This window comes from Mycoplasma sp. 246B (assembly GCF_054353935.1).
In genome coordinates this window covers 1-57,671 of record NZ_JBTHHM010000002.1, presented here as the reverse complement: position 1 = coordinate 57,671, position 57,671 = coordinate 1, and the positions used below count along the sequence as shown (strand labels likewise).

Below are 57,671 nucleotides of genomic sequence, written 5' to 3'. Positions count from 1 at the left end.
AAACTACTGATTACAAAAGTACTGCTGACTTTAAAATAGATGCTATTGCCACCTTGATTAAAAAAGTTGGTTTTGATGTTATAGGTTTAACTGAAATAAACGATAAACAAGGAAATTCGGTTAACTACATCTTAGATGAGTTAAATAAAAATGGAGGTAATTATAAATTAATTTTACAACCCCGTGAACAAACATTGTGACAGGACACAAAATATGCTTTTTTTCAAGGTGGAGCAACTGAGCAAATTGCTATTATATATAATGCGAATGTATTACAGCCAACAAATTTTACTAAAACAAATCAAAATAGTGCTTCATTTCGTGAAAGCATAAATTTATACGGAGAAGTGATACCTAAAAATTAATATTCAACATTTTTCAAGTTTTAAATTATGATAAAATAACTATAATGTAGTTATTTTTGGAGGGGTAATGTTACGGATAATAAGTGGTTTATATCGTAGTAGAAAGATTAGTCAGCCTGATTTAAAAGATACAAGGCCTACAACAGATAAAGTTCGTGAGGCCGTTTTTGCTTCATTGCAGTTTAAAATAGAAAATAAAAGTTTTTTAGATCTTTTTTCTGGTTCGGGTGCGATTGCGATAGAAGCATTAAGTAGGGGTGCTTTGAAAGTATATGCAGTGGAAAAAAATATAAAGGTCTTTAGAGTGCTACAAGAAAATTTGCAGAGTCTAAAAATAGATACAATTAATGCTGTAGCATCGGATGCTTTGAATTTTTTGCAAGGTAATACAATGAAATTTGACTTCATCTATCTTGATGCTCCATATTTAGATTACAAATTACTTAATGATACTTTGCAATTAATTTCACAAGCAAAAACATTAAATATTGATGGAGAAATAATTATTGAAACAAATAAAGTTTCTGAAGTAGTTATTCCAGATGACTTTATAGTTTATAAAAGCAAAAGATATGGAAAGGTAGATATTTTATATCTTGCTTATGCTCAATAAAATCATCACAGTTACTTGTACAGAGTTAAGTTATCAAGGATTAGGTGTATGTCGCGAGCATGCTAAACCTATTTTTGTGCATGATCTTTTTGTCGGTGAAAAGGCGAAAGTTCAAATTTATAAAGAAACTACTAAATTTGCTTTTGCAAAAGTGGTTGAATTAATCACTAAATCTGAACATCGTGATAAATCATATTCTTGCATCAACAGTGCTCCTCTGATTAATTTAGCATATAACCAACAAGTTGCTTTTAAAGAGAATTATCTTAAATCACATCTGATTCGTAATTTAAATATTAACGAATCAGTAATTGATACATTTGAACCAGCAATCCAACAAACTCATTACCGTAACAAAATTAAGGTTCCGTTAAAGTTGATTGATAATATTTTGTATTATGGAGAATATGACAGTAATTCGAATAATATTATAGTAACTAATGATATAAAAATCCAAAATAATGTTTCTTTAAATGAAACATTAGATAAAATAATTAATGCATTAAATCAATATTCACAAAAAAGTCGTCGTTATAAAGTTTTAGAAGCATTTCGAGAAATAACTTTAAGAATAAATCATATAAACGAAGCGCAAGTGTTATTCAATCTTTCTAATGAACAAAATGTTTATAGTGAAATAATCAATACTTTAAAATCTATTGAAAATATTATTCAATTGTATTTTTATCAAAATCAAAAATTAAAATTAATTTTTGAGAAAAAACCTTTTTCAATTTTGATAAATAAAAAATCCTTTGATGTGCATATAAATTCGTTTTTTCAAATAAATATTGAGATGGCTACCAAAATTTTTAATGATATGCATAAAAAAGTATCAGAAAACTTTAAACGAAATTTCATCGATTTATATTGTGGTGTTGGAATTATCTCACAATTAGTTGCTTATAAAAGACATAAAATCTTAGGTGTAGATATTTCAAGAGAAGCAATTGCTGCAGCAAAAGATAATGCATATGTAAATGGATTTAGATCGGCTAAATATATAAATGGCGATGTTTATCAAGTTATAGATTTGTATAATTTAGATATTAATGATACTATTGTCGTTTTAGACCCACCCAGAGCTGGTTTAGATGCAAAATTGACCAAATGATTGAATAATATAAATTCATTTATTTATATGTCATGTGAACCAAGAAGTTTTATACGTGATTTACAAAACTTACAACAACAAGGTTTTAAAATTAATTACATCAAAGGTTATGATATGTTTCCAAACACCCCACATTTTGAAATAGTCGCTTATCTTAGTAAGTAAACAAAGCAAGTAGACGGAAGCACTACTACTTGCTTTTTTTACTTAAAGATTTTTAAAGATGAAATGTAATCATTCATATAATCGATATCCAATTGATTATAAGAATTAACGGGTAGTTTAATTTCTACATTCGGAATTTCACTTCGTAAGGTTCGACCATGGCCGATTGATTTAAAGAGTCTTTCACTGATAACGGTAGCAAGGTAAAACTTAGCTAATGGTTTATTATCAAATTCAGATTTGTATTTAGGAACAATATCACAAATATTCACAAAAGAAGTGGCACCAAATTCGAAATCACAATAATAGGTTTTCCCACCACCACCATCTCCTCCGTTAATGATGCAAATTTTATCACTGAATGTCTGAGATACTTTTTCTTTTATAAGTAAACCACCAATACCGTTATTGTCTTTTTTTGCTACTATTATTGGGATTCCGTTCTCATATTTATTTTCTAATTTACGATCAATTGATTTCTTTTGCATTCCTTTTGAAATAAATTCAATTACATCAGATATTTTAAAATATTTAAATTTAATATTTTGATATTTTTGCATATCTACAGGTGAGAAAATTAATTTATTACTGATGCCGCATAAAATTTTGGCAGATAAATTTTCTCTTATATATTTTATAAAAGTGTTTTTATTTACTTCAAAAGGGCGATTTGTTGTAAATTTTTCAAATGCAAGTTCTTCATCATATTTTAAATTTTGCATTACAGCTTGAAATTCTGTGTATTTACCCTTAAGAACTTCTTTAAGTCTTGCTACTTTTTCTTCATATAATTTAGTTTTCAATCGTTTTTCATTAGTATAGATAAATCCATCATTAGTAAAATCTACTAACAAAATATCTTGATTATGTCAGTGTGCTAATAATGCATCTGCATTTTGTCTTAGTGCATCTATTTTCTTGAGTGTTCGTGAATCATATTTTTTTAAAACTATCACTGATGTATTGACACCTGCATTAGGTTGAAATAAATCCCTAGGAAGTGAAATAATTTGTGTAATTTTAGACATTTCAAATATTTTTTTGAGATATGCAACATTTTTTGCATCTCTACCGTTTAGGTTTGTTTTAGGTATAATACATGCAATTAACCCATCTGGTTTTAAATATTTTAAAGTTGTATATAAAAACTTTAATTCATTATCACTTTGACTAAAGGGTGGATTCATTAAAACCTTAGAATACTCATATTTTAATCTTTCAAGTCTTTTAAAGCAGTCATCTTGATAAATTCGCGAACTTCCATCACCGTGTAATAGCATATTAATTCCTGCTAATGTCGAATTAAATTCGTCATATTCGATTCCAATGATTCTTTTTTCCTTTACTTCGATGCAAGCTTTATCAATTTGATATTCTTTTTCTTTTGCATTTATATTTGTTTGCTTTAAATAAAAATCATTTATGCTAGAAAACATATTAAACATTGCATTTACTAAAAAGGTACCACTCCCACATGTTGGGTCCATTATAACATCGTTAAATGGATCAACATCAATTAATTCGTACATTATTTGAGCGATGTGATCGGGTGTAAAAACTTCTCCTTTTTCATTTGAATTAGCTGAATTTCATTTACGAAAAACTTTTAAAAAAGCATTCATTATATCGTGGCCTTTATAGTCTTTGTGACTGATATTAATAAGGTTATAAATATTACGAATCGAATCAACTATTTCAATTAAGTCAGAAATTTTAGCCATTTTCAATGTCTTATCATCAAGGTATTTATAGATATTATTTTTCTTTTCTTGTTTTGATATATCTTCAGTAAGTGGAGTATCTTTTAGAGCATCCAAAATACTAGAAAGCAGCAAGCTTGTTGATTCACGATTTAACTTATCATCTCCTTGAAATTTATAACAAAGCATCACAGCACCAATAAACGGGACAGTCATTTGCTTGTTTATTTTTGCATTACGAAAAGAATTTGCAAGTTGCATTGCATAATTACTAATTAAAACTTCATTATTTTCTTTGATATCTTTAAAGTAGGTGTCTTTGTAGTATTTATGGTTTTTTACTTCAGATTCATTATCTAATAATTTTATTTCACCTTTATCATTCTTAATAAAAACATTTAAGTTTATACCGTTATATTGAAAACCGATGGTATTCTTATGTTTTTCAAACTTCATATAGTCATAAATTTGCTTTTCAAATTTTACCCCTTCTGCTTTAGCATCTAAGATAAAAATTACACCATCATAAAAATAATACCCATCTGGTTTTGTTGCTTCATATTTAGCATCAGATGTTTTTTTATAAAGAGGAATGGTACCATCAGTATTATTTTTTAGTCCTAATATATTAGTAAATGCTTCTACAATTTTAAACTCGCTGCGTGCCATAAAACCTCTATAATATTTTGTATTTTAATTCTACCATTTTTTTCTTATTGATTTTAAAACATCTCATAATTTTAAATTATTAACAAATTTATTCACAAACTATGTTTGAAATAGATACTTAGTAAAATATTTGTAAATTTAAGTAAGAAAAAAAATATTTTGGTAAAATAGTAATACTAAATAAATAAAGGAGTTATATGCCAAGAGAAGGTTATACATTAGCATGTACAAAGTGCAAAATGGAAAATTATATTTCAAAGAAAAATAAAAAAACTCATCCTGAAAAAGTAGAGTTAACAAAACACTGTCATAAATGTAATGCGCATACAGCACATAAAGAAAAGAAATAATGCAGCAATAACTGCGTTTTTTAATTTAGGAGTTTTATGAATCGTAAAAAATTAGATGAAATGTTCGCTAAAACTGGTGTAGAAGTTTTAATTTCTGAAGCACCACAAACAAGACTTTGATATGCCGGAGTTCAAACAACTGATGGATTCATCGCTATTGAAAAAGATAAAGCAACCTTATTTGTTGATGGAAGATATATTGAGTATGCACAAAAAAATGCAAAGAATGTAGAAATTGTTTTAATTAAAGGTGATGCAGTTAAAAATTGATTTGCAGCAAAGAACTTTAAGAAAATAGCACTTGAAAAAGAATATTTAGTAAAACAAGTTCAAGATCAAATTTTATCTTGAGTAAATCCGGATCATATTGAGTGAGTTTCAGCACAACATCTTAGAATATTAAAAGATGATGGAGAAATTGAGTTAATACAAAAAGCTGTAGATATTTCTATGCAGGCACTCAATGAACTTAAAGAGTGAATCAAACCTGGTATGAGTGAAAAAGAAGTTGCTTTTAAACTGAATTATTTATTAAAGTTAAAAGGTGCAGAAAAAGAAGGATTTGAGGAAATTGTCGCAACTGCTGAAGCTTCTGCGGAACCTCATCATCATCCAACTGATAAAAAACTTGTTAATAACAATTTACTAAAAATAGATTTTGGAGCTCAATACAAAGGATATACAGCAGATATTACACGTACCTTTATTTTAGGTGATGAAAAACTAGCAAATCCAAAGCAACTTGAAATCTTAGAAATCGTTAAAGAAGCAGCAGCAGCAGGGAGAAAAGCAGTTCGTCCTGGTATCAAAGCATCACAAATTGATAAAGTATGTCGTGATTTTATAGAAGCAAAAGGTTATGGACAATACTTTGTGCATTCTACTGGACATGGGTTAGGTATTGATGTACATGAGTTTCCTAATGTTTCAAAATTTTCTGATTATGTTTTAGAACCTGGTATGATAATAACAGTTGAACCTGGAATATATATCGAAGGTTTAGGTGGTGCTAGAATTGAGGATGATGTTCTAGTTACAGAAAATGGTTATTATGTCTTTTCTAGACTTAATGAAAATAAATAATGAACCAATGAAATGATAAAAATATCTTAACTTTGAGTGATTCCCTTGATGTTGGAGATGGATATAAATTGTATTATCGTGTTAGTGGAAACCGCTTTAGTGGATATCCTGTAATTATTTTACATGGTGGACCAGGTGCTTTTAATGCAAATCCATATTTAAGAATTTTTGATAAAAGTAAGTTTTATTTAATTTCTTTTGATCAAAGGGGATGTGGTTCTAGCAAACCAAAATGAATTCCTGATTCAAACACGATAGATGATCAAATTGAAGATATTGAGCGAATTAGAAAACATTTTAAGTTAAATAAAGTAACCTTATTTGCAGGAAGTTGGGGGACTACATTAGCATTACTTTATGCTATTAGATACCCAGAAAATGTTGCTTCTATGTTACTGCGTGGAATTTTCTTAGCACGTCAAGAGGACATTGATTTTCTATATGAACCTAATGGAGCGGCAACCTTTTATCCAGAAGCATATAAGAAATTTTATAATGCAGTTGCTAAATATGATGGTGCAAAAGTTTTGGAAAAATACTATAATGCTTGAACTAAAATCTTAAAATCTAAGAACGCAAAAGAAAAAGAGATTAAATTGATTCAAAACTTTTGCGAGTGAGAAGAATCAATTGTTACAATTGAACCACAAGAAAGGTATTTAAGCCGAAAACAAATTCGCCAAGTACCTGTTCTTCAAGAAGAACACAAAGATTTATTTTACAATCAATTACATTTCTTTTTAAATAAATCACTTTTACCTTCGGATAATTATATTCTTGAAAATGCACATAAAATAAAAGATATTAGAACATATATTGTGCATGGTCGTCAAGATGTAGATACCAGACCAATAGGTGCATATTTATTAGCTAAAGAACTAAATAATGTTAAATTAACTTTTATTAATGGTGCGGCACATTCAATCAATGAACCTGGTATCAATCATAAGTTAAAAGTATTTGCTGATAATATATATGATTATCTTACAGAAAATCACATCCAAAAATAGATGTGATTTTATAAATACGATTTTTTAATCGGATGCTCACTAGTAATTTTGACAACCTTGTTTTTTAATGAACTAAGTAGTCTTTGTCCTGCTTTGGTATCTGAATTAATAAGGTGTATATTTTTTAAAGCTGTATCAATAATGTCTGCTAATAATGCTCATTGTTTAAAACCACGACTAGTCATAGCAGCAGTACCAAGGCGGATTCCACTTGCTAAAAAAGGTGATAGAGTATCAAATGGAATAGTATTCTTATTTGCTGTAATATTAATTTTATGTAATACTTTTTCGGCTTCTAAACCGTTTATTTGATAGGTTTTTAATACATTAATCATAAATAAATGATTATCAGTTCCTCCACTAATAATTACTGCTCCACGACGCTTGAATGCATCGCAAAAACGCTTCGAGTTATTAATGATATCTTTAGCATATTGCTTAAATTGTGGTTGTAATGCTTCGTAGAAAGCAACTGCTTTACCAGCAATAGCATGAAACAATGGACCACCTTGATAACCAGGAAACACTCAACGATCAATTTTTTTAGCCAATTCAGCATCATTAGTCATAATTATTCCCCCACGACCACCTCGTAAAGTTTTATGAGTTGTAGATGTAATAATATGTGCATAATTAACCGGAGATGGAAATACTCCACCAGCTATCAATCCTGCTAAATGCGCAATATCTGCAAGCAACTTGGCACCGACTTTATCAGCAATTTGCCGAAAACGTTTAAAGTCTATTAATCTTGAATATGATGAATATCCACAAATAATCAAATCCGGTTTTTCTTTAATAGCTAATTCTTCGATTGCATCATAATCTAATAATTCATCTTTGGATAAATCATATGAAACTGATTGATAAAAAATCCCACTAAAAGAAATTTTATATCCGTGAGTTAAGTGCCCACCGCTATTTAAGGATAATCCCATAATTTTCCCACCTGAAGGTACACATGCAGCAATAGCAGCAGCATTAGCAACTGAACCAGAATATGGTTGCACATTTGCATATTTAACACCATATAATAGTTTTAAACGATCAATAGCAGCTTGTTCGATCACATCTACATTTTCACATCCACCATAATAGCGTTTGTTAGGATATCCTTCTCCGTATTTGTTTGTTAACACACTTCCTTGTGCCTTTAAGACATCTTCAGAAACATAGTTTTCGCTTGCAATTAATTCGATGTGGTCCTCTTGTCTTTGTAGTTCGTTATTGATCGCATCGGAAACAACTTTATCATGTAGTTTAATTTTTGAATACATTTTTTACCTACTTATTAAATTTTTCATTTAATCTTTGTATAACTTCATCATTTGCACTAATTCTTAATGTAACATTGCGAGTATTTGTTTGTTGATAATTATCAATTTGTTGGATGTCATAAATTTGACCAAGACATCTTAAATTTGAAACAATATTACCTATATAATCGGTATTTTTAAGTGTAAAAGTTAAATCAAGAGTTTTTAATGGGCTTAAATCTACTGGGATATATTTAATCTTATTATTTGCTTTTATATCCATAAATTCTGCATAAAAAGCATTTGTTTGATCATATTTGGGATGGATTTTTCCAATTCATCCGATAATCGTATTATTGTATTTTATATAAGCAGAAACATTTGGATGAATATAATCATTATCCTTTAGTGCAGTAAATTTAACATCAAAACCTAAGAAATTAATAACATCTTGTTTTAGTTGTTCAAAAGTCTTTGTTGTGCTCGCAAGTCCTCAAACCATTATATTTTCTGAAATCATTCCATATTCAAAAATGTTAATATTGCTCATTTTACGCTTTTGATTGTATGCTACAACTTCTGAAAGTGATGTAATAATCGAATTACGAATGCATTCGTGTTCTTTTGAAATAAAAGTCATTAAATTGATTTGTTTTTCAAATGAAAAAGGATTTAATTTATTTTTTTCTTTTGAAACAAGAGTAAAGGTTCGTACTTCATTATATCCTTGGTGCTGAAAATATGATTTAGAATTATTAATTTTTTGTATATGAGCAGGAACAGTTTTGATTGGTTGTGGTTTGAATTTTGCATATGAATAAAATCTAAAAATTTCTTCGATTATATCTTCAAAAACTTCTATATCATAACGATATTCAGGGGTAGTTATTTTATTATTTTCAAATCTAAATCCAAGCGAAGTTAGTTTTTTTAAAGCATTATCAAAAACATTTATTTCATTTATACCTGCATATTTCTTTAAAAGTTCTGCATTATATATAATGCTTGTTTGCTTATGATAAATAATAGGGTTAATTATTTGTGAAATCTGTAAATTTTTGCAATAAAAACGAATAAATTCCATCGCAACTGAAGCGAGATAAGCAGTTATAACCCTTGAACCTTGACTTGATGCAGTTGTGCTTATCCTTATTTCTTTTGTGCTGTGACGAATGTATTTAGGATCAAAAACACCTACTTCAAATAAATAGTTTTCTGTATCTAAATCAGTTTTTGTGGTTTCTAGACCGATAACAGAAGCAAGTGAAATAATATTGCTGTCATCTGAAATAGCTAAAACATTATCAACAGCAACTTTTTTACCACCTAATATCTCAATCTCACCAGAATACAATTTTGCAGTAATATTTTTTTGTAGTTTTGCAGCATTATAAACGTGTACTGGAACACCGATATTTATTAATGTTAAATTTGTCAGGTTAACACTTCAATCAAATAAAGAAGAAATATCGTGTTTTGCTAATAAAGTTTTTTCGTAAATACTTGTTTTTAATTTTCCTTTTATTTCACTAAAACTAAGATTTTTTGCCATTCCATTGGCTGCTTTAAAATCACTTATAAAATTTGGTTCTTGTTCTTTTGATTCAAAAACAAATTTAGTGTTAAAATATGCAGCAAGTTCTTTAGCAAGAATAAAATATGAATTTGCATCATTGCGGTTTGCATTGATTGCTATTTCGATTAGATAATCATCGATACTTAAAAGTTGCATTGGATCATCGTTTATGCTTGCAAAATCATTTGGTAAGACTAACAACTCATCTTTTTTTGACAGTAAGTCTCATTTATAACCTAATTCTGATCAAGATGCTAACATCCCTTGTGATGGATAACCTTTAAGTGTTTTTTCACCAAAGATAATTTCACCTCTTTTTGCACCAACAGGAAAACAAACAACTAAATCACCTACCTTTAAGATTCGATTAGTTGTTTGGATTGTAATTTGTCCTTTTTTAGTTTTTAATTCAACAACATCTAAACGATCAGAATTTGGATTTTTGAAGACATTAATAACTTTTGCAAATAAAATACCTTCTATATTAGCAAATTTTCTCACATCATCAACTTCAAAACCTATTTCATTTAATGCGTTTGTAGTTTCTTCTGCAGTAAGTTTGATATCTGGTAAATAACTATTTAGATGTTTTAGTGAAACGAGCATTAAAAACCTCCTCATGTGGTAAATTTCAATCAATTTCTGTTTTATTTTGTGTTTTTAAAAGATGATTAATTTTTAAAAATATTTGTGAATTATTAAATCCTTTATTAAATGACAACGGTGAAGGATGTGAGGATTCGATGATATTTTGTTGTTTAATTTTATCGAAGTTAGATAAATTATATACAGTTTCTTTTGCTTGTTTGCCTAGTATGACAAAAATTACGTTACTATTTGCTTCGATGATTTTATCTAAGATTACTGATGTAAATTTTTGTCATCCGATATATTTATGTGAATTAGGTTTACCTTTTATAACTGTTAAAACTGTATTCATCAATAATACACCTTGCTTAGCTCAATTAACTAGTGAATTAGTTTTTATGACAATATCTGGATAATCTTGTTTAAGGACTTTAAAAATGTTTGCTAAACTCTTTGGTGTTTCGTCTTTTCAACTAGAAAAAGCCAATCCGTCTGCGCTATCATCATTATAATAAGGATCTTGACCTAGAATAACAACATTAGTTTCATTAACTTGAAAAAATTCAAAAGGCTTAAATATGTCCATTTGGTGTGGGTAGATGGTTTGGTTATTTAATTCTGCTTCTTTTAAAGAATGAAAAATATTATCAAAATAACTTTTTTTACCTTCTTTTTGTAAGATTTGTAAAAAACTATCTTTCATTGCTAAATTGCTCCAAAATTCTTAAATCATTACGATATAAATCCCTAATATCATTAAATCCATATTTAATCATTGCAAGTCTTTCGACTCCTACACCAGCAGCAAAAGCATTAAATTTAGCATCAAATCCTGCCATTTGTAGCACTTTCGGATGCAGCATTCCAGCACCTAAAACTTCTATTCAATGATTTTTATAAAACATATCTACCTCCACACTAGGCTCGGTAAATGGAAAATAACTAGGACGCAACCTTATATCAATTTCTTCTTCCAAAACATAGGATAGAAAGGATTTTAAAGTTCATATGAGATTTGGAAAACTAACGTTACCAACACAAACAAAGTCGAGTTGTGTAAACTGATGTGAATGAGTAGCATCATCTTCATCATTTCGATACACCTTACCTAATGCAAATGTTGAAATTTCGATATTTTTATTTTCGTGTAGAACTTTTGCAGTAATTCCAGTATTATGAGTTCTTAATAATGTTGTAGCATTTAAATAAAGTGAATCATGCATTGCTCGAGCCGGATGATCGATGGGGATATTAAGTTTCTCAAAATTATATAAATCAGAAACTATTTCACCACTTTCTTGCTGATAATAACCATGCTGAATAAACCAAGTCTTAATGTGTTCTTCGATTAATGTTATCGGATGCAAGCTACCAGGTTTGTATACAGGTTTGCTAATATCAATAAATTCTGAGTTTATTTTACGATCTATTTCTATTTTTTCCAATCTTTCTTCAGCATTTTTAAAAAACTCTTCATATGTTTTCTTTAATTCATTAATTTGTTTACCGATTTGTTTTTTTTGTTCAACTGGTGCAGTTTTTAGACTTTGTTGTAGTTGATATATTTGTCCATCTGATGAATAAATTTTAGCTTTTGCTTGTTTAAGATCTTCGAGTGTATTTATATCTTCAAGTTTTAACATTATTACTCCTTTTTATAGTGTTTTTTTCATTCTGCTTTTAAATTGTTTCAATATTCTAAAATGTTTTGTTCATTTTTGTTGCTGCTTGGAATGTAAAATTTAGTATTTTGTAGTTGTTTTGGTAAATATTGTTGATTATTTCAATGTTTAAAATAGTCATGTGGGTATTGATAACCAATTCCATCACCTAATTTTACTGCAGATTTATAATGTGAGTCTTTTAAATAAGATGGTATTTGGTAAATGTTACCATTTAAAATGGTTTGCTTAACTTTATCACGTGCTAAAACAACGGAATTGCTTTTAGGAGATGAAGCAAGTTCGATTATTGCTGATGTAATAGCAAGTTCCCCCTCGGGGATACCTAGTCTTTCAAAAACTCTTATGGCTGCTTCAGTTTTTGCACCTACCATTGGATTTGCTAATCCAATATCTTCGTATGCAACAGCAAGCATCCTTCGAAACAAACCATCATTATCACCACTTTGTAAAATTAAAAAACCATAATATAATGCAGCATCAATATCACTACCACGAAGTGATTTGTGAAATGCTGAAAGGTTATTATAGTGAGCACTTTGTTTATTATCGCTATAAAAATTGATATTTGGTATTATAGTTTTTAAGTCATTTTTACTAACTTCTTTTCCATCTTTTTTTAATAGTGCAAGTAATTGTAAGTTATTTATACTTGCTCTTAAATCACCACTTGAAAAAGCTGCTAAATTGACTAAATTTTCCTTGCTTATTTTTAAATAAGGATAATTTTCTTTTATAATTTTCTCTAGCATTAAAGCGATATCTTGAACATCTATTTTATTAAACTGCAAAATCTGCATTCTGCTACGAACAGCAGGAACAACTTTAAAATAAGGATTTTCTGTTGTTGTAGCATAAACAATTATTTTATCAAACTCTAAATAAGATAGTAATATATCTTGCTTATCACGATTCAAACGATGGATTTCATCGATTATTATAACATCGCAATCATCTAAAATTTTTATTAAATCTGATTTATTATCAATCGATGCATTAAAATACCCCGCTTTTAAATTTAACTCATTTGCTAAAATAAAAGCAGTTGTTGTTTTACCTGTTCCACTTTCACCGAAAAACAAAAAACTAGAAGTAATTTTGTTTTCAATTACTTCCTTAAGCAATTTTTTAATATGATTTTGACCGACAATATCATCTAATTTCCGTGGTCTCAATAAATTTGCTAAATTTTTGTTCATATATTATTTTATAATTATAACGATTTTTTGATTTTTATAGGTGTTAAAGAACAAAATTATTTTTCTTGTGTATAAACTTGTGGATAATTTAATAAAACGAATGTATAAATAGAACTTATTATTGCCATACTATGTATATTTTTAGTTTTTTTAAAAAAACGATGGATGTAAAATTGTTCATAAATAAAGAAAAAATTATCAACAAAAATAAATTAGTTTAAAATTAAATTGCTATGTATAAATCAAAATTAGACATTAAAGAAACACAAATAGCTATTCAAGATCTTAAACAAATTTTTCAAGCAAATATTAAGGTAGCATTAAACTTGACTAGAGCAACTGCACCGTTATTTTTAGATGCAAAAACAGGACTAAATGATGGTCTATCAGGTGAAAAGGCAGTCTGATTTAATCCAAAAGATTCTAATGTTCGCTTAGAAGTCGTGCATTCGTTAGCAAAATGAAAGCGTCATGCATTAAAACAATATCAATATTTAGATGGTGAAGGTATTTATACTGATATGAATGCAATCCGTCGTGAAGAAGAGCTCGATTCGACTCATTCATATTATGTAGATCAATGAGACTGAGAAAGAATTATTTCCCGTAGTGATCGTAATTTAAATTTTCTAAAAAAGATTGTAAGTAAAATTTATGATGCTGTTAAAGCTACTAAGTATGCATTGCAAGAAGAATTTCCAAAACTTACTGATAAACTTGCTGAAAACTTATTTTTTATTAGTGCTCAAGATTTAGAAGATTTATATCCAAATTTATCACCTGAACAACGTGAAGATGTAATTGTAAAGGAAAAGGGAGCTGTTTTCGTTTATAGCATAGGTGAAAATCTTAAATCAGGTATAGTTCATTCAAAACGTGCATTTGACTATGATGATTGAAAATTAAATGGTGATTTGTTGGTGTATTCTTATGTTTTAGATAAAGCAATCGAGTTATCATCGATGGGAATACGCGTGGATGCTGAATCGATGTTAAGACAATCGAAAAAGGATAAAGAAGACTTGTTAAACCTGTCACCGTTTCATTATAAAATTCTTAACGATCAATTACCATTAACTATTGGTGGTGGAATCGGTCAAAGTCGTTTAAGTATGTTCTTGCTTGAAAAAGCACATATCGGTGAAGTTCAGTCAAGTTATTGACCAAAAGAACACATCGAAGAAATGAAAGATAAAGGTATTGAATTGTTATAAAAATATGTTTTTACCTATGATATAGGTAAAAACATTTTTATTCTAATTGATCGTCGACATCTGATTGTTGATTTTGTGGTTCTTTGTTTAAATTTTGATTAATTAATTTCAGTTGCTCTAAAATTAATTCATCTGTGGTAGGTTTAACTACATCAGGTTCTACTGCAACAGGTGGATTTTTCTTTAATCTATACCTTTTGATACCAGCTTTTATTATAAAATATGACATTAACATAATAAATAAGGTGAATGAAATGATTACAAAATTAATAATTGCACCTAAAAATTTCCCGTATTTAATACCTTTTCACACTAAACTTTCTAAGTCTTTAAATTTATCACCAAGGATATTATGTGCAATTGCAGACATAATAACATCGTTTGCTAATGAAGAAACTACTGCATTAAATACTGTCCCAGCCAAAAAACCAACGGCAAGTATAATTAAGTTACCTTTTTTAAAGAATTTCGATGCTTCTGTAAATGATTCATAAAGTAAAGACTTCTTATTATCTTTTTTATTCATTGCTTCCTATCTTAATTTAATTACATCAACTGCAACTATTTCATCATTGTCTTTTAAATTAATAATACGAGAACCTTTAGTTTGACGTGATGATTTAGGTATTTGTGTAATTTGTGTTCTAATAGTTATCCCTTGTGAAGTAATTATCAATAATTCATCTTCTAAACTTACAAATCCTGCATAAATAAGATTTCCAGCTTTTATATTATCAATTCCTACAAGACCTTTAACATTACGTTTAGTTAAATTATATTCACCTTCATCAGTAAGTTTTCCATAACCTTTTGAACCAAGAGAAAGCACTAAATTGCCATCACGGTTCGATGAAGCAGATACAACATATTGATTTTCTTCAAGTTTTATTGCTCTTACACCGATGCTATTACGACCTAATGCTCGAATATCATCATTTTTAAAGATTGCAATATTACGATAGTTATTTGCAACTAAAATATGATCTTCATCAGATGATAAGAATGCACATACTAATTCATCTGCATCAGCTAGTTTGAAGGCAATAAGTCCATTGCGACGAACAACTTTAAAAGAAGCTATATCAGTTTTCTTAAAGATACCAAACTTTGTTACAGTAGTTAAATATTGATTTTGCTCATAATCATCAACACTAATAATAGAAATAATCTTCTCTCCATTATTAACATCTAAGGTTTCTAAAACATTAATGAAAGGAACACCTTTACTTTGTTTGGTTCCTTCAGGAATTTGGTGTCCACGAAGTTTATATGCTCTACCGAAATTTGAAAATAACAATAAATCAGTATGGGTTTTTGTTTGAATAATCATCGCGATATCATCGTCTTTATATGTTTTCATAGCAACCGAACCAACTCCACCACGTTTTTGTGTGTTATATTCATCTAAGTTAATACGTTTCACATAACCATTTACTGACGTTGTGATTACAATATCATTTTCAGGGATTAAATCTTCTTCAGTTATTTTACCAGCACCAGAAATATCAATTTGTGTGCGACGAGCATCATTAAATTTTGCTTTAATTTCCTGTAGTTCACTAATAATTAAATCAATTAATTTATCTTCGTGTGCTAATATATTTTTATAATGAGCAATTTCAGTTAATAAATTTTTTAATTCTTCTTGCATTTTTTCGATACTTAATCCTGTTAAACGACGCAAATTCATATCTAAAATTGCTTTAGTTTGTCATTCGCTTAACTCAAAACGCATACTAAGCTTTTCTTGTGCAATTAAATCAGTTTTGGATGATTTAATGATTGCAATAACTTCATCAATATTAAAAATAGCAATTTTTAAACCTTCTAAGATATGTGCACGTTCTTCGGCACGGGTTAAATCAAATTTTAATCTACGGGTAACAACATCTTTTTGATGTTTTAAATATTCGTTAAGAGCAGTTTTTAATGTAAGTAGTTTCGGTTCACCATTGACTAAAGCAACTAAATTAGCACTGTATGCAGTCTGTAAATAAGTTTTTTGATATAACTTATTTAAAATAATATGTGGGTTGAAGCCACGCTTAATATCAATCACAATGCGAATTCCATCGCGATTTGATTCATCGCGTAAATCAGCAATTCCTTCAATTTCTTTATTTTTATGTTGTTCAACAATTTTTTGAATTAAAGTGGTTTTTTTAATCGCATATGGTATTTGCGAAACTATAATTTGTGATTTACCATTCGCTTTTTCTATAATATTAGTTTTAGAACGAACTATAATGCTACCACGTCCTGTTTCATAAGTATCAATAATCCCACGAGTGCCTAAAATTATTGCTCCCGTAGGAAAATCAGGGCCTTTTATATGTTGCATTAACTCTTTGGTGCTGATGTTAGGATTTTTGGCTAAAGCAACTGTAGCATCAATAGTTTCACCTAAATTATGTGGAGGGATTTCGGTTGCCATACCAACAGCAATACCAGATGAACCAGATACAAGTAGGTTTGGAAAGCGAGAAGGAAGTACAGCAGGCTCTTTTTCGCTTGCATCATAGTTATCCACAAAATCAACTGTTTCTTTTTTTATTCCTTCTAGCATTTCAGCAGATAACTTAGACATACGAGCTTCGGTATAACGCATCGCAGCAGCTTGGTCACCATCGATTGATCCAAAGTTTCCGTGTCCATCAACTAACGGATAACGCATTGAAAAATCCTGTGCCATACGAACCATTGCTTCATAAACCGATGAATCACCATGAGGGTGATATTTTCCAAGTACATCTCCTACGATACGGGCAGATTTGCGGTGTTGTGAACCAGGAGTAATACCTAATTCAGACATATCATATAAAATTCTACGGTGTACTGGTTTTAGTCCATCACGAACATCAGGGAGCGCTCTAGAAATAATAACACTCATTGCATATTCTAAAAAGGATGTTTTCATTTCATCATCGACTAGAATTGGATGCAAACCGTCTTTTGATTCGCTGATGATTTGTGATGAAACTTGATATTCTGCATTATTTTGTGGAATTTCTTCTTCGTCTTCTTCTATTATTGGTTCTTTTTTCTTAAAGACGATGTGGTTATCTTCTTCATAGTCATATTCTTTAATTTTTGTTTTTTTCTCTTGATTTTCTGCCATATCCCCTCCAATTTAATAAATTAAAAATTTATTAAATTATACACAATTTTTTGTTTAAAGTTATTATAAACAGCTAGAATTAAGTATTTTTTTGTCCCTGTGAACAAGCAAAAAAGAGAAAATTACGAATTATTTTCTCTTTTTTGCAATTTTTCTTCTTGTAATCTAACTAAATTTTTCAAATCCTTAACTTCCTTTAAAGAAAGTGGTCTATAGGTTCCGATTGGCATTTTTTCTACTGTGATTCCTGCATATTCAAGTCTTTTTAGATTGATAACTAACTTATCTACCAATTTAAATAATTCTTTAACATGATGATATGTTCCTTGTGTTAAAACAACAAAATAACTTTTTGGTGAATCGCTTCCACAAGGGATAACATCCTGCACACTTTTAACTCCATTAACTTTAGCTATTGAATTAAGTTTCTTTAATTCTTTTACACTAAGTTTTTCGTTTATTCTCGCTCGATACACTCTGGGGATTTGATATTTTGGATGCATTAATTTATTTGCTAAATCACCATCATTTGTCATTATTAGTGCCCCAGTAGTATCATAATCAAGACGCCCTACAGGAAACACTTTATAAGGAACATTCATTAAATCTATCACAGAAGGTCTATTGAAATTATCTTTTAAAGTTGTAATAGTTTTAGTCGGTTTGTTTAAAACATAATAAACTTTTTGTTGCTGAAATATAGGTTTATTTTTCACAAACACATTATCGCCAAAATCTGCTTTATCACCTAATTTAGCTACCATACCATTTACTGTTACATAACCTTTTTCAATTAATGTTTCTGCTTCACGTCTTGATGCGATTCCAGCTTGTGAAAGTAGTTTTTGTAATCTAATTTTTTCCATTTTAATCTTTCATATATAAGTTGTATAAATTTAGTGATTCATTAGAGAATTTTACACCTTTTGAAATATTAAAATCATAGGTTTGTTTTACAACTTCTTTAAAGCCAGCATCTAAATTAGTTAACGCAAGATCGCGTATTTTTTGAATTCCGGCAAAACGTCGTCCTTGACAAATTTTATCGGCGACAAAAATAATTTTATCTAACTTGCTCATATTCGGATGTAATTGGGTATGATAACGAACAGCTTGTAAAATCACTTGATTTTGTAGCATATATCCATGCTTTAATCATATGTATGAACAGATTTGGTGTAAAAATGCTGGATTTTCTTCTTTAATATCTGGTTCAAACTCTTTAATTGCTTGCAGCGATCTTTTAACATCCCATTCTTTTGCAATATCATGTGTTAATCCTGCAATATAAGCATCCTTAGCAGGATAATTATGAACTTTAGCAAGTTTGACAGCAAAATCAGCTGTTGCTACAGAATGCTTGGCACGCAAAGCAGAAAGGCTATTATGAATAATTTGTTCTAAATATAAACCATCTTTTTGAATGTAGTTTAAAACTTTTTTATCTACATGCGATAGCATTCCGTTTTTAAAATCACTTGATGCAAAATCATAAAGAGGGTTATTTAACAAAATTCCATTATATTTTTTTAGGTTAATTTTATTAATGTTTTTATCACGACGAAATACGGTTATTTGTGTGAGTTGAGAGATAATATCAATGTCTTTTCATTTATTTAATTTTGGTAAATTATCACTCCCGATTAATAAAAAAAGTTGATCATTAGGATATTTTTGCTTTAGATATTTTACTGTATCAATGGTATATGAGACATTATTTCGCTTAATTTCAAAGTCACATAATTGCATTTTCTCTTCTAAAACCAACTGAATCATTTCTGCTTTTTGATATGGTTTAACTAATTTTGTTTTAGACTTAAACGGTGATGTAAAAGTCGGAACAAATAGTAGTTTATCTAAATTGAGTTCTTTAATTGCATATTTTGCAAGTTTTATATGACCAATGTGAATTGGATCAAATGAACCACCATATATACCTATTTTCATAATTTACCTCTTAAAGACACCTACTTCAATTGAATCAGATTGTCCCCTTCTTTTTTTAATTCGTTCGATGTTATAGTCCGCCAAAGTTTTTAAACTCTTCATTTTCATTTTTGTATTCACTTTATTAATAATTTGATCTACAATGTAGTTAGATTTACATGCTTTTGGTGTTTCTAAAATACTTAAACTACGGTAGTTTTCAAAGGAATTGATTAAGTTTGATACACGGATGCTGATTCCGATGATTTTGGTATCTAAAAAATTATCATAAAAAAGTTGCTTACAATATTTAATAATTTCATCTGCTTCATTGATAAATTTTTCAACTACCATATGTTTTGCGATTCAACCATCACTAAATGTTCGTACACCAAAGCTAATTTGATTACCTAGTTTATATAATTTTTGCAACCTTCTTGATACTTTTTGTGCTTGTATTGCTATATTTTGCAAAATATCTTCAGTGTTTATGTCTTTTTTGTTAAAGGTGATATCGTGACTAATCCCTTTGACTTCAGGAATTTCATCACTAACATCTGAATCAGCAAAATAATTTAAAGCATCTATGAATTTAAATCCGGATGTTTTAAAAATTGATGTCAGTCTTATATCATTATAAGTTAATGTTGCTAAATCCCCAATGGTATTTATTTCAAGGTTTTTAAAGTGATCACCAAGTTTTTCTCCGATACCGTGAAATTTAGTAATCGGTAGACTAAAGAAGCGTTCTTGATAGTTTTTGCTATTAGTTACAGCAATTCCTTTTGGTTTAAATAAATTAGTTGTCATTTTCGCATAAAACTTAGTTTTAGAAATTCCAATACTAATAGGGATTTTAAAGTTGTTTTCGATATCATCTTGCAATCTTTTAGCAAGTTGTAAAGCTTTTTCATCGCTATCAATGCTGCTATGAACTTGGATGTAGCATTCGTCAATTGACCCGATTTCAAATTTATCAGCATAGAACTTTTTAATATATCTAAAAATCGCATTTGAAGTTGCAATATATAAATCAAAACGAGGTTGTTCAATGATTGCTTTTGGTTCTTTTTTTAATATTTCTGATATTTTTGCCCCCGCTTTGATACCAAGTTGTCTAAGTTCATAACTCACTGAAACAGCAACTGAATGGATTCCTTTATTTGCAATCGCTACTGGTTTATTAAGCAAATTAGGTTTTAAAGTTCTAATAGCAGAAACAAAATATGAATCAAAATCAATGTGAAAAATATAAGGTCTAGACATCTTTAAATGCTTTAGTTATCATTAAGGTGCAATGAATGCGATTTGGTTGACTTTTGATGTTATAAAAAACTCATAAATCACCTAATAAATCCATATGTTCATCACTGATATTTTCACCATTAACAAATTTGGTGAAAATATCTACTAGTAAGTCGATTTGTTCTTTTGTTTTGCCTTTAACAGCATCTAAAAACATATCAGCACCTGCTAAAAAAGGTGCACATCCGTGCCCATCAAAACTTGCATCTATTAGGATGTTTTGATCCCATTTTAAATCAACTAATAACTTATCCGAACAACTAGTGCTATAAAAAACATTTGATGTATCAAGTTTTGTTTTATTCTTTGGTTTAAGATAGTGATTCATTATCGTTTCGCGTGCTATATTCGGATTAAAATGCATAAAAATCACCTCCATTTGCTAAAGCATCAATTAATTTATCAATATCTGAATAATTATTATAAATACCTAAAGAAATTCTTAAAAACGAGTGTTCTTTGATGATATTTCTTATATAAGGAGCACAAAAGATTCCAGCAATTGTATAAATATTTTTGCTTCCCAAATATCCTGCAACATCTTGTGCATTAATTCCTTTAACATTAATTAATGCGATAAAATCACCTGGTTTACTTGAAACAGTTATATTAGGTAAATTCATCAGTTTTCTATGTAAATAAAAAGATAGATCTTTTAAAATTTCTTGAGTTTTTTGATAACCTACTTTGTCAAAAAACTCAAGTGCTTTATCAAACATAAAAAAACCTGCAATATCAGGGGTTCCTGGTTCAAATGCATTGATGGTATCTTTTAAAACCCATGATGCATCTTTATGAACTTCTGTAACACTACCACCACCAAATTTTACTGGTTTTAACTTCTTTAAAAGTGTTTCCTTAATCGCTAAAACCCCCATACCGGTAGGACCATAAAACTTATTTGTGCTAAAAACAATGATATCTGAATCGTTTAATGAAACTTTTTGATGACTAATTGATTGTGCAGCATCGTTAAAGACATAAATATTCTTTGAATGTGCTATTTGTGATATTTTTTTGATATCAAAATTTTGATTAAATGTGTTATTTTCTTGAGCGAATGCTAGAATTTTAACATTTTTAAAGGTTTGCAAATCTTCAAGTAAATTATTACTAATATGGATTTTGCATCCTATTTTTTTTGACATTTCAATTCACGGAATAAGGTTTGAAGAATGATTAAAAGCATTTAATAAAATTACATCATTTGGTTTTAATATATGCGAAAACATATTCACAAATAAATTAATAGATTCAGTTGTTCCACTGGTAAAGATTATTTCATGATCCTTACTATCAATTAGTTTCGCCACTTTATTTCTAACAGATGCAATTTTTGAATTCACTAAATTTCCAAGTGGTGTGTCAGCTGTTCTTGAAGAAATTGAGATATTTTTATAATAGTTATAAATTGCATTTGTTGCAGAAATCGGTTTTAAAACCAATGCAGCACTGTCAAAATAAGTAATTTTATTAAGGATTGGGAATTGCTTACGAATCCAGTCATTCATTATAACAACCTCCTTAATATCTTAATCAAAAATATATTATAGTTAGGTATTTTTTTAAATTCATCTAAAAAATCATAGTAATAACTGCGTTTTTTATTATTAAAAGTTATCTCATTTTGAATTTCATCAAAAAACGGACATGTTTTAATAAATTTATGATTTTTGTTTTTATAAATAAGTTGTAAAAACATATAGATAAAAAAGTTTTTAAGCATTAATTTATTTGTGTTTTTAACTATAAAACCTTGTAAAAAGTTATTTATAGTTGCATTAAAACCATTAAAATTATTTTTAATTTCAATTCATTGTATTTTCGATAAATCATATTTTTCAATAACATCTAAATCAATAAAGGTTTTGAATATAAAATTAAATAAACTTTGATGCTTTAAAAAAATATATTTTAATAAAGTTTCATTAGTTTGCATTTCTGCTTTCAGAATCGAGTACAATGACCGCTTTATAAAAATTCTCTAAAATAGCATTGACAAATTGATATAAAAGTTCGTCATTAGAGGTTTTGTATGACTTAGATGGCTGTCCAAAATATTCTTTAGTAATAATCACGGCTTCATTTATTACAATTTTTGGTTGTATAGAATAAAATTCTACACATGCATTTATTAATATTGCACGAATAAGTGGACTAAGTCGTTGTCAGGGTCAATCCTCGTTTAATAACTTCTGCAGTATTTTTTTAACAAAAACAACTGAATTTTTGACCTTGATAAAGAAAAGTTTTTGTTCAAAATTTATTTGAAATTCATTAATAATAGCTTCGAGGTTATAAGGAATATCAAGTAATTCATGTTTATAAATAATTTCGATGTTTTTTATTCTTAATGCATGCCTAGAAATATTTTTTACTGCCATCTTTACCTCGGATGATTTTATTTTGCTATTATATCATAATTTACTTGATTTTTCGTATAAAAGGATGAAAACAAGCACCATATGTGCTTGATTTTAACTTTTAAATTATGATAAAGATTCTGCTAATAATTTCTGAACTTGTTCTTGGTTTTCACATTCAATTGCTTTTTGAGCAAGTTGTTGCATTTGTTTATAAGAAAGTTGATTTACTAATTCTCTACTTGCTAAGATGCTACTTGCTGACATTGAAAATTCATCTAAACCTAAACCTAATAAAATAGGTAAAGCATTACGATTACCAGCCATTTCTCCACACATACCAACTCATTTTCCGTGCTTATGTCCACCGTCGATGATATGTTTAATTAATCTCAAAATCGATGGATTAAGTGGTTGATATAAATAAGAAATATTTTCATTCATCCGATCTGCAGCCATTGAGTATTGAATTAAATCATTTGTTCCAATTGATAAAAAGTCAGCATATTTTGAAAACATATCAGAAAGTACTGCTGCAGCAGGTGTTTCCATCATCATACCTACTTCAATTTTATCCTTTGCAGCAATGTTTTTATTAGTTACATAAACTTCATCATATGCTTGGTTATAAAGTTCTTTTGCTGCTAAAAACTCATCAACATTAGTTATCATCGGAAACATTATTGCAACTTTACCAAACTCACTTGCACGAACTAATGCACGAAGTTGAGTTTTGAAAATATCTGGATTTTGTAGACAAAAACGAATTGCACGATATCCTAAGAAAGGATTCATTTCTTTCGGGAAAGCAAAGTATTTTAAAGTTTTATCCCCACCGATATCTAGTGTTCTAATCACTACTCTTTTACCATTCATTTTTTGTACTGCTTCTTTATAAGCTAAAAATTGTTCTTCTTCAGTTGGTCAGTGATCATTATCCATATATAAAAATTCTGATCTAAACAATCCAATTGCTTCAGCATCGTTATCTAAAACGTCTTGTAAATCTTTTGGAGAACCAATATTTGCAGCAAGTTCAACATGGTGAAAATCAGTTGTTTGTGAAGTTTTTCCTTTTAAGTTTTTAAGTTTGTTTAAATATTCTTGATATTCTGTTTGTGCTTTTAAATATACCTTTTGTTCTTGTTCGGTAGGGTTAATAATAACAGTTCCTTTTGATCCATCTAAAGCAATTACATCACCGTTTTTAGTATATTCCATTACTGAATTTGTTCCAACAACTGAAGGAATTGCTAAACTACGAGCCATAATTGCTGTATGCGATGTAGGTCCACCAATATTTGTAACAAATCCCTTAACGAATTTTTTGTTTAATTGTACAGTTTGTGATGGGCTTAAATCTTCGGCAACAATTACAACTTCAGAATTAATTGATGTTAAATCTGGTTCTTCGATATTGTTTAAAGCAAATAATAACTTTTTAAGCACATCCTTGATATCTGCAACACGCTCACGCATATATTCATCATCGATACCTGCAAACATATTCGCAAACTCTGTATATACTTCATTTACAGCATATTCAGCAGTTAATGATTCGTTTTTGATTTTATTTTCAATACTTTCCTTAGCAGCCGGATCCATTACAAATCCAATATGTGCATCAAAAATTGCCGCATGTTCTGGATCGCTTGCTAAACTTTTAGTATGCTCAAGTTTTACAATCACTTTATCAGTTGCATTAGCATATGCTTTTAATTCTAAATCTATATTATTTGTATTTTTAGTAATTTCAACAGGTAATTCTTTGATTTTGAATACCTTAGCGATAGCAACTCCACGAGATGCTCCGATTCCTGTAAGTTTCATATTATCTCCTTTTTGCTTGATATATGATGTTGATATTTTATACTTTTAAAAAAAAGATTATATTAAATTAATTTGTAGTTTTAAAAAAGTATGTAAATATTTCCAAGATTGATATAGATATATTTATTTAATATTCTAAATATTATATTTACTAAATGATAAAAATGAAAAATTATCACTTTTGTTTTAAATTTTACTAAAAAAGTGTATTATTTAGTTAGTTGCCTTAGTGGTGGAATGGCAGACACTGCGGACTCAAAATCCGCCGGAGAAATCCATGCAGGTTCAAGTCCTGTCTAAGGCACCATATAATCAGCATTGCTGATTTTTTTATTAGGAGAATAAATGCAAGCAAAATATCAAGAATTATCTACCAGACTAAAAAAATATATGTCAATTGAAGCAATGTCGCGTTTTGAAGAGCCAGTAGTTGATGAACTTAAAAGAAATATTAAGGGTTTTGAAGTTTCTAGAGATAAATTAGGTTCAGTGATTTTTTACAAAAAATCAAAAGTAGAAAATGCTCCAAAAGTAATGATTGCTGCACATATGGATGAAGTAGGATATATGGTTCGCTTAATTGCTGATAATGGTAATTTAATGGTAACAGCAATTGGTGGACAATGACCTTCTGTTGTAATTGGAACTAAAGCAATTGTGGTGAATTCGCAAAATCAAAGATTTACAGGTGTTTTTGGACACACCAGCATCCATATCCAAACAAACGAATCACTTAAAAATGCAGTTAAGACTGATGATCTATATGTAGATTTAGGTTTTAAAAGTAAGCAAGAAGTTTTGGATGCAAAAATCGATATTGGAGATAAAATTTTCATTAGTGGTGAATATGTAGAACTTGCAAATGATTTAGTTGGTGGTAAAGCAATGGATAATCGTGCTGGAGTTACAGCATTAGAATTTATAGCTAGAAATATCGCTGATTTACAATTAGAATGTGATGTCTATTTAGTCGGAACAGTTCAAGAAGAGGTTGGAACTCGTGGAGCTAGAACATCCGTATCAATTATTAATCCAGATGTAGCATTTGCAGTCGATACAGGTGCTGCACACGATACAACTGGTGCTAAATCTGGTACACCAGTTTGTGGAAACGGAGTATCAATTTTAGTAAAAGATTCTGGAACCTTACCAGATGCTAAATTAATTGAATATCTCTTTGAAGTTGCAAAAAATAAACAAATACCTGCATATAAATATGTAGCAGGTGGTGGTGGAACCGATGCAGCAGAATTACAATTTGCACTAGGTGGATCTGCTGTAATGACTATTTCAATTCCACAAAGATATTTACATAGTCCTATTGGTGTTGCATCTTTGGTAGATATCCAAGCAACAATTGATTTAATGACAGAATTCTTAAAATCTTATTCACCAAAAATACACTCAGAAAAATTAGCATATAAATAGTCGGTTAATATCCGACTTTTTATATGCATATCAAATAAAATTCAACCATTTTTATAAAAAAGTATTATACTATACAAAATTTCAATATTTGTTTTTAGATATTAAGTTATCACTTATATATCTAAAATAAAAGCAAATAAAAAATGATATTTTAATGAAAAATTGCACATAATTGTTATTAAAATATCTATATATGCTATAAAAACAAAAAAATTATAAGGATTTTGATAGCATTAAATTATAAAGGAATCATTATGCGAAAAAAGAAATTTAGAAAATATATAGTTCCTACTTTTTTAGGTTTTACAACAGTTTCTGCTGTAGCTTGCACTAATGCAAACACAGAAGTATATGAAAAAAAACAGGTATATCTTAATAGTGTACAAACTCAAAGTACATCAAATTCGGCTACAATTAAAGCATTTTTAGATCATCCAGTTTCTTCAAATGGTTATTTTTCGTTAGTTTATAATAATCAAAATGTTAACGGAACCTTATCAGTCGATAAAAAATCCGTTACTTTTATCATAAACGGTTTATTTTCTAATAAAATATATACCTTTGATATTAAATACAATGGTAAATCATTGAAAACAGCAAAGTTACAAAACCAATTTTTATTTAAAACTAAACCACAAAATAATGTAGAACAACCACAAACACCTAAAGATAATGAACAAACTCCCCCCCCAACATCAGGTGAGAAAGCACAACCAGGGAACCAACCATCAACACCAAATCCATCAGATCCTGAAAAACATAATCCAGAAAATCCTGGTGATTCACAAGAAACAAATCCTAATCCAGGAGATGTCGAACAGACCACACCACCAGGTAACCTTAATTTAGATGGTAATCAAAAACCAAATAATTCATCAGAAAAAGAAAATAACCCAAATCCTAAAAAAGATAATTTTAGTATCTCAAATGTATCGTGAAGTAATGTTAATGCAACCGATGCTACATTAAATTTGAATTTTTCTAATCATACACTTGCTGATGCAAAAAAAAACAATCTTTTAATAACCATTTCAGATGGACAAAATCATACTCAAAATCTTTTAATAACTGAATCTAGCACTTTATCTACAACTTTTTATTCACTTAAACCGAATACAACTTATACCTTAACATCCGTATCATTAAATGGGAATTCTTTAGCTCTACCAAGTAGTAATTTATCATTTACAACATCGCAACAACAAATTGAATCAAGTACACCAACAAAAGAACAAAAAATATATCATGTGCAAAATTCTAGTATTTCTAATATCCAAAGCGATAAAGCGCGCATCAATGTTTCATTAGATACATCACTTGATGCATCAGATAATGTCACATTATCACTACAGGATGCAAACGGACGTCGTTTAGATTTTAGCAATCCAGCTGTAAATAATACTAATCTAATTTTTGATGTTTACAATCTTGCATCACATACAACATATTATCTTGATAACATCCAAATTGGAAGTCAAAATATACCTTTGAATAATCAAACTTTTACTACTAGTGATAAGACTGTGCAATTTAATGCATTGAACTATAGTCTTTTAGATTCATTTACTAAATACGATGAACAGGTAAGTAAATTTAATGCTAAGGATAACTTACATATTAAAGAAATATCATTGATTAATAATAAAATGTTGTGGTTTGCTTTTGACCATTTACCAACTTCTAAAAACAATGATTTCAAATTTACCTTCAACGGACAAAATTACACAACTAAATATAATGGAACATCACAAAATATTTTAGTTGATGTAAGTAATGGTAATTCAAACAATACTATTTCTAACATAATGTATGCAAATCAAGCAGTAGAGTTTAGTGGTAGTATTAAAGTTATAAATAAAACAGGAACAACTGCTACATCTAATGTAAGTTCATTTAGTATTAACAATAACAAAGTTAATGTTAATGTAAGTTATTTACCTAATCAAAGCAATGATAAATATCTTATTACCATCAAACCTGATGTAAATGTCTATGATGCAGATATAGCAGTTGCTGGAACTTATAAAAACGGACATATTGAATCTGAAGGTATTATTAACTTTAATCAAGGATACAATAAATACATTATTACTGATGTCACAGCATTAAATAACAATTATTCTTTTAATGTTCCCGAAGAAGTTGCTTGAAGTTCAAATCAAACCTTTAATCCAACTATTACAAAAATACAATTTGCTCTTTCAGATGCTTCTACTAATACATATGTAGGAGCAATCAACCTTAATGCTACCGATTCAGAAGTCGAGCAATTTAAAAACAAATATGTTAAACTTACTTTTGTAGACTTAGTGCAAAAGAATACTCCGGCTGATACAGACGATCAAAAACGCAGTTATGGGTATTCATCAGACGGTGGAGATTGATTTGAACGTCAATTTCGCCAAGAAAACACAAAATCAGTGTTTTTAAACTTTGATGAACTTAAAAAGTTTTCTTTCACTGGACTAACCGAAGGAATTACTTGAAAACTAAATCAAGTACAAATTGTTAATAAATATGATTTATCATCTGTTATAGATTATGATGATGAAGGAAAAGATGGTGATAGCAAACATCGTAAATTATCTTTAATTCAGCAAAGTGGAACAACTGAGTTAAAACCAAGTTTAGATGTTTCTAAAAATACTTATTCAGATGCTTTGGGAACAACTTTTAGTCAAACTAATTTAAATATAACTAATAACTCACAATTTCAAGAATCACAGTTAACAGATAATACAAATGGAAATGTACCAAAATCTATCCCTTTTAATTGACATAACTATATAACATTAAATAATGCTTATTTAAAGAACACATTGTTTTTAACACATTATAGTAGTGATATTAATACTTATGTAGCAACAGCTTATACACAATACAATAATCCATTACCTGTTATAGAATTTGATAATCATAAAGAATATAATTTTGCTGCAATGAAAGAAAATGTTCTAGATAAAGAAATGAATGAAAATTCTAATAGAACTGAAGTTTATGTTGAAAAAGACATCCGAAATTTCAAAAATTTAGATAGCAATAAAGAAGCAATTATTAATTTTTCTTTTGTGGCAAGTCCAAAACAAGTTAATTTTAGACAATTTTCTTTTGGTAGTTTTGATTGAGCAGTATCTTTTAGTTGAAATAAACTTAATGCAGCAGCTAACAAAACTATTTCTGATATCAAAATAAAATTCTTAGGAAAAACCGAAGATTTATTAAAGAAGATTGGTAGAAAAATTGATTCAAATGACAGTTATCATTTAACATTGACTGACCAACAACTTGAAGATTTGATGAATAAACATCTTAAAGCACAAGTATCATTAAGTGGCGATAAATTAAAAATCTCGTTAATAGCTCGCGAAGGGCATATTAATAAAGATATGTATATTCATAATCTTTCTTCAAGTTATTCAACATTTGTTGATAAAACTTGAAATTATTTGTCGATTATGTATTTAAAAAATGGACAACCACTTTCATTTACAAATGAACACACAAAGGCAAAAAATCAATTAAAAATAGATGGATTTGAATTTGATAAAGAGACAAAATTTAAAAGTATTGGTTATAATGATGATTCTTCTGGACCTGTTAATATCGAAGTTACAACATGATATACAAATTCTTCACCTCGAAATACAGTTCAAGATGATGTTATAACACGTTCTTTTGGAACTTGATGGGGGACAGCTTGGATGATTGGTAAAGTAGATCCAGATAATGAAAATGATAATCGATATTATTTTGGAACAAATATCCATGTACCTGTATTAAATTCTGGATATATATCTGCTCCAAAACCACATACTTCAAAAGAAGATGTTAGCTTATTTTTAGGTGGTTCTTGATCTAATACTGGTAATTCAATTTTTTGGACATCTGATAATAATGACAACAAGAGTATGGACGGTAGTTTATCAAATGTTGCCGCTAAAAACAGAACTGATTTTAAAATTCACATCATTGATATTACTGAATTGATAAATTATTATAATCAACATAAAAGTGATCCAAATAAAGAAAATGATCCGAAATTTAAAACAGCTGAACATATCTACAAATGAAAGAGTCTAAAACATAATAAAGTATCTAAAATGGGCCGTTATATCCACCCATATATGTATTATACAATGTATATGTCTTCTTTCCCAGGTTCTACTACACATAATACTAAAAAGAATATCCAAGTTCGTCAAAATTTTATTGGTGACATCTTGTTTTATCCAGGTGATAAAGTTCCAAATGCTAAAACAGAAAAAGTTGGATTTATTAAACGTTTTAAAAATTCTAGTGGTGAGATTATTAAAGTTAATGCTAATTATCAACTAACAGGTGGTTCATCAGGGACAGGGTTATATGATCATGAAGGAAACTTTTTAGGAATTCATGCTAATGAAGAAAATGGTGAGGCATCTTCGTATTTACTATCTTCACAAAGAATTAATTTCTTTGGTGAATTAAATGATTATAATAATGGTTCATTTGCTTATAAAGTGCAACGATTGAATCGTTTGTATCCTAAAAAACATAAAATGCTCGATATCTTCAGCGAATTTGAAAATCCAATTAAAAAATGGGAGTAATGATGAAAAAGATAAAAAAACTACTTATTTCCAGTGTATTTGTTAGTGCAGGTGTATCTGCTATAACAATCGCTTGTGGAAATCCTGAAACTAAAAACCAGCAAAGTTTTGATGGAAAAGTTGAAACAGTTAATGTGAATAACAACTCAGCAGTAATAAAAATAAAGTTATTTAAAACTTATAAAGCTACTGATATTTCATTACATTTAAGTAAACCAACCCAATATGATATGCCTAATATCAGCATCTTATCTAATATCCTAACTGTAACTTTTGAAAACATAAAAGCAGATACACAATATCAAATTGACCAAATTTTTGCTAATGGAAATGAATTAAAATTCTCTGATTCTGATAAAGCTAAATTACAATTTAAAACACCTAAAAATCAACAAGATGTAAAAACAGATGCAAACATCATAAGTGTTGATTCAGATTCTACAACTGCAACAATCACATTAAAGCTAACAAACAAAAATTTAGATGCAAGTAAATTATCTGCTACCTTAAACCCTACTGCACCTGCATCGATTACATCAAAAGATGATGTAATTACTATAAAATATACCAACCTTACTCCTAATACTGATTATAATTTATCCCAACTTAATATTGATGATACAGTTTTAAAATTATCAAACAATGACCAAAATAAATTGTTCTTTCATACAGCATCAATAAGTACCGATCCACAGATTACTCAATTATCTCTTTCTGATGATAATAGCAAATTATATGTAAAACTTGCTAATGTTGATGCATCAATGTTTGCAAATGAAGCAAAAATTAAATTTAAAAATATTGCTCGCACTCTTACATCGAAACTATATGATGCAAATACACATTTACTTACTTTTGATATTTCAAGCATTACAAAACCTGATAATAATAAATTAGGTATTTCATATTTAGAAATTGCATCAACTCAATATCACAGTAATTTAACCGTTACATTTAATGCCTCGAATAATTCAGAAACGACTCCAATGAATCCTATAACACCACCAGATAATCAACCAGGTGGTGAAAATCAAGGCGGACAAGGTGATTCACAAACAAGTCAAGGTGGTTCGAATAGTGAACCACAAAATCCAAGTAATCCAAGTGAACAAAACCCATCTGATGAAAATGCTCCAGGTAATCAAAATCCATCAACTACTAACCCTGATGAAAACAGTAAACCTGTCGAAAAACCAAGACCAACCAAAGATGAATTTACCATTAATTCTATTGATGTAACTGATATTTCAAAAACATCAGCATCGTTGCGAATTTCATTTACATCAAATAGTAGATTACATGATGCGAATGTGCATACCTTTGATGCATCATTATCTAATTCTAAAAGTTTACAAGTTACAAATTATACCGAAGGTAATAATTTGTATTTGAATTTTGCTAATTTATCAGCCAATACAACTTATCAACTTATATCCTTAAAATTAAATAATGTTGCTTTAAATTTACCAAACATCAATCCAACATTTAAAACATTAGATATTAATGCTAAGACATTCGTAAGTGATAACTTTAAAAAAGTTTTTAACGATGGACATGTCTTTGGGATGTATAGCAAAGATTTAATAAATGTAAATACATATACAAACACAACTGATTCAGAAATTAAAGCAGATAATTCATTAACTAAATATTTTTCATTCATCGATGGTAGTGATTACAAACATGTTGATAAAGATGTTTTAACTCCACCACAAACAACTCAAATAATTAAGTCTACTATTGCTGATAATACCATTAAATTAGAAATCAAGACTGTTAATTTAGCAAATAATACATCACTTACTTTAAAATATAAAAAAGCAAGCAAGGATTCTCTTGATTCAGCAAGTGAATCAACTGTTAGTGGAACTGTTAATAATAATTTAGTTACTTTTACAATATCAAATTTAACTACAAATGATTTTGTAAAAATAACAGGTTTAAGTATTGGTTCAACTGCTATTAACCATTTTAGTGGATTAAATACTATTTATGAAAATAAAAACTATACAAGCGAATCAAGTGCTTTTAGTTTTAGTAGTGAGAATAATTTTCAAGCAAAAAGAGATTCTAAAGGTGGTGTTTTTCTCGAATTTACTGCAGCAAAAAAATCTGATAGTTCAAATGTAGATTTTCCACAATATTTTATTAAATATAAAGATAATAATACATTTAACTACAAACAATTCGGAAGATCTGCGATCGATGGTTTACCAAATGTTAAAAAATACAATGTATATTTACCACCAAATGAAGCACATATTTTTGATAATTATGTTGACTTAGTTTTACAAAAAAACACTGGTGGAGATAGCAAATACTACGATGTCAAAGGTTTTCCTGGATTTAATAATTCATCAGGAACACTTACAAATAACTATAAAAATCCTGTTTTAGATATTTTATCTTCTAAGGTAGAAAATAATAAAGTTGTTGTTACATATTCACAAACTTTAAATGATACTATAAGTTCAATTAAGTTCTTGGTAAAAAACTTGAACCCCTTTGATCCATATTCAAAACTTATTGATGCAACAGTAGATAAAAATAAAAAAACTGCATCATTTGATACATCAGTCTTACCTAAAAACATCTCTAAATATATCATTACTGCTGCACAAGTAGGAGATGAACAAACAGGATTTTCATTTTTAGATAAATATAAATTTAGCACCAGTGTTTCAACTAAAACCTTTAATTTATCTAAATTTACAACATATTTAGATGAAAGTAATAAAAAATTATACGGATCAGCAAAATTTGATTTTGCTGATGAGGATCTAAAGTTGTTCAAAAACAAATGAATTGTTTTCGAACTAAATCCCGAGATTAAAACAGAAAGTACTGAAGCATACGGGTATGTTTTACCACCGACATTAAAATTGATTGTTCCATTTGAAAAATTATGAAAATTCCAAATTTCTGGATACTTTGAGAATGCTAAATATACTATTTCAAAAATTTATGCAACCGAGAAACAAAGAATGGATATGTATTATGATAAATTTAGTATTCCTGCTAATGTCGAAAAATCATTTAGATATCATTTTAATTATTCATCAAACGGAAGCAGTCCTTATTTATTAACTGATAATTCTGAAAATACTATGACAACAACATATTCAGATAACGATTTAATCACTCAAAATAAAAACTTAACCGTTGATGACTTAATTGGTTATTGAATGAAAGATGAAACAAAAAACAAAATCCCTTATTCATTGCAAAATCATTTTGCTTTGGTTGAATATGAGCGAATGTGAAAATATCGTAAATTAGAAGATGATAGTACAAAAGAAAAAAAGAACTTTATTTTAGTTGATGATAGTGGTAAGCAACTTGACTTTTTCTTCTTTACACCACGTGAAATTCTTTCTCATACTATTTTTAATTTTGGTAATAACCATCATTCTATATCAATTGAAAAAGACTTAGATGAATATAAAAACTGAGAAAGTTTTAAAGATGATGTATATTTTACCTTTAGATTTGAATTAGAAAATACTAAAATTATTATGAGTAAAACTAACCGTAATTCATCTGTACCAGTTCCAAGAGGATTGCTTTCATTTGTTAATGTTTCAGTTTCTTTCAAAGAACTTTTAGCAAAACATACTATTAATGATGCTACTTTTACAATTACTCCAAGAAACGAAGATGCATTATTTAACCAAACTTTATTTGCAATGATGAAAGATCGTTATTCATTTAAAGTAACTTATGATGAATCAAGTAAGAAGTTAAAATTAGAAGTTATACCAAAACATTCAGATATTTATTTTACAGATATTTTATCTGAACATATTTTGGCTAATAAGTCATCTGCTTTTGTTGGAAATGTCTTTTTAACAATGAATTATGTTGATGATAAAAATAACCCAACTAAAAACCCAACTTATCAAGGAAAACCACTTAAAGATTCAATGTCGGTATCATTAACTGAAACCATTCAATCGCGTCCACAAGCACAAGAAGAAGCAAAAACTGTTGCTTCATACGATAAATTCCAACAAACATCTAAACTTAAAAGCGAAGATGGTATCGTTCAACGTTTATATTCTGATGATACCTTTAATGTATTAACTGATGTACGCAGAAGAACTTTTGCTTTTGATTATCATGGTCGTGGAACCTGAGGATTATTTAATAAGGTAAAACCTGATGATGCAAGTGATCATCGCTACTATATTGTATCCAACTCACATAATATCGATTTATTAGATGATGCTAATGCATCATGAGTGCGAAATGGACAGAGTTTAGATGGATTAGATATTGAACGTAGAACTAGAAATAATATATTATCTCCAATCTTTATAAAAAAACCGACTGATACAGCAGATAATATGCAAAAAAAACAACCAATTTTGGAAGGTCATGGTTTAGGACAAAATATGATCAGCAATTTAAGTATAGAAATTGTTTCACACTTTTTTGCTAATGGTAAAGATATTCAAGATTCATACAAAGATCCATATTTTAAAGACTTTCGAGATAATTATGGTAATGAACTTAAAACTGGAGAAAAATATTCCGATGTTGATGTAGCTATTATTGATATTTCATGATTTGAAAATAACTTTGCAGGTAAAAATATCGATGATAGTAATTTTACTTTCCAAGGACAAAAACTTACCGATGATCAAAAGCGAATTATCAAATTCTTTTTAGATTGAAAGAATGCTAAACCAATTAAAATCTCAAATGAATTATTACATCAAAATGCTTATAATAATTTAAACTGAATCGTCGGTTCGATGCCCGGACAAAATTCTAAAAACCCTGATTCACCAACAGGAACAGGTCAAGCACGCTTTCGTGAGTATTTATTAGGTAATTTTAGATACCAAGGAAAAATTAGCAGTGTCGGTTCTTTAAACCATCAAAATGATACCATTGTGTATGGATGAAACAGTGTGGATTTAGCTGCTGGTTCATCTGGATCAAATGTTTTTGATAGTCAAGGTAATTTAGCTGGTTTAGTTACCCAAGATCAATATGGTGCTACTGCTAACGAAGGAACTGCATCAATTATGCTACTTGATGGTCAAAGAATTGGATATATCGGAAACGGACATCATCCACAAAACCCATATTCATTTTACGAAAAAATACGTTTACTTTCTTACTTATTTCCTGAACGTTATGGAGCAAAAAACTTCTCTGAGCAACCTGCTGATTTATTCTAAAAAAACACCACAACTGATGTGGTGTTTTTACAAACAAAAAGCAGCCTATACGGCTACTTAGAGATTATTTCTTACGCTTTTTCATAAATCACCATACAAAGATTCCAACAATACTTAAAACAACTAATGAAGCAACAACAGCACCTATAATAGCACCACTATTACTTGATTTACCGGTAGGTTTTTTATTTTCTTCTTGTTTTGCTTTGTCTTTTTGCGCTTGTTCTTGCTCATTTTTTGTTTTTAGATCATTTTCAAACTTTGTAAGTTCTGCTTTAAAGTCGCTAAGTGATTGTAAGGTTTTGGTAAGATTTTGATATTTAGTTTTCAAATCTTGAGCTTGTGCATTATTTGTAGGAAGTTTTGCAAGCATATCTTGCACTTGTTTATCAAGAGCATCAAGTTCCTTTTGCTCTTTTTCAGCTTGTGCATCACGATCTTGTTTTTCTTGGGCTAATTGTTTATTAATTGCATCTTTAACTGCTTTAAAATCATTAATATCAGTGATTGAATTAATTTTGAAATTAAAGGCTTCTTGTTTTTTTGTGTCAGTTACTTGTTTATTTAAATCAACTACTTCTGCCTTAGCAGCATCGAATGCTTTTTGGTTTTGAACTTCAAGATCATAAGCATTATTTGCATTGGCTGTAACAGTATTAAACTCTGAAACTTCCTTAGCAGTTTCTAGTTGCTTAATTAGATTATTACGTGTATTAATATCTTTAATTTTAGCTACGGCTTCAGAAGCATCTGCGTAAGCTTTTGCTCGCTTATCTGCTAGTTGTTTAGCTAAATTACTACGGATTTGTTTGATAATATTGCTAATATCGTCTTTGGTTGCAGATGATATTTTGCTTGCAAAATCAGCTTTATCATCTAAATTAGCAAGCAATGAATTAGCAAGGGTTTTAGCAGCATCTAATTGATTTTCTGAAATTACCAAACTTTCTTGTGCTAATTCCATTCGCGCTTGTGCATCTTTAATATCTTGTTCACTAATACGGTTGATATCTTGTTGAGAGTTTTTAATTTGATTAAAGACTCTTAGATAGTTATCATATGAATCGGGTGTATAAAGATTATTAGTATTTTCAATTTGCTTTTGAGTTAGTTGTTCATAGTAGTAGATTAAACGATTACGTTCTGCAATTGATTTTTGAGTTAATGCTTTTAGATTAGTTAAAGCATTATTTACTTGATCTGCTGTTACATTAGGATTTGCAATAGTATAATGTTGCGAATCAACTAAGTCATTTAATGCTGAAGCAAGTGAACTAAAGCGATGTTGGTAGCGATCGGTAAATGCATAGGTGTTATTTTCTAAATAATCATTGTATGCTTTTAGCATCTTAGAACGATTCGAAGCAACTAGTTCTGTGAATTTAGTTTTATATTGGTTATTTAAATCGCGGTATCCAAGTGGATCAAGACCATCAGTTGCTAACTTAGTATTAATTTGATCTACAATTGCTTTTAAAGCTTGATAAGATTCATTAGTATAGTTAATTTTATTTAAGGTTCCAAAATTATTAACATTAAGCAATGCTTGTTGATATGGAAGATCAGATTTTACTAATGCATTTTTAGCAGTATCGTATGCACTTGAAAGATTAGTTACATCAGCAGTAGAAATATTACCTTTATTTTTAAGAGCATTTTGGATATTTAATAATGCTACATCATATTGAGCAAATGAATCTGGAGTATATAAGATATTATCAGTATTTGTTACAGGCTCTTTTATTTTGGTTTCCAAATCAGATGTATTAGTTGCTTTTGTGACAGCTGAATTTTTAATACTATCTGCCATTGCTTTAATTTCATTAACAGTTTGTTGGGTTAATAATTCATCAGTTGCAGCAGCAGTTGTAGCTAATGCTTTAACTTTATCATAACTTGCTTTAGTTGCATCGGTTCAACTATCATATTCAGCTGGATTGGTTTTAATGGTATCTAAATCAGTTTTAGATGTATCGGTAGTTTGATTTTTGAAGAATCCGACTATTTCAGCTATCTTAGGTTTATTAGTAGTTCATTTAATTTCAATTGATGTGATTGCTTTATTACTTTCTCTTGGTACTTTAAATTCAACTACATTATTAAATAAAGTTCCTAATTTAGTTTGTGTCGTATCAGCAGATGTGCTAGAAGTATCAATGATATTTGCATATACTTCAGCATTTGAAGGAACACCTTCACTTACTATTCTTAGATCACGACGGTTGAAATAATCTTTTTCAACATATCATTTAATATTTCCATTATCTGATTTAGGTTCATAATAACTATGGATATCAGCATCTAACATCTTATCAGGTGTGGTATTTTGTGAAGTTTCTGAATATGATGTTCCGGTAAATCTTGGATCATTATCAGCTGCTACATATTCACCATCATTGACTAAAATTTGATTAAAGGTTAATTTACGATCTGCTGGATAATTTGCTTTAATAGTAAATTTAATGTATCTAGCTTTAGTATTTGGAGTTATATTAGATGATGCTCAATATTTTACATCTGGATGGTTTGGATCATCTGTTGCATTAGTAGTTTCACCTAATCTTGAATTTGAATCGGTATCAGCAGTAGAATCACCGATGGTTAACACATCGGTTCATGAAGAAGAAGAAGAATTAGTAGTAGCAACACTAACAACCAAATCTCTCGGATAGTCTTTGGTGTATTTATCAGCAAAAAGTTTTAATGATTTTAAAGTTACTTCGCGACCTAAATCAAAGATTAGATTATCATCTTTAACAGGTGGTTTAGCAAAAATAACTTTGCTATTATAATCTCCATCAAAAGCATTTTTTAAGGTTCCAAAATCAGCATTTAAGGTTCCTGAAACAAAACTTCCATATGGTTTATATTCCACAATATGTGCTTTTAAATCTTTAAATTGCATTGATATAACACTACTTGATTCATCAGTTTTGGTATTCTTGATACGGACATAACGCATTTGGGTTGGCGATGCTAAAGTATCGGATGTCATATCAGTTCAGATGTATCCATCGGTTGAGTATTGTGTTTTTAAGGCTGAATCTTGCGATGTTCCGATGTCTTTATTAATAGTATCAACAGTATAAACATTTCCTAGATCTAATCCCACACTTTCATCTTTATTTAAATTAACAGCAGTTGCGGTTTGTGGTGTTGTTTTATTAAATAATTCAAAGGTATCACCATTTCTTTTGGTTAAGAAGTTAGTATTAGATGCCGGATGTGAACCAAGATATTTATCAGTAGGTTGTTCTATTTCAGTATAACTAATATCACGGATTCTTCAAGGAGCATTAATTGATTTATTTGCCTTAATACGCACACCGGTAACAAGCCCTCAAGCAGATGGGATTGATACTTGTTGGTCTTCAGATACTGATGTTAATTCTACTTTTTTAGTATCTGGTGTTTGATTATTTATCTTAGGAAGAATAATAAGATTTGGAACTAAACCACTTGGGTCTTGTTTGATATTCAATGTAGATAGTTGCACCGGACGGGTGAATTCGATATCAAAATAATCATTTGCTTGGATGTTTTTATTACTAGCATCATGATCGATAATTGCTACAGTATTTGGATTTGAATCAAGTGCATTATTAAAACCACTTGAACGATCTGGTGTTAAGGTTGAAGAAATTGATAATTGTGGTTTAGCTTTATAATTTGGTCCATAAACAGCGATATCATTAATTCTTCATCAATGATTTGTAGTTGAATTTACTTTAAATCTAAAATCTTGTGCATTTGCATAACCACTGATTGCTAGGATATTAGAGTTATTATTATTAGTATTTAATGTAGTTGAACCAAATTGTTTTCATTGAGTAGAAGTATAAGAATCAGATGGATCTTTATACTCAACAGTGATTGATGATACGACATCGGTCTTAGTAGTTCATCCTTGTTGTAGTTGGATTTCAGTAACAACTTGTTGTTCATTTAAAGAAAAACCTAAGGTTTTACCTTCAGAAATTTTATCATCATTTGAACCAGTATTAGTTTGTGGATTTGAAAATTGTGATTCAGTATTTTTATTTCCATCTGCTAAATAAGTAGTATTAGAATTTTTATTAATTAAGGTGGTATTATTTGAATTATAAGTTACATTATTATATTTTTGTGGGTTTTGTGGGTTTGGACGAAATTCTAATAAACGCATCCATTTTTTTCGTCCATTACCTGTTTCATGATTAACTAATTTCACTGCAATTACATTATCAATTGGAGTAAAGGTAAAATCTTTTCCATATACATCAGTATCGGTATAAGAAATATTAGTATTTTGATTATTAGGTGAAGTATATGATGTTATATTATTTCATTGACTAGAACCTGCTAATTGATATTGTAATATTGAAGTTAGAAAATAATCTTGATTATTTGCTCAGAATCTTAGATGAACCCCTCATAATGTGGTTGGTTCACTGAATTTAGCACCGATGTAATCTCCGTTTTTAAGAGTAGATTGTGTTCCATCAAATGAATCTTGATAAATAATTTGGTTAGTATTAAACGGTTTGAAAGCATCTTGTAGGTTTGTAGAACCTGATGGATATTGCATATTAGTTATAAATGTAGTGGTATGTGTAGTTGGTTGTAAAGTATATCCATCAATTTTACTGTCTGCTCAGTTCATTAATACATCAGCAAGTGGTTGGATGTATTGAACAGCAGGTTCTACTTGGATTAATTGTCCAGATAACACTACTTTGTAATGATTACGAGCATCATAAATTACATCTTTTGCTGCTTGCACTAGTTGTACAAATTCATCCTTATTATTATTTTTAAATTCAATAACGGCTTGTAATAATGAAGAAACTCCTTTAGTAAGTTGTTGGAAAGATTGTAATCATGGTTTGATTTCAACTAAAAGTTGCGGGATATCTTTTGATGTTAATAAAGTGTTTAAAGAATCTAAAATAGTTTGAAAAGGTTGAATCAGCGGATTTACATCTGTTGCTGTCACAGTATCATTATTTAGTTTTTGAACTAATGTATTTATAGGTTGTTGGATATTTGCTGATTCATCTAAATCTGGTTCTGGACTAAAAACTTGTCCTTTGTTAACAAGGTGTTTAGCTACTTCTTTATATGCTAAAGAAACTGGTGAATCTTGCTCTGAGTTATTAATTGAATGTTTAAATGCTGCTGATAATACCTTATTAATTTCATCATCAGTTTTTCATTTCTTTCATCCATAGTTTGCTCCACCAAACATCGCAATTTTTGATGCTTGTTCATATGGAGATGCATTTAAAAATAATCCTGTAAATTTAGTAGTATCTGGATTTGGTTTTAAAAATGCTTTATAACCACCTAATATTAATTTAGATTGTGTAGTTTCTGTATACGGTCAATTAACTCAAAGAATTGGACTGTTAAGTGTATATGACTTAGATGATTCAGAAGAATTGGTATGATTAACATAAGAGTTAGTAAATGTATCATCTACAGTTCTTTCGCTACCACCACCCATAATTACTTGAACTTCTGATGGAAAGTCTTTAAAATATTCTTCACCAGTACCAGAATATTCATTAACTAAATATGGAAGAGTAACTTTTAAATCCGGATAAACTTGTTTTTCTAATTTCAATCAAGCAACTAAATCTGATAGTAATTTTTTTTGCTGTGTTTGACTATCGTTGTTTTCTGGTGTTGCTACAGCACCAGATGTAGCTTGTCCTGAACTTGAATCACCTTCAGAACCATTATCTGTTGCTTGTGCAGCAGGAGCAGGATTAGGAGTACTATTAGTACTTTGGGTGCTTTCAAACGGTTTATTAGGTCCATCGGCAACTAATCCAACTTGACGTACACCAGCATCGATAACTTGTTTAAATTTAGCTTTAAGTTTTTCAAATTTCTCTGCATAGTTTGCTTTGGTAAATGCATCAGTTCCTACAAAAGGATTTAATGTATAAATAAAACTTACCTTTGTTGCAGCAGATGTAGAAGCTAAATCCTTAATTTTAGTTAATTCATCTTCTGTGTTTAATGTAGATCATTGAGTATTTGTTTTTAAATCATCTTTGGGTGCATAAAAGTATGCATTAAGTTTATAGTAACTTCCTCACTTCATATAATCTTTAGAAGCATCTAATGATCATCCATCGCCATAGTATCCTTGGATAACTCCACGGGTTGCTACATCAGCTCAATCCTTGATTTCAAAGTCTCTGATTTTGCTTCCATCAAGTTGTTTAAAGATATGTCACAAAGTTGTAGCACCATCAAAGGCAGCCTCGGTATTTTTAGCAACTAATGTAATGTAATTAGTGGTATAGTTGCTATCTTTTACTGATTTTGTATCTAATTGATATGATTCAATTTTTGAATCTAATACAGTATCAAAGGTGATTCCAAGTGATTTAACTTGGTTATCAACCAAGTTATCAGAATCATTTCTGATTCCTACTAAAATATTTGTCTTACCAGGGATAACTCTGCGAGTTTGACTATAAGTAAGATTTTTGAGTTTTAAAACTTCCTTGAAGCGATTTATGGTTGCATTATCAATACCGTCTTCAAAAACGATATTTACATCATTAGAGATTAAAAAATCTGAATTTTGATATGTAATGCTTTGTACTCCAGGGTAAATTTCATATGTAGTATTATTTGATGTTGCTGGTGAACCAGCTGACACACCAACTGAGATACTTGCTATCAAACCGACACTACCGGCAGCAGCAAGTAAAGTTTTAACTTTCTTTTTTAAATTCATATTACCTCGAATAAATATTAAAGGTATATAAATATATTGAAACTATATATAAGTAAAATCATTCAACTTATATATATATATATATACGGTGTAATTATACCAATTTCGAAAAAATATCTATATTTAGTAGCAAAATATTTATCATAAAAAATGATAAATTTTATGTAATTTATCTTATTTATAAGAATCAATGTTTAAAATAAGATATAATTAAAAAATAAAGGAAAAAATGAAGTATAGAATCTTAGATTTATTTTGTGGAGCAGGTGGTTTTTCATTGGGATTTGAACAAAATCCTAATTTTAAAACATTAATAGCAGTAGATTTTGATCAAAATGCTACTAATACTTTTAAAAATAATTTTCCTGATTCAGAAGTTATTTGTGGTAATATAACTAATATAGATATAAAAAAACAGATAATTAAAAAATCAAAAGATGTTAATATTAATATGATTATTGGTGGTCCTCCATGTCAAGGATATAGTCTCAAAGGAAAAAATTTAGGATTTGATGATCCAAGAAATTTCTTATTTTTAGAATATTTTGATATTGTAAAAAATATAAGTCCTGAGATTTTTATCATTGAAAATGTTAAGAATCTACTGAATGCACAGAAAGGATATTTTATTAAGCAAATTTATCAAATGTTTACTGATTTAGGTTATTATGTTTCTTATGGAGTTTTAAATGCAAAGAATTTTGGGATTCCACAAAATCGTGAACGTGCAATTATTATTGGATGCAAAGATAAAGAGATTTTGCTCCCCAAATCTAATATTGATAAACACATAAGTGTTTATGATGCTATTTCTGATTTAAATTATCTGTGTTCTGGTGAAGGCAGTTTTCAAAGTGAGTATCTATATAAACCACTAAGTAGTTACCAAAAAAATCTAAGAGGAGATAAGTTGTATAATCATATTGCAACCAAACACTCAAAAATCGCTTTAGAAAAACTTGCTATGATACCAGAGCAAGGGGATAAAAGTTTTTTACCTAAACACCTATGAGGTAAACAACAATTCAACACTACATGAGCAAGATTAAAATGAGATGATGTATCCTCTACAATTGATACCCGTTTTGATACTCCATCAAATGGAAGAAATTCACATCCGGTATTAAATCGCGCTATTACTCCAAGAGAAGCAGCCAGAATCCAAAGTTTTCCAGATACTTTTATTTTTTATGGTCCTAAAACAAGTATCTGCAGACAAATAGGTAATGCAGTTCCTCCAATGCTAGCTAAAGCAATAGCGGATCATATTGATTTAGAAATGGAAGAGATTAATGCAAGAAAAAATTAGAATCCATCATGCTGATGCATATGAGATAATAAATCAGTTTAAAAAAGAGAATATTAAAGTTAATCACATTATCTGTGATCCACCTTATAATATTTCAGCAAAGCATAATTTTAATACCTTAAATAACCCACGACAAGGTGTATATTTTGGATTATGAGATATTAATTTTGATTTGTTTTCTTGAATTAAACCTTATTCGAAATTAATTGACAAAAATGGAAGTTTTATTATTTTTTGTTCGTATAAATATATAAGTTTCATCATAAAAGAATTAGGAGAGGTAGGATTTATAACTAAAGATGTTTTAATTTGACAAAAGAATAACCCGATGCCCAGAAACATCAAACGTCGCTATGTGCAAGATATGGAATTTGCCATCTGAGCCGTCAAAAAAGGTGCAAAATGGGTTTTTAATAAACCTGATGATAAAGTGTATTTACGATCCTTGTTTTCTTTCCCAATTGTATCAGGGAATGAAAGAAGTAAACACCCGACTCAAAAAAGTTTAGCATTGATGCAGCAAATTATAAATATTCATACAAATATAGATGATGTTATTTTAGATCCATTTATGGGGAGTGGGAGCACAGGAGTTGCCGCGATAAAAAATAATCGAAAATTTATTGGTGTAGAAATTGATGAAAAATATTATAAGATAGCAGAAAAGAGATTATTCGATGATAAAAGTTAGTAAGTTATTGGATCAAAATATTCATTCTTTTTTATACGGGGAGTTAATAAGTAGAATTTTAGTTTCAAAAGATAATAAATACTTTGCCGTTGTTAGTTCATATCAAGAATCTAAGAAAATTAATTCGTCAAAGCAAGAATTTTTAATGTATTCTAATCAATATCTACAATTCATTAAAAACCTAGATACTAGATACAACTGAATTGATTATCATGAATATACACAAAACTATAAATATACTAATTTTGCTTTCAATGGAAAAGAAAAAGCTATTTTGTTAATACAAAACGATTTAAATTTAACTGAAAATAATCTTTTTAATCGTTTATATTCTAAGATTTTTCAAACATCAGATTTTAATGAAAGCGAAAGTATAACAGGACCTAAAAAATGATTTATTAGAGGATTTTTTGAAAGTAGAGGTAGCATAGATACATCGCTGAATTTTTTAAGTATTGATTTATTTTATAACAGTAAATTTTAGCTCAATAAGATCAAATTATTAACTGATGTATTTAATATTCCAATATCAGTTTTGAATATCAATTTTAGACAACTACAAAAACAGTTTGTTGAAAATATTAACCGACGAAACACACAATTAAGAATTAATTTAAAGTGATATATAAATCAGATCGGAATTATAAATAACTATAAATTTAAAATCATTTTAAGTAATTATTCGTTTGGTAAAGCTATAAAAATAGATGAATTAAATTTCATTGAATGTCAGTTGTCATATCAGAATAAACCTAATAAATTAAATTCTGTAATTGATTTCTTTATTTCTCTGGTTTTAGATAAAGATTTATCATCATATGATGTTAAAAAACTAAGAAATGAATTATTTAAAACCGAATCATTAGATATAAAAGTAAACCGTAACAAACAATTAGTATCTTACATTTTGTTGAATACTCCTGATGTTTGTTATGGGTGCATCAATCGATATCCACTTGAACATAGAACTTTTATGCATAAGAAAACAGGCAGAAATTATTTTGAAATTCATCATAATATTTCACTTTCAAATAATCAGATGCTAGATAACATAGATAATCTGGTGAAATTATGTCCTGTTGTCACAGTTGCTTAAAGAAAAATGTCGGAACTGAGTTAGAACAAAAAAATATAATCAAGAGTATTCTTAAAAATGCTGAAAATTTAAAAGAATTTGCAATTAATTTCTTTGATACAAGCAATATAGACAAGGTAATCAACTACATTTATCAAAGCCTTTGCTAATGCATAAGATAATTACACAAAATCAACATCCTAGGATGTTGATTTTCTAGATTTTGAATTATTTTTCTTTGAAAAATATCTATAACCAAAGTAGTAGGTAAATAAAATAGTTGGTGTAATTATTAGAGCAAGAATGATTGGTAAACCAATATCCAAGAAATTATTAGGTTTTTCTTTGATAATTTGGCTATTTACATCATTTAAAAGGTTATTTCATTGTAATTCAGTATGTATATTAGCTTTTTTGTTTAAAAATTCTGATTTTTTATTTGAATCATTTACTTTATTGATTAGAGTATCTAAATTATTCATCATTTTATTGTCTGTATTTATTGACATTTTAATAGCATCTATTATCCCGAGTAATTGTTCTGATGAATTTTTAGTTTTTACAATGTCATGATAAAGTTTTTTCTCATCTGAAAAAGTAATTTCTTCCACTAATTTATTTATACCATCTTTGTCTATTTTGCTTTTATAAGCATCTAATTGTTTTAGTATCTTTTCGATATCATCATATTTTAAGGTATTATTTTTAATTTTATTATCAGTATCTTTTGATAAAGCATCCATTTGCTTTATTACATCATTTGAAAAAATATATTTATAGTTCGGATTGATAAATAACTTTTGCTGCAATGAATGAATTTGATTACTTTTATCTAGTGTAAATTTGTTAAACAAGTTATTTAGATAATTAATATTAATATCTCTTGCAGTTTGTGATGTATTTGGATCAGTTATTATTGCATCTTTAACTATAAATTCATTATTTAAATCTTTTGATAACTGCATTCAATTTGGTCACTGATTCTTTAAAATATCAATAAATTTATTTTTAATGCTGTTTTGATATGTTTGAATACTTTTACCATTTTGGTTATATTTAAGTTGTTGATATTTATCGATAAATGTATTATTTAACTCTTTATACTCTTGTTCACTTGTATTTAAACTTAATTGTTGATTAATATTATCAACAACATCCTTAAGTTCATTTAAACTTTCTTTTGTATAAATATTGGTATTTAAATTTTTAAATTCCCTTAAATCTAAACGAACATTTTCTTGATTATAAATGGAGTTTTTTAAATTATCTTTTGCTTGATTATAAAGATTGATCAAATCATTTGCTGCATTTATTGATATATCAGTTTTGCTATTAATAATATCCAAAATTTTGTTATAGATAGTTAAATATTGCTCATATGATAAGTTTGTATATTGATGCTGGCTATTATCAACTTTATTAGAAATTAATGTTGATAATTGGCTTAAATCCACTTTTGTATGAGCATTTGAAATAATATTATTAAGTTTCAAAATCATATAATTAATAGTATCTTGATTTAGGTATTCCGAAGCATTTGCCAATTGTGCTTTAGCAAATATTTCATCATATGCTTGCATATCTACATTAGTTCATTTTGGATAATTAACATCTTTTGCTGCAAGTAATTTTTCTAACTTGGATTTATCAACATTGATTGGTGTATCGGGTTTATCGACAAAGACAATTTGAGAAATTTGTGGTATTAAATTGCTTCAACTTATCTTGATTGAAATTATTTTATGATGTTCATTAGTAGGTAAAATAAATCCGGTGCTATAAGCAAGTAAATTGCCTAAAATAACGGTATTTTTAGTTTTATTTTGCTCATCATAAATGGTTGCTGATACTTGTGCATTTGCAGGGGTTAAAGCAAAAATTTCAAGATTTTTGTTTGTGTATGTATCATAACTAAAATCGTATGTTAAGCTGCCATTTTCAGAAATAGGTTTATAAAAAGTATCTAAATTTTGGTCAAGTAGATTTAAAACACCATAATCTTTTTGTGAATCTATATTTGTTCCAGAAAAACCCTCGATTTTATTATTTAAAATATTTTTACCATCATTAATAACTATTTCGTTAAAGTTTAATCCGTGATTTTCTGGATAGTTATCATTAATAAAGATTTTGATATAACGGGCATTTATATTTAATTTATCTACACCTCAATAACGATAATTTGGATATTTAGCATCATAGAACCCATAATCTGTATCAGATAACTTATTAAAGGTAAATTTAGTATCATAAGTTGGTGTTGAATAGATTGTAGTTCAATTTATATTATCGTTTGACACTTGGATATCTGCATTTCTTAATCAGTTGATATTATTCAAATCTGAAAAGATTTTTATTGAATGTAAATTAATATTTGAACCTAAATCATAGGTTAAAAAGTCGCGTCTGCGTAAGTTTTTGCTAATTTTAACAACAGAATTAAAATCAGAATCAAAGGCAGCATTAGTTTTGAAAGTATCGGTTGAATTATTGCTAATGTTAGTGTCAATTAATCTGCCAAAAGGTTCTTGGTTTTGTGTGTAAATAACCATATGATTAAATGCTGCAGTTGCAATTTTATCGCTATTGTTAAATAAAATTATGTATCTAGCAGCAGTATTTGGGTTATATTCAGTTCAATCAATACCGTTAACCGATGTAAGCAAACTGATATTCTTGTTTTCAGATCAATATAAGTCGATATTTGCTATTTGATAATTTTTCTTTAAGTCAATTCCAATATAATCGCCCTTATTAAGTTGATAATTATGATTTTGACTTTGAGTATCTAAAGAAAATAATCTAAATGTTCCATTATATTCAGAAGTTGTAATATTATTAGAATTTTTTAATGATGTATATAAATACTTATTGGTATTATCACCATTAAATTCGACATCAAAAGATTTTATTTCTCAATAACTCTGTGTATTTTGAGTTGATAAAACTTTGATTCCGGTCAAAATACCTGTATTTATAGGTAAATTTATTTTTGTCAAATCATCATTTAAAGATACATTATCTAAAATATTAACAGTTTCTCCATTTAAAATCCCTTGAACTTTAACATTTGAAAGTTTATTATTAGGATTTTGTAAGATACTTATTGAAGCAACTTTACTTGGATATTTAAAATCTACTTTAAAACCTTGATTTGCATTTATATAACCGTTATTTGTATCATTTGCTAAAACAGCTGAAGTAAATTCAGTTTTATCAGTAATAAAACCAATAGAATTGTTTTGATTTGAACTTCTAACATTTTCTCGGCCTAAAATTCTAGTTCCTTCGAATCCTGGTGTTAAAACTTGTTTTTGATTTGGGTTATCATAACCTACCCTTAATCTAGTAATTCTTCATCAAGAATTATTAACAGTAGTGTTATTTACAAATCTAAATTTGTTAGTTATTGCATATCCATGAGCTTGGATGTTAAATGAATTACCATAATCATTTTTTGAACTAAAAAGTTTTCATGAATGCGATGCATCATCATAATATTCTATTTTAAAGTTACTTAGACGATCTCTACCGTTAGGTTGTCCTTGGATTAAATCGATTCTGGTTATTAATCTTTTTTCTGGAAGCATAAATGCAACAGATTGATTTTGTAAGAATGCTGATGTATTACTATGTGCCGAAAATGCTCAGTTTGTATTAAAATCATCATCCTTAATTGAATCGATGCTTCCTTCACGTTTTCATAAATCGCTTGATTCATCGGCTGTATCTTCGGTATAATCATTGTAATTGTTTTTATTTGTATCAAGTTGTTCTTGGTTAATTAATAAGTTTGTTATACCTAATCAAGCCTCTTCAGGGTTATTTTGGGTTGCTACAAGTCTTACAGCACTAACATTTTTGATATTTAAGTTATTTAACTGAATAGGTTCGATGTTATCATGAAATCTTTGATAAATTTGATTATTAACATCTGTTCAGATACCATTAATTGATCGATATTGTAATTTAGAATAAAAGAAATGATCGCGACCATCTTTCATTTGTATATAAATAGAATTTAAAGTTAATGGTTTAGAGAACTCAACACCAAAATAGTCATTTTTATTAATTCTATTAGGGTTAGTAAATAACATTTGATCTTTGTTTTGTGGATCAAAAATATTTCCAGCACCAGTATTTGGTATATCAGTTCGACTAGTTATAAATGTTTGTTGTACATCATTTATAGTTGTTTGATGAAAATGAAGTTTTTGATTTTGGATATCATCTAAGGTAGATAAAAGATAATTTATAAAAGGTTGTAAAATTTTCGGACTAATCTGAGGATTAATTGTTGTTTGATTTACATTAATTTGATGTTTAGTATTTGCTTTAATAAGGTTTTTACGTGCTAAAAACAAGTTATTAGCAAACTGGTTATCTGAATTAGTTTTAAGATTAATTAATGCATTTAAAGCATTTATAAGAGCATTATTTAAGTCGATAAATGCATTAATTCAAGGAGAAAAAGTTGTGATAAAAGAATTTTGAAAATAGTAATTTGCTAATTTTTTTAAATTGTCATTTAATGAATTAAAATAATTTTGGATATCTAAAACATCTTCAATATTGTATTTTTGAGAAGATAATAAACTTTGTAAATTTGTTAGTTTACTTTCTATATCTGTATTATTGCTTCAATCCTTTATAAAGATATTAGTAACAAAATCTTTAAATAATTTGATAAGTTCTTTGTTTTCTAATTTATTACCGATGATATCATCAAGAGCAGTGTTATAAAGTTGTTTAAAATCAGCATTATTAGCATTTCACAAGTAGTTGCTTAACATATATAAAGGAATTTGTGCATTTTCAAAAAATAATGATGGATTTAACAAAATCCCTTTAATATTTTTATATTTATCAATATTACCTGTAAATCCACTTAGATCAAAATTATTTTGAGCAGATGTTGAATTAAGAGAATTGTTTCATAAAATAATATTTTTGTTATTTATTAAATTAGCAAGATTATCAATAAAATCTTTATCATATGAATCTTTTGTGGTCGTTATAATCTTAAAATCATTCGGAATATTTGCAAAAAAGTTTGTTACATCAGCTGCAGAATTTGCAACATTATTAGCAAAGTTATCGATGATATTAAGGTTATCAAGTAAGATATAAATATCTTTATTATCTATCTGTAAGCCTTGATATCAATTGTTAAATCTACTAAAGAACTCTTGGTATATGTTTAAATTTATCTCGCTGCTGTTATTAATAATAAATCCGAATTTAGTGATTTTATTAGCAATTAGTTGCTGTATTTTTGCTTTGAAGTTCTCAAAATCACTACTTAATGATTCACTAGTCATCTTATTGTTTTTAAATATATTGAAAATAAAAACAGGTTGTATGTTAGATTTTAAACTCTTATTAACAAAAGGAATTAAAAATTCATTAAGTTGTTTATCATCATATAATTGTTTTCAATCAGAATTAAGGTATTGATCGTAATAATTACCATAAAAATACATATTAAGTTTGTGTTTTTGAGCATAATCAAGGTATTTAAAGCGTTCATTATTGCTTCAGTTGTTATTTTCTGCGGCTTCAATGATTCCGCGATCCTTGTAATCTGAATAATCTTTAATGATAAAACTTTCAATGGTGCGGTTTTGTAGTTGGTTAAAGATTTGAGTAAATGTTGCGGCTGCATAAAATTCTGATCCTTGTTTAAAACCAAAAGCAGTTATGATATTATCTCTACTTGTTAATAAATACGCATCATTTTTAAATTGAATATCATTGTTAAAATCAATATCATTTGCAATCATATTATCTACTAATTTATCAGAATTACCTGAATTTCCGATAAGAATATTAGTTTTGCCAACTTCAATTTGTTTGCTTAAGGAAACTTGATAATTCTTGGCTTTAAAAGAATTTTGCAATAAATCAATAGCACCATTAGAAATACCATCTTCAACAACCAAGTTGATTTGGTTGTTTAAAACATAATTTTTGTATAAATAATTAATTTCTTTAACTTCTGGATCAATGTTATAACTAACATGCGATGTATGATTTTGTGTATACGAAGCAGAAACAAAAAATAAAGAAGAAAGTCCTAGAAATGGAAATAGTTTTTTAAATTTACGAATTTTCATTATTTCTCCTTTATTTGCTTCATAAACCAAGGCAAAGCATATTTGTTTGGATTCACTGCATTTGCACGAATAATTTGAGAAGCAAATGAGTGTTTGTTTTTAAGTTCAAATGGGTGTTCACCGTTTCAGTTAACTCCAAAATAGTTGTAATTTAATGCATCATAGTTTCAACTTACCGAGTAGAGAAAACCAACACCAGAATTTCATAAGGAAGCAAATGAATCATCACCGATATATCTACCAGTTCCGGATGCTCCAGCACCTGAGTAAAATGGAGCATAATTTTGTTGGTATCCAACATCCATCCCTAGTGTTGAATCAACATAGTATCGAGCCGGACGGTGATCTAATATAGCTGTTTGATTTGCTCTTGGATAACTAATTGATGCAACATCTTTTGTTACAGGTGAATTCATATTGTTATATTTTCAGGTGTAATCAATTTTTGCATTATTTAATTTAAATCAGTTTTCTAAATATAAGGCTAAATCAAATTTACCTTCGTTTCTTGCTTTTGCAATTTGTTTATTAATATCTACAATTATAATAGTAGCATCGAGTCGTTCAGGGGTACGATTAGTGTTTAATAGTGGATCACCGTTATTGTTATATTGTTGAATCCCGATTCATATGGTGGTTGCCTCATTACCATCTGCACTTGTATAATCGGTTCACCCATAGCGACCACGTGTTGCATATGTAACTTCTTGTAAAAATGGAGCAGATATTGTGATATCACTAGTTCTAAAGAATAAGTTTTTACCTGATATTAGCGAAAAATCTCAAATCCCGCTTGATTGGGCATGATGGTTAGTGATTACATAAAATCTTCCATCATTTGGATCATTATTAACCTTACCAAGCATCGATGCAGTTGCAATTGCTCCTCCAGGACTATAAGCAATTGATCTACCGATAATTGCACGAACTAATTCACTGTATTTTCCATATTCTTTTAATCGAATTGATTCAAGTTGCATTTTATACCCATCATGAAATTTAAAGCTAACATTTTGGTTTGGATTATAGATATTATGATCAAAAAGATATTCAGGTTTGTTATAGAATAAATAAGGTTGATTAAAAGTATTAGCCATTATTTTAGAATAATCAAATGCATTGGTATTTCAATGAAAATCTTCAGTTTGTTGTGTTGAATCATATTTGACTTTTAAAGTAGCAGCACCGTTAGCAAATAAAAACTTGTATCCAGATAGCTCTTTTGTTACCGATGATGTTGCATTTCTGGGATCAATTATAATTTTATTTGCTGGATTCTTGGTTCATAAGGCAAAATCGATATTATTATTATTTCAACTTGCTTGCACCATAAATGTAAATTTCTTTTTATTTTTAGTTACATCTACAGCAACATTTACAATTTGCTTTTCTTTAATTTCATCATAATCAAATTCAACATCAAAAGCAGGATTTTCTGTAATACTAATATTATATCCATTTTGTATTATTGCTCCACCGTTGAAACTAAGAATTAATTTCCGATTCGATGTGTTTTGTGTAAACATCGGATCAAGAATTTTGTGTTGTAGTGTTCAAAAAATTGTATTTGTATCTTTATTTATACTTCACAATGCATCTTTTCAATAAAGTTCAAGAACCCTTTCGCGATGAACATTATTAGGTGCATTATAAATTGTTCTTAATGAATTTGCATCATTATTTGAATAAACAGGATTTTGATGTGGACTTCTTGGATTTTCTGTTTGAAAACCGTTTATTTTAAATCAACTTAATGATTTTACATGACCAGAAGCATTGCTTCCATCGAAAGTATTAACACCGAAGCGAATATAAGCAGATGTTGCATCAATTGCTTGAATTTCATCGATTCTTATTTCTGAGGCTGGTAAATCAAAGTTGCGATAGGTTAAAATTCCGTTATTACTTTTAATCTTGATAATTTGATTTAAATCATCTAGGTGTGATTGATAGTATGAAATAGTGTGTTTTACAAGTTTATTATTATCAACCGATATATCATCATAAGTAAGGTTATTAAGCATTATTTGTGGATAATGCAGTTGTTGATAATCATTGACAAAGTTTATTAAGGTAAAAGTTTGATTTGGTGAATATCTGCGATCTTGATGTTGCTTATCAATAAAACCGATTCTAAAACTTAAACCTCTTTTTCCAACTAATTTAAAGTCATAATAATAAGTAAAATATCTATTTCTAATACGGTTGATATCATTATTGTTAATCGGATATATAACTACATCTTTGTCATAATTACCTGTTCCAAATGGAATATATGTCGATAAATCCTTATTATCTGTTTTATTTGAAGCACTTCCTGATTCAATTTTAAAGAAATAACTAGCTGTAAAAAAGTGTCTTTGTTGTATAAAATCTCTTGCATTGATGATACTAAAATAATTACTTACATTACCATTACCTCATACTTGTCCATTGACTCTTACTTGCTGAATGTTGGCTTCATTTAAGTTATCGAAGATTCTGGCATCATTTGCATCAATTGCTTTATATCCATCAAAATCACTTTCTGTAAAATTGTCACCATTTTTGGGTTTTATATCAAAAAAGTCTTGTAGTTTAAAGTTAATCATATGAATCGGATTTGCATATAAATCACCTAAAAACTTAATTGGCGCTTCTTTACCATTAATTTTATATCATAAAATTAAATCAGCAGTTGCATTATAATTATCTACATTGATTACATCCTTGATAAAAATCTTATATTTACCAAATTTTGGTAAATCATAAACATCATCAAAAGCTTTTATTGCATCTGAAGCTAAATATTGTGCATGTGTATAATATGTATTAGGTTTAAATTTCAAGATGCTATAAAAATATTCTTTGCTTCCTTTTAATATCTTTTGAATTTCTGCTAAATCCTTAGCATCTTGTTGAGATGTGGGTGCATTATTTTCAAGAAAATCAACAGTATTCAATGTTGGGATAATAGCAGTCTTAATGATTTGTTTATTAAAAAGTACATTAAATTTAAAGTATAGATGCTTGTCTTGATATTTTTGATAACTTTCTATATCAAAGTTAAAGAAGTTTTCGATCCCATTGATTCTGGGTTTAAAAAACACCTTTTTATCAGTAAGTTTGATAAATTCATCCAAGGATAATTTTGATAATGATTCATAATCGACACTGTAAAATTGATCGAGATTGTTTAATATAATTTTGTTTATAAAAGGTTTAATATCATTAGAAAAAGGTATTTCTTTTTTAATTTCTGCTTTAATAAAACGATTGCTTTTTAAAAATACATTTAATGTAACTACAAGGATATTCGGATTGTTTTCTTTTAATTCTAAATTACTTACATCAAAATCAAAAACATCATCATCGCCTTCGTTTAAGAAGACACGATAGTTATTTAAGTTTATTGAACCTGAATGTAAATATTGATTAACATCATATCCATTTGGGTCCTTAGCAAGCGAAACAGTGTTATGTTTTGCTATTTGTTCTAATAATAATGAAGATAAATTATCATATGTTTTATTTATATCTATATTTTTTTCATTAAACCTTTTCAACGTGTAATAAAAATCATTTAATCTCAAAACATTTGTATCGATGTTTTCAATATCAAAGTCTTCTAAGGTATTTAATTCGCTGTTATAAATTTTGCTAAATAATATCGCAGAATCAGATAAAAAGAAATCTAATATTTTTTTAGTATCTATATGTTTTGCAGCGACAGCATCATTTGTTTTTTGTATTTCATTTTTAAGATTTTCTAAGAGCAATATAAATTGCAATGGATAATCTTTGAATTCATTAAATTCTTGCAAACTGTCTTTGCTATATGCTCGAGTTTTAAAATAGGTTTTTATTGATGTACTAAATTGATTATTTGCATTTATTTGCTGAATAAAATCTTTCTTTAGTTGAGCAAAATTACTTTCTTGTGCTTTTATTTCATTTGTTAAATATTGAACTTGTAAGGTATTAGCAAGGTTTTTCGATTGATCTAATAAAACATCTTTTTGTTTTGTTGTTAGAAATTTACTTGAATTTATTTTTTGACTTAATGCTTCAGCATATCTAATAATATCTTTTGAACGATAGTTATTTAAGATAATAAAGGATGTAATTAATTTGTTAACTTTTTTGACTTCATCTTTTAGTTCATTTAATGTAGCTAATGAATCAAAATTAGTATTCTTTAAATGAAGATATTTATTAACAACTACTTTTATTACATCACTAAAAATAATGGAATTTTGTTTTCTAAATTCTTCTATTTCTTTGATCTGCTGATTAATATAATTAACAGTTGATAAAAATTGTTCATCTTGGGCATTGACAAATAAAGAATTAGATTTAGTTTTTAAATAATTGATTAAATTTGCATCAAATTTATAATCAATATTCATTGATTTAATTTCGTTGTGATAATTTTTTAATTTATCGTCTAATATCTTCTGTTTTTGTGTTAATTCATCACTTAGAATTTGATTTAGTTCACTGAATTTTTGATTAAGAGAATTAAAATCCATACTTTTAGAATTTATAAAATTATTAATATTAAAATCAGATTGACTTATTTGTACTTCGTTATTAAAACTATATTTACTTAAATTTTGTAAATTCTTATAATTAGAATTAAAAGTTTTTAAATTTTCATTGAGTTTATTTTGAAATTCATTATTTGAAAAAAGGTTAATATTTTTAGGCATTGATTCAAAAATTTGTTGTTTGATATTATTAAAAGAATCATTATTATTTTGATTAAAAATTTTAGTAATTTGATTTCTTAATTCTGATTGAGCATTATCTTTATTAATTTTCTTAATTAAATTGTCTAAATCATGAAGCAAATTACTAAAATAATTATTTATGTTTTTATAATCAAAAGAAGAAGAATTAAGGAATTTGATAATTTCTTGATACTTATCTTTAACATCATTACTATCTCTTAACTTCTCATCATCTTTTTGCGATTTTAGTTCATTAAAATAAATAACATTTTTTGACAAACTATCGATAAAATTTCTATTTGTTATTAATTCTTTATTTGCTTGATAATCATTTTGTAGTTTATTCATTAGATTCATAAAATCATCTGAATCTAAAAAATAAAATTTTTGCTTCGGGAAATCATCATTATTATTTGTATTTGCACATGCAGCAACAAAGATAACAGGCGAAGAAGCGGGAACTAAAATAGAAAATAATTTCTTTTTCATTGATATCTCCGATTAAAATATTTTTAAGTGAGAAATAAACATAAATTCATAAAAAATTTATGTAGTTATTAAAGTAGGACAAAAAGATTAACAATTAATTCTGTTAATCTTTTTGTTTTATTAATAGGATTAACCAACACCCCTAGGGGTGTCCGCCCCAAAAATATTAAAGAAAGGAAAGCAATGTCAAGGCATTTTAAGAAGGAAGAAT

The 57,671-nt window shown here is 28.3% G+C and carries 33 protein-coding genes and 1 tRNA gene (1 of these 34 running past the window's edge); 15 read left to right on the top strand and 19 right to left on the bottom strand.

Translation table 4 applies throughout. The features are described 5' to 3' along the window. The 3 genes from ACXYRR_RS01365 to rlmD all read left to right on the top strand — a co-directional run. A protein-coding gene (locus ACXYRR_RS01365) for an exonuclease/endonuclease/phosphatase family protein (protein WP_458597430.1) crosses the window boundary here: on the top strand, positions 1 to 365 show its 3' end. It extends 2,407 nt beyond the left edge of the window; only the last 365 of its 2,772 coding nucleotides appear in the window; its start codon lies beyond the left edge, outside the window; it ends in the stop codon at positions 363 to 365. 67 nt (positions 366 to 432) lie between these two features. Then, entirely contained in the window at positions 433 to 978 is a 546-nt protein-coding gene (rsmD, locus tag ACXYRR_RS01360) for a 16S rRNA (guanine(966)-N(2))-methyltransferase RsmD (protein ID WP_458597428.1), read from the top strand. Further along, on the top strand, positions 968 to 2,257 hold the full coding sequence (rlmD, locus tag ACXYRR_RS01355) for a 23S rRNA (uracil(1939)-C(5))-methyltransferase RlmD (RefSeq protein ID WP_458597426.1): 1,290 nt from the start codon (positions 968 to 970) through the stop codon (positions 2,255 to 2,257). The genes rsmD and rlmD overlap by 11 nt, the downstream gene beginning before the upstream one ends. A gap of 38 nt (positions 2,258 to 2,295) precedes the next feature. On the opposite strand, the gene ACXYRR_RS01350 is transcribed toward rlmD, so the two are convergent. Further along, positions 2,296 to 4,626, bottom strand: a complete 2,331-nt coding sequence (locus ACXYRR_RS01350; protein ID WP_458597424.1) for an HsdM family class I SAM-dependent methyltransferase — start codon at positions 4,624 to 4,626, stop codon at positions 2,296 to 2,298. 197 nt (positions 4,627 to 4,823) lie between these two features. Here ACXYRR_RS01350 and rpmG point away from each other — a divergent pair, with 197 nt between their 5' ends. From rpmG to ACXYRR_RS01335, 3 genes are read left to right on the top strand one after another with little or no spacing between them, the layout of a single operon-like run. Further along, positions 4,824 to 4,976: a 50S ribosomal protein L33 gene (rpmG, locus tag ACXYRR_RS01345; RefSeq protein ID WP_435128387.1), complete on the top strand. Its 153-nt coding sequence runs from the start codon at positions 4,824 to 4,826 to the stop codon at positions 4,974 to 4,976. Between the two features lie 36 nt (positions 4,977 to 5,012). Next, the gene (locus ACXYRR_RS01340) at positions 5,013 to 6,059 is read left to right on the top strand and encodes a M24 family metallopeptidase (RefSeq protein WP_458597422.1); all 1,047 of its coding nucleotides are present in this window, start codon (positions 5,013 to 5,015) and stop codon (positions 6,057 to 6,059) included. Then, complete coding sequence (locus tag ACXYRR_RS01335) at positions 6,059 to 7,069, top strand: alpha/beta fold hydrolase (protein WP_458597420.1); 1,011 nt, start codon at positions 6,059 to 6,061, stop codon at positions 7,067 to 7,069. The genes ACXYRR_RS01340 and ACXYRR_RS01335 overlap by 1 nt, the downstream gene beginning before the upstream one ends. A gap of 8 nt (positions 7,070 to 7,077) precedes the next feature. Here ACXYRR_RS01335 and glyA read toward each other — a convergent pair whose 3' ends face one another. The 5 genes from glyA to ACXYRR_RS01310 are packed head-to-tail and all read right to left on the bottom strand — an operon-like array spanning position 7,078 to position 13,370. After that, the gene (gene glyA, locus ACXYRR_RS01330; RefSeq protein ID WP_458597419.1) at positions 7,078 to 8,346 is read right to left on the bottom strand and encodes a serine hydroxymethyltransferase; all 1,269 of its coding nucleotides are present in this window, start codon (positions 8,344 to 8,346) and stop codon (positions 7,078 to 7,080) included. A 7-nt stretch (positions 8,347 to 8,353) separates the two neighbouring features. Then, positions 8,354 to 10,507, bottom strand: coding sequence for a phenylalanine--tRNA ligase subunit beta (locus tag ACXYRR_RS01325; protein ID WP_458597418.1), 2,154 nt, complete (start codon positions 10,505 to 10,507; stop codon positions 8,354 to 8,356). Then, on the bottom strand, positions 10,479 to 11,192 hold the full coding sequence (locus tag ACXYRR_RS01320) for a uracil-DNA glycosylase (RefSeq protein WP_458597417.1): 714 nt from the start codon (positions 11,190 to 11,192) through the stop codon (positions 10,479 to 10,481). Before ACXYRR_RS01320 ends, ACXYRR_RS01325 begins: the two co-directional genes overlap by 29 nt. Further along, a complete protein-coding gene (gene pheS, locus ACXYRR_RS01315) occupies positions 11,182 to 12,132 on the bottom strand; it encodes a phenylalanine--tRNA ligase subunit alpha (protein WP_458597416.1) in 951 nt (316 codons plus the stop codon). Before pheS ends, ACXYRR_RS01320 begins: the two co-directional genes overlap by 11 nt. A 2-nt stretch (positions 12,133 to 12,134) precedes the next feature. Continuing rightward, the gene (locus tag ACXYRR_RS01310; RefSeq protein WP_458597415.1) at positions 12,135 to 13,370 is read right to left on the bottom strand and encodes a replication-associated recombination protein A; all 1,236 of its coding nucleotides are present in this window, start codon (positions 13,368 to 13,370) and stop codon (positions 12,135 to 12,137) included. 233 nt (positions 13,371 to 13,603) lie between these two features. Between ACXYRR_RS01310 and asnA the strand changes: the two genes are divergently transcribed. Continuing rightward, complete coding sequence (gene asnA / locus ACXYRR_RS01305; protein WP_458597413.1) at positions 13,604 to 14,584, top strand: aspartate--ammonia ligase; 981 nt, start codon at positions 13,604 to 13,606, stop codon at positions 14,582 to 14,584. A gap of 37 nt (positions 14,585 to 14,621) precedes the next feature. Here asnA and ACXYRR_RS01300 read toward each other — a convergent pair whose 3' ends face one another. The 10 genes from ACXYRR_RS01300 to ptsP all read right to left on the bottom strand — a co-directional run bounded on the left by ACXYRR_RS01300 (position 14,622) and on the right by ptsP (position 25,126). Further along, positions 14,622 to 15,110, bottom strand: a complete 489-nt coding sequence (locus ACXYRR_RS01300) for a large conductance mechanosensitive channel protein MscL (protein ID WP_458597411.1) — start codon at positions 15,108 to 15,110, stop codon at positions 14,622 to 14,624. A gap of 6 nt (positions 15,111 to 15,116) precedes the next feature. Further along, the gene (gene gyrA / locus ACXYRR_RS01295; RefSeq protein ID WP_458597410.1) at positions 15,117 to 17,702 is read right to left on the bottom strand and encodes a DNA gyrase subunit A; all 2,586 of its coding nucleotides are present in this window, start codon (positions 17,700 to 17,702) and stop codon (positions 15,117 to 15,119) included. A gap of 122 nt (positions 17,703 to 17,824) precedes the next feature. Next, positions 17,825 to 18,568, bottom strand: a complete 744-nt coding sequence (locus ACXYRR_RS01290) for a pseudouridine synthase (RefSeq protein WP_458597409.1) — start codon at positions 18,566 to 18,568, stop codon at positions 17,825 to 17,827. Between the two features lies 1 nt (position 18,569). Then, positions 18,570 to 19,649 carry a nicotinate-nucleotide adenylyltransferase gene (locus ACXYRR_RS01285; RefSeq protein ID WP_458597408.1) on the bottom strand — a complete coding sequence of 360 codons (1,080 nt, stop codon included), beginning with the start codon at positions 19,647 to 19,649 and terminating at the stop codon, positions 18,570 to 18,572. Positions 19,650 to 19,652: 3 nt separating this feature from the next. Beyond that, a complete protein-coding gene (locus ACXYRR_RS01280; RefSeq protein WP_458597407.1) occupies positions 19,653 to 20,894 on the bottom strand; it encodes a Y-family DNA polymerase in 1,242 nt (413 codons plus the stop codon). Beyond that, the gene (locus tag ACXYRR_RS01275) at positions 20,887 to 21,297 is read right to left on the bottom strand and encodes an iron-sulfur cluster assembly scaffold protein (protein ID WP_458597406.1); all 411 of its coding nucleotides are present in this window, start codon (positions 21,295 to 21,297) and stop codon (positions 20,887 to 20,889) included. Before ACXYRR_RS01275 ends, ACXYRR_RS01280 begins: the two co-directional genes overlap by 8 nt. Next, on the bottom strand, positions 21,287 to 22,444 hold the full coding sequence (locus ACXYRR_RS01270; RefSeq protein ID WP_458597405.1) for an aminotransferase class V-fold PLP-dependent enzyme: 1,158 nt from the start codon (positions 22,442 to 22,444) through the stop codon (positions 21,287 to 21,289). Before ACXYRR_RS01270 ends, ACXYRR_RS01275 begins: the two co-directional genes overlap by 11 nt. Further along, positions 22,444 to 22,872 (bottom strand): hypothetical protein, encoded by a 429-nt coding sequence (locus tag ACXYRR_RS01265; RefSeq protein ID WP_458597404.1) that lies wholly within the window; start codon positions 22,870 to 22,872, stop codon positions 22,444 to 22,446. The genes ACXYRR_RS01270 and ACXYRR_RS01265 overlap by 1 nt, the downstream gene beginning before the upstream one ends. Next, positions 22,862 to 23,317 (bottom strand): transcription antitermination factor NusB, encoded by a 456-nt coding sequence (locus ACXYRR_RS01260; protein ID WP_458597403.1) that lies wholly within the window; start codon positions 23,315 to 23,317, stop codon positions 22,862 to 22,864. The genes ACXYRR_RS01265 and ACXYRR_RS01260 overlap by 11 nt, the downstream gene beginning before the upstream one ends. Before the next feature lie 105 nt (positions 23,318 to 23,422). Then, positions 23,423 to 25,126, bottom strand: a complete 1,704-nt coding sequence (ptsP, locus tag ACXYRR_RS01255) for a phosphoenolpyruvate--protein phosphotransferase (protein ID WP_458597402.1) — start codon at positions 25,124 to 25,126, stop codon at positions 23,423 to 23,425. Between the two features lie 223 nt (positions 25,127 to 25,349). Here ptsP and ACXYRR_RS01250 point away from each other — a divergent pair. The 4 genes from ACXYRR_RS01250 (at position 25,350) to ACXYRR_RS01235 (ending at position 36,332) form a co-directional block, all read left to right on the top strand. Beyond that, positions 25,350 to 25,433: transfer RNA gene (locus tag ACXYRR_RS01250), tRNA-Leu, on the top strand. 38 nt (positions 25,434 to 25,471) lie between these two features. Beyond that, positions 25,472 to 26,554, top strand: a complete 1,083-nt coding sequence (locus tag ACXYRR_RS01245; protein ID WP_458597401.1) for a M42 family metallopeptidase — start codon at positions 25,472 to 25,474, stop codon at positions 26,552 to 26,554. A gap of 254 nt (positions 26,555 to 26,808) precedes the next feature. Further along, on the top strand, positions 26,809 to 31,143 hold the full coding sequence (locus tag ACXYRR_RS01240; protein ID WP_458597400.1) for a hypothetical protein: 4,335 nt from the start codon (positions 26,809 to 26,811) through the stop codon (positions 31,141 to 31,143). A 2-nt stretch (positions 31,144 to 31,145) separates the two neighbouring features. Continuing rightward, positions 31,146 to 36,332, top strand: coding sequence for a hypothetical protein (locus ACXYRR_RS01235; protein WP_458597399.1), 5,187 nt, complete (start codon positions 31,146 to 31,148; stop codon positions 36,330 to 36,332). A gap of 64 nt (positions 36,333 to 36,396) precedes the next feature. Here the strand turns inward: ACXYRR_RS01235 and ACXYRR_RS01230 are convergent, their stop codons facing one another. Further along, on the bottom strand, positions 36,397 to 43,068 hold the full coding sequence (locus ACXYRR_RS01230; protein WP_458597398.1) for a beta-N-acetylglucosaminidase domain-containing protein: 6,672 nt from the start codon (positions 43,066 to 43,068) through the stop codon (positions 36,397 to 36,399). A gap of 229 nt (positions 43,069 to 43,297) precedes the next feature. On the opposite strand from ACXYRR_RS01230, the gene ACXYRR_RS01225 reads away from it, so the two are divergent. From ACXYRR_RS01225 to ACXYRR_RS01210, 4 genes are read left to right on the top strand one after another with little or no spacing between them, the layout of a single operon-like run. Beyond that, positions 43,298 to 44,377, top strand: a complete 1,080-nt coding sequence (locus tag ACXYRR_RS01225) for a DNA cytosine methyltransferase (protein ID WP_458597397.1) — start codon at positions 43,298 to 43,300, stop codon at positions 44,375 to 44,377. Then, positions 44,361 to 45,068: a DNA-methyltransferase gene (locus ACXYRR_RS01220; RefSeq protein WP_458597396.1), complete on the top strand. Its 708-nt coding sequence runs from the start codon at positions 44,361 to 44,363 to the stop codon at positions 45,066 to 45,068. Before ACXYRR_RS01225 ends, ACXYRR_RS01220 begins: the two co-directional genes overlap by 17 nt. After that, complete coding sequence (locus tag ACXYRR_RS01215; protein WP_458597395.1) at positions 45,055 to 45,552, top strand: hypothetical protein; 498 nt, start codon at positions 45,055 to 45,057, stop codon at positions 45,550 to 45,552. Before ACXYRR_RS01220 ends, ACXYRR_RS01215 begins: the two co-directional genes overlap by 14 nt. Positions 45,553 to 45,603: 51 nt before the next feature. Then, positions 45,604 to 46,164, top strand: coding sequence for a hypothetical protein (locus tag ACXYRR_RS01210; RefSeq protein ID WP_458597394.1), 561 nt, complete (start codon positions 45,604 to 45,606; stop codon positions 46,162 to 46,164). A 179-nt stretch (positions 46,165 to 46,343) separates the two neighbouring features. Here ACXYRR_RS01210 and ACXYRR_RS01205 read toward each other — a convergent pair whose 3' ends face one another. Together ACXYRR_RS01205 and ACXYRR_RS01200 are read right to left on the bottom strand one after the other, a co-directional pair. After that, positions 46,344 to 52,259: a beta-N-acetylglucosaminidase domain-containing protein gene (locus tag ACXYRR_RS01205; protein WP_458597393.1), complete on the bottom strand. Its 5,916-nt coding sequence runs from the start codon at positions 52,257 to 52,259 to the stop codon at positions 46,344 to 46,346. Beyond that, on the bottom strand, positions 52,259 to 57,460 hold the full coding sequence (locus ACXYRR_RS01200; RefSeq protein ID WP_458597392.1) for an MGA_1079 family surface serine endopeptidase: 5,202 nt from the start codon (positions 57,458 to 57,460) through the stop codon (positions 52,259 to 52,261). Before ACXYRR_RS01200 ends, ACXYRR_RS01205 begins: the two co-directional genes overlap by 1 nt. Between the last annotated feature and the right edge of the window lie 211 nt (positions 57,461 to 57,671).